44 protein-coding genes (2 of these 44 only partly in view) are annotated in these 57,671 nt (G+C 56.9%); 22 read left to right on the forward strand and 22 right to left on the reverse strand.

Annotated elements, in window-relative coordinates; all coding sequences use genetic code 11:
- A protein-coding gene (locus tag RZ35_RS01540; RefSeq protein WP_026741725.1) for an amino acid permease crosses the window boundary here: on the reverse strand, window positions 1–1,027 show its 5' portion. Its footprint begins 329 nt before the window's first position; the window shows 1,027 of its 1,356 coding nt (coding positions 1–1,027); its start codon is at window positions 1,025–1,027; its stop codon lies beyond the left edge, outside the window.
- A gap of 597 nt (window positions 1,028–1,624) precedes the next feature.
- On the opposite strand from RZ35_RS01540, the gene pdhR reads away from it, so the two are divergent.
- From pdhR to lpdA, 4 genes are all read left to right on the forward strand, one after another.
- Window positions 1,625–2,389, forward strand: a complete 765-nt coding sequence (gene pdhR / locus RZ35_RS01545) for a pyruvate dehydrogenase complex transcriptional repressor PdhR (protein ID WP_026741726.1) — start codon at window positions 1,625–1,627, stop codon at window positions 2,387–2,389.
- A gap of 138 nt (window positions 2,390–2,527) precedes the next feature.
- Window positions 2,528–5,191 (forward strand): pyruvate dehydrogenase (acetyl-transferring), homodimeric type, encoded by a 2,664-nt coding sequence (gene aceE, locus RZ35_RS01550; RefSeq protein ID WP_026741727.1) that lies wholly within the window; start codon window positions 2,528–2,530, stop codon window positions 5,189–5,191.
- Window positions 5,192–5,205: 14 nt separating this feature from the next.
- Window positions 5,206–7,083, forward strand: coding sequence for a pyruvate dehydrogenase complex dihydrolipoyllysine-residue acetyltransferase (gene aceF / locus RZ35_RS01555; protein ID WP_026741728.1), 1,878 nt, complete (start codon window positions 5,206–5,208; stop codon window positions 7,081–7,083).
- A 224-nt stretch (window positions 7,084–7,307) separates the two neighbouring features.
- The gene (gene lpdA / locus RZ35_RS01560; RefSeq protein ID WP_026741729.1) at window positions 7,308–8,732 is read left to right on the forward strand and encodes a dihydrolipoyl dehydrogenase; all 1,425 of its coding nucleotides are present in this window, start codon (window positions 7,308–7,310) and stop codon (window positions 8,730–8,732) included.
- A gap of 440 nt (window positions 8,733–9,172) precedes the next feature.
- Here the strand turns inward: lpdA and RZ35_RS01570 are convergent, their stop codons facing one another.
- Entirely contained in the window at window positions 9,173–10,156 is a 984-nt protein-coding gene (locus RZ35_RS01570) for a helix-turn-helix transcriptional regulator (RefSeq protein ID WP_026741731.1), read from the reverse strand.
- Between the two features lie 290 nt (window positions 10,157–10,446).
- On the opposite strand from RZ35_RS01570, the gene RZ35_RS01575 reads away from it, so the two are divergent.
- From RZ35_RS01575 to yacL, 4 genes are all read left to right on the forward strand, one after another.
- Entirely contained in the window at window positions 10,447–12,807 is a 2,361-nt protein-coding gene (locus tag RZ35_RS01575) for a TonB-dependent siderophore receptor (protein ID WP_026741732.1), read from the forward strand.
- A gap of 178 nt (window positions 12,808–12,985) precedes the next feature.
- Window positions 12,986–13,768 carry an alpha/beta hydrolase gene (locus RZ35_RS01580; protein ID WP_455709673.1) on the forward strand — a complete coding sequence of 261 codons (783 nt, stop codon included), beginning with the start codon at window positions 12,986–12,988 and terminating at the stop codon, window positions 13,766–13,768.
- Between the two features lie 382 nt (window positions 13,769–14,150).
- The gene (gene acnB / locus RZ35_RS01585) at window positions 14,151–16,748 is read left to right on the forward strand and encodes a bifunctional aconitate hydratase 2/2-methylisocitrate dehydratase (protein ID WP_026741734.1); all 2,598 of its coding nucleotides are present in this window, start codon (window positions 14,151–14,153) and stop codon (window positions 16,746–16,748) included.
- 240 nt (window positions 16,749–16,988) lie between these two features.
- Window positions 16,989–17,351, forward strand: coding sequence for a protein YacL (yacL, locus tag RZ35_RS01590; RefSeq protein ID WP_026741735.1), 363 nt, complete (start codon window positions 16,989–16,991; stop codon window positions 17,349–17,351).
- Window positions 17,352–17,428: 77 nt separating this feature from the next.
- On the opposite strand, the gene RZ35_RS01595 is transcribed toward yacL, so the two are convergent.
- From RZ35_RS01595 to RZ35_RS01625, 7 genes are all read right to left on the reverse strand, one after another.
- Window positions 17,429–18,307 (reverse strand): metal ABC transporter substrate-binding protein, encoded by an 879-nt coding sequence (locus RZ35_RS01595; RefSeq protein WP_026741736.1) that lies wholly within the window; start codon window positions 18,305–18,307, stop codon window positions 17,429–17,431.
- A gap of 28 nt (window positions 18,308–18,335) precedes the next feature.
- Window positions 18,336–19,190, reverse strand: coding sequence for a metal ABC transporter permease (locus RZ35_RS01600; protein ID WP_026741737.1), 855 nt, complete (start codon window positions 19,188–19,190; stop codon window positions 18,336–18,338).
- Window positions 19,187–19,882: a metal ABC transporter ATP-binding protein gene (locus RZ35_RS01605; protein WP_026741738.1), complete on the reverse strand. Its 696-nt coding sequence runs from the start codon at window positions 19,880–19,882 to the stop codon at window positions 19,187–19,189. Before RZ35_RS01605 ends, RZ35_RS01600 begins: the two co-directional genes overlap by 4 nt.
- Window positions 19,883–20,170: 288 nt before the next feature.
- Window positions 20,171–20,587 (reverse strand): SemiSWEET family sugar transporter, encoded by a 417-nt coding sequence (locus RZ35_RS01610; protein ID WP_071999731.1) that lies wholly within the window; start codon window positions 20,585–20,587, stop codon window positions 20,171–20,173.
- A 1-nt stretch (window position 20,588) separates the two neighbouring features.
- Window positions 20,589–21,998, reverse strand: coding sequence for a D-arabinitol 4-dehydrogenase (gene dalD / locus RZ35_RS01615; protein ID WP_036152398.1), 1,410 nt, complete (start codon window positions 21,996–21,998; stop codon window positions 20,589–20,591).
- 189 nt (window positions 21,999–22,187) lie between these two features.
- Entirely contained in the window at window positions 22,188–22,943 is a 756-nt protein-coding gene (locus RZ35_RS01620; RefSeq protein WP_235195063.1) for a GH12 family glycosyl hydrolase domain-containing protein, read from the reverse strand.
- Window positions 22,944–24,111: 1,168 nt separating this feature from the next.
- The gene (locus RZ35_RS01625) at window positions 24,112–24,675 is read right to left on the reverse strand and encodes a single-stranded DNA-binding protein (RefSeq protein ID WP_026741742.1); all 564 of its coding nucleotides are present in this window, start codon (window positions 24,673–24,675) and stop codon (window positions 24,112–24,114) included.
- A gap of 234 nt (window positions 24,676–24,909) precedes the next feature.
- Between RZ35_RS01625 and uvrA the strand changes: the two genes are divergently transcribed.
- Both uvrA and RZ35_RS01635 read left to right on the forward strand, forming a co-directional pair.
- Window positions 24,910–27,756, forward strand: a complete 2,847-nt coding sequence (gene uvrA, locus RZ35_RS01630) for an excinuclease ABC subunit UvrA (RefSeq protein WP_026741743.1) — start codon at window positions 24,910–24,912, stop codon at window positions 27,754–27,756.
- A gap of 66 nt (window positions 27,757–27,822) precedes the next feature.
- Entirely contained in the window at window positions 27,823–28,242 is a 420-nt protein-coding gene (locus tag RZ35_RS01635) for a secondary thiamine-phosphate synthase enzyme YjbQ (RefSeq protein ID WP_026741744.1), read from the forward strand.
- Between the two features lie 10 nt (window positions 28,243–28,252).
- On the opposite strand, the gene RZ35_RS01640 is transcribed toward RZ35_RS01635, so the two are convergent.
- Window positions 28,253–29,842, reverse strand: a complete 1,590-nt coding sequence (locus RZ35_RS01640; RefSeq protein ID WP_036152400.1) for a sensor domain-containing diguanylate cyclase — start codon at window positions 29,840–29,842, stop codon at window positions 28,253–28,255.
- 1,197 nt (window positions 29,843–31,039) lie between these two features.
- On the opposite strand from RZ35_RS01640, the gene RZ35_RS01645 reads away from it, so the two are divergent.
- Window positions 31,040–32,731 (forward strand): methyl-accepting chemotaxis protein, encoded by a 1,692-nt coding sequence (locus RZ35_RS01645; RefSeq protein ID WP_026741746.1) that lies wholly within the window; start codon window positions 31,040–31,042, stop codon window positions 32,729–32,731.
- A gap of 186 nt (window positions 32,732–32,917) precedes the next feature.
- On the opposite strand, the gene RZ35_RS01650 is transcribed toward RZ35_RS01645, so the two are convergent.
- The 3 genes from RZ35_RS01650 to RZ35_RS01660 form a co-directional block, all read right to left on the reverse strand.
- Entirely contained in the window at window positions 32,918–34,111 is a 1,194-nt protein-coding gene (locus RZ35_RS01650; RefSeq protein WP_026741747.1) for an amino acid aminotransferase, read from the reverse strand.
- A gap of 62 nt (window positions 34,112–34,173) precedes the next feature.
- A complete protein-coding gene (locus RZ35_RS01655; protein ID WP_026741748.1) occupies window positions 34,174–34,788 on the reverse strand; it encodes a YitT family protein in 615 nt (204 codons plus the stop codon).
- Window positions 34,789–35,046: 258 nt separating this feature from the next.
- The gene (locus RZ35_RS01660) at window positions 35,047–35,514 is read right to left on the reverse strand and encodes an Lrp/AsnC family transcriptional regulator (RefSeq protein ID WP_026741749.1); all 468 of its coding nucleotides are present in this window, start codon (window positions 35,512–35,514) and stop codon (window positions 35,047–35,049) included.
- A 325-nt stretch (window positions 35,515–35,839) separates the two neighbouring features.
- On the opposite strand from RZ35_RS01660, the gene RZ35_RS01665 reads away from it, so the two are divergent.
- Entirely contained in the window at window positions 35,840–36,604 is a 765-nt protein-coding gene (locus tag RZ35_RS01665; protein WP_026741750.1) for a transporter substrate-binding domain-containing protein, read from the forward strand.
- A gap of 242 nt (window positions 36,605–36,846) precedes the next feature.
- Entirely contained in the window at window positions 36,847–37,098 is a 252-nt protein-coding gene (locus RZ35_RS01670; protein WP_026741751.1) for a YdgH/BhsA/McbA family protein, read from the forward strand.
- A 126-nt stretch (window positions 37,099–37,224) separates the two neighbouring features.
- Here RZ35_RS01670 and alr read toward each other — a convergent pair whose 3' ends face one another.
- Together alr and dnaB are read right to left on the reverse strand one after the other, a co-directional pair.
- Window positions 37,225–38,310, reverse strand: a complete 1,086-nt coding sequence (gene alr, locus RZ35_RS01675) for an alanine racemase (protein ID WP_026741752.1) — start codon at window positions 38,308–38,310, stop codon at window positions 37,225–37,227.
- 18 nt (window positions 38,311–38,328) lie between these two features.
- Entirely contained in the window at window positions 38,329–39,738 is a 1,410-nt protein-coding gene (gene dnaB / locus RZ35_RS01680) for a replicative DNA helicase (RefSeq protein ID WP_026739166.1), read from the reverse strand.
- 119 nt (window positions 39,739–39,857) lie between these two features.
- On the opposite strand from dnaB, the gene RZ35_RS01685 reads away from it, so the two are divergent.
- Window positions 39,858–40,841, forward strand: a complete 984-nt coding sequence (locus tag RZ35_RS01685) for a quinone oxidoreductase (RefSeq protein ID WP_026741753.1) — start codon at window positions 39,858–39,860, stop codon at window positions 40,839–40,841.
- A gap of 402 nt (window positions 40,842–41,243) precedes the next feature.
- Here the strand turns inward: RZ35_RS01685 and pspG are convergent, their stop codons facing one another.
- A complete protein-coding gene (pspG, locus tag RZ35_RS01690) occupies window positions 41,244–41,468 on the reverse strand; it encodes an envelope stress response protein PspG (RefSeq protein WP_026741754.1) in 225 nt (74 codons plus the stop codon).
- A gap of 162 nt (window positions 41,469–41,630) precedes the next feature.
- Entirely contained in the window at window positions 41,631–42,683 is a 1,053-nt protein-coding gene (dusA, locus tag RZ35_RS01695; RefSeq protein WP_051625433.1) for a tRNA dihydrouridine(20/20a) synthase DusA, read from the reverse strand.
- Window positions 42,684–42,960: 277 nt separating this feature from the next.
- Here dusA and RZ35_RS01700 point away from each other — a divergent pair, with 277 nt between their 5' ends.
- Window positions 42,961–43,743: a hypothetical protein gene (locus tag RZ35_RS01700; protein ID WP_026741756.1), complete on the forward strand. Its 783-nt coding sequence runs from the start codon at window positions 42,961–42,963 to the stop codon at window positions 43,741–43,743.
- Between the two features lie 46 nt (window positions 43,744–43,789).
- Here the strand turns inward: RZ35_RS01700 and RZ35_RS01705 are convergent, their stop codons facing one another.
- Window positions 43,790–44,743, reverse strand: a complete 954-nt coding sequence (locus RZ35_RS01705; RefSeq protein ID WP_026741757.1) for a LysR family transcriptional regulator — start codon at window positions 44,741–44,743, stop codon at window positions 43,790–43,792.
- A 129-nt stretch (window positions 44,744–44,872) separates the two neighbouring features.
- Between RZ35_RS01705 and lysA the strand changes: the two genes are divergently transcribed.
- The 4 genes from lysA (at window position 44,873) to RZ35_RS01725 (ending at window position 50,155) form a co-directional block, all read left to right on the forward strand.
- On the forward strand, window positions 44,873–46,135 hold the full coding sequence (gene lysA / locus RZ35_RS01710; RefSeq protein WP_026741758.1) for a diaminopimelate decarboxylase: 1,263 nt from the start codon (window positions 44,873–44,875) through the stop codon (window positions 46,133–46,135).
- A gap of 272 nt (window positions 46,136–46,407) precedes the next feature.
- Window positions 46,408–47,706 (forward strand): GntP family permease, encoded by a 1,299-nt coding sequence (locus RZ35_RS01715; RefSeq protein WP_235195065.1) that lies wholly within the window; start codon window positions 46,408–46,410, stop codon window positions 47,704–47,706.
- Between the two features lie 20 nt (window positions 47,707–47,726).
- Window positions 47,727–48,896, forward strand: a complete 1,170-nt coding sequence (locus RZ35_RS01720; RefSeq protein ID WP_026741760.1) for a glycerate kinase family protein — start codon at window positions 47,727–47,729, stop codon at window positions 48,894–48,896.
- Window positions 48,897–48,988: 92 nt separating this feature from the next.
- On the forward strand, window positions 48,989–50,155 hold the full coding sequence (locus RZ35_RS01725) for a CdaR family transcriptional regulator (RefSeq protein WP_026741761.1): 1,167 nt from the start codon (window positions 48,989–48,991) through the stop codon (window positions 50,153–50,155).
- 13 nt (window positions 50,156–50,168) lie between these two features.
- On the opposite strand, the gene RZ35_RS01730 is transcribed toward RZ35_RS01725, so the two are convergent.
- Entirely contained in the window at window positions 50,169–51,185 is a 1,017-nt protein-coding gene (locus RZ35_RS01730) for a LacI family DNA-binding transcriptional regulator (protein ID WP_026741762.1), read from the reverse strand.
- 642 nt (window positions 51,186–51,827) lie between these two features.
- Between RZ35_RS01730 and aas the strand changes: the two genes are divergently transcribed.
- From aas to RZ35_RS01745, 3 genes are all read left to right on the forward strand, one after another.
- Window positions 51,828–53,990, forward strand: a complete 2,163-nt coding sequence (gene aas, locus RZ35_RS01735; RefSeq protein ID WP_026741763.1) for a bifunctional acyl-ACP--phospholipid O-acyltransferase/long-chain-fatty-acid--ACP ligase — start codon at window positions 51,828–51,830, stop codon at window positions 53,988–53,990.
- On the forward strand, window positions 53,987–55,183 hold the full coding sequence (gene lplT, locus RZ35_RS01740; protein WP_026741764.1) for a lysophospholipid transporter LplT: 1,197 nt from the start codon (window positions 53,987–53,989) through the stop codon (window positions 55,181–55,183). The genes aas and lplT overlap by 4 nt, the downstream gene beginning before the upstream one ends.
- A 37-nt stretch (window positions 55,184–55,220) precedes the next feature.
- On the forward strand, window positions 55,221–55,685 hold the full coding sequence (locus RZ35_RS01745; protein ID WP_026741765.1) for a GNAT family N-acetyltransferase: 465 nt from the start codon (window positions 55,221–55,223) through the stop codon (window positions 55,683–55,685).
- Between the two features lie 217 nt (window positions 55,686–55,902).
- Here the strand turns inward: RZ35_RS01745 and RZ35_RS01750 are convergent, their stop codons facing one another.
- The 3 genes from RZ35_RS01750 to RZ35_RS01760 form a co-directional block, all read right to left on the reverse strand.
- Entirely contained in the window at window positions 55,903–56,031 is a 129-nt protein-coding gene (locus RZ35_RS01750) for an entericidin A/B family lipoprotein (RefSeq protein WP_026741766.1), read from the reverse strand.
- Window positions 56,032–56,165: 134 nt separating this feature from the next.
- Complete coding sequence (gene hemW, locus RZ35_RS01755; protein ID WP_026741767.1) at window positions 56,166–57,302, reverse strand: radical SAM family heme chaperone HemW; 1,137 nt, start codon at window positions 57,300–57,302, stop codon at window positions 56,166–56,168.
- Window positions 57,295–57,671, reverse strand: the 3' portion of a protein-coding gene (locus tag RZ35_RS01760; protein WP_026741768.1) for an XTP/dITP diphosphatase. The gene runs 217 nt beyond the window's last position; the window shows 377 of its 594 coding nt (coding positions 218–594); the start codon falls outside the window, past its right edge; its stop codon occupies window positions 57,295–57,297. Before RZ35_RS01760 ends, hemW begins: the two co-directional genes overlap by 8 nt.

A 57,671-nucleotide genomic window follows, 5' to 3' on the forward strand; every position in this document is an offset into this window, starting at 1 on the left:
CGGTCGCCAGCGCTGAAATAGCAATAGCGACGACAGGTACACCACGTGCATCCACCGTGCTCAGCGCTTTGGGACCGTTACCCTGTTTAGACAGGCCGTACAGCATGCGGCTGTTGCAATAAACGCAGCTGTTATAGACCGAAAGCGCGGCCGTCAGCACGACAATGTTCAGTATAGTGGCGACCACATCGCTGTTCAGTTCATGAAAAATCATGACGAAAGGACTGCCGCCTTCTACCACTTTGCCCCAAGGGTACAGTGACAGCAGAATCGTCAAGGAGCCGATATAGAAAATCAGAATGCGGTAGATCACCTGATTGGTGGCGCGAGGAATGCTTTTTTCAGGGTCGTCCGCTTCAGCAGCAGTGATACCGACCAGCTCCAGCCCGCCGAAAGAGAACATGATAACCGCCATCGCCATGACCAGNCCCATGATCCCATTCGGGAAGAATCCGCCCTGATTCCACAAATTGGTGACCGTAGCTTCCGGGCCGCCATGTCCGCTGAGCAATAACCAGCCGCCAAAAACGATCATCCCGATGATGGCGCTCACCTTGATCAGGGCGAACCAGAACTCCATTTCCCCGTAAATCTTCACGTTGGCGAGATTGATGGCGTTGATGACCATAAAGAAGACGGCGGCGGAAACCCAGGTCGGGATACCTGGCCACCAGTACTGAACGTAGATGCCGACGGCGCTGAGTTCGGCCATGGCCACGAGAACATACAGCACCCAGTAGTTCCACCCTGAGGCGAAACCTGCAAAGTTCCCCCAGTATTTGTAAGCGAAGTGGCTGAAGGAGCCTGCTACAGGTTCCTCAACCGACATTTCTCCCAACTGGCGCATGATGAAAAACGCAATAATACCGCCAATGGCGTATCCCAGCAGAACCGAAGGTCCCGCCATCTTGATTGTCTGCGCGATACCGAGAAACAGTCCCGTTCCCACTGCACCGCCGAGGGCAATCAACTGTATGTGACGGTTTTTTAATCCACGCTTTAGCGTTCCATCTTGTTGATCTTGCATGGCTTTTACCTTCTGCCTGTCTAAATGAAAGTCTAGAGAGCACCGCCAGAATACTGGCAGTTTTACATTGGTGTTGTTTTAAGTTTACGACCGCGGAAAGAAGAAAATGACCTTTCCACTACCGTTGGTCAGAGAATAGTGATAAGCGTCGATAAATGCACTGATTTATTCGTTGTATGGCCTAAAACCCACCCGAAAAAGCCGCGCCGACTTTTTGATAACTCCGCTGGTACTATCTTGTTATTGTCATGCGATACTTAACATTTAATTTGAAAGCGAATAGTTCAATCCCGGCTGTTTTGTGAATTTTTATGCAATAAATGCATCTTTTATTCTCTTCTGGAGGGTTTAATCGTTTCAGCTGGGAGAGTTTTGTTCATGAAAGGTTACCGTGATGACGTGGGAAATATTGGTAATACCAATGATATATTAGCGTGATTACTCATTGGCATAACCCTGTTGTTAAAAACTATGGCGATAGGGCAATTGTCATAGTAATCATATAGACAGAAGGTGAATACTTTGTTACTTTGACGCCACGTTTTTTAAATTGGTATTACCAATTAACTCCGCGCTTTTCGCCGAGACAATTTCGCCATGGCATACAGCAAGATCCGTCAGCCCAAACTATCAGATGTGATTGAACAGCAACTGGAGTTTCTGATCCTCGAAGGGACTTTGCGGCCCGGTGAAAAACTTCCTCCGGAACGCGAGCTAGCCAAACAGTTCGAGGTATCACGTCCCTCTCTCAGAGAAGCCATTCAACGGCTCGAAGGGAAAGGGTTGTTGCTACGTCGACAGGGCGGCGGCACGTTTGTCCAGACCAATTTGTGGCAGAGCGTCAGCGACCCGCTGGCCGAGCTGCTCAGCAACCATCCTGAATCACAGTTCGATCTTCTTGAAACCCGTCATGCATTGGAAGGCATCGCAGCTTATTACGCGGCGTTACGCGGTACTGAGTCCGACTTGCATCGCATTCGGGAATGCCATTTTTTGATTGAACAAGCGCGTGAATCCGGCGACCTCGCCGCGGAAGCGGAAGCCGTTATGCACTACCAGGTCGCGGTAACGGAAGCGACGCACAACGTCGTCCTGCTGCACCTGTTGCGATGCATGGGGCCTATGCTGGAACAGAACGTACGACAGAATTTCGAATTGCTCTACCTGAGTCGCGAAGTCTTGGCCAAGGTGAGTAGTCATCGCGCCAGAATATTTGAGGCGATAGTCGCTCGTGAGCCGGAGCAGGCGCGCGAAGCTTCACACCGTCATCTGGCGTTTATAGAGGAAATATTGCTGGAACTGAACCGGGAACACAGTCGGCGAGAACGCTCATTGCGTCGGCTCCAGCAACGCAAGGACTAGGTGCTTTCATTGAGGCGCCGTTTGCGAAATACGAGACGATGAGCCTGTCTTCCTGCGCTTTTAACCCTATGGGCGCAGAGTGTATGAAGACAGGCTCCAGACAAATCAACTGAATTAGAAACAGATAAGGAATAGACCATGTCAGAACGTTTGAATAATGACGTGGATCCGATCGAAACGCGTGACTGGCTGCAGGCGATCGAATCGGTTATCCGTGAAGAAGGTGTTGAGCGCGCGCAGTTCCTGATTGATCAGGTTCTGAGCGAAGCACGTAAAGGCGGCGTGAAAACCGCTGCCGGCAGCGCAAGCAGCAGTTACATCAACAGCATCGCCGTTGAAGACGAACCTGCCTATCCGGGCAACCTTGATCTGGAGCGCCGTATTCGTTCAACGATCCGTTGGAATGCGGTCATGACCGTACTGCGCGCTTCTAAGAAAGATTTGGAGCTGGGCGGCCACATGGCGTCCTATCAGTCCTCCGCCACGTTCTACGAAGTGTGTTTCAACCACTTCTTCCGCGCACGCAACGCGCAGGACGGCGGCGATCTGGTTTACTTCCAGGGACACATCTCGCCAGGCGTTTACGCTCGCGCATTTGTTGAAGGACGCCTGACCGAAGAGCAGATGAACAACTTCCGTCAGGAAGTACACGGCCAGGGTCTGTCTTCCTATCCGCACCCGAAACTGATGCCTGAATTCTGGCAGTTCCCGACCGTTTCCATGGGCCTTGGCCCGATCGGTGCGATCTATCAGGCTAAATTCCTGAAATACCTGGAACACCGTGGTCTGAAAGATACGTCTAAACAGACCGTCTACGCCTTCCTGGGCGACGGTGAAATGGATGAGCCGGAATCCAAAGGCGCCATCACCATCGCGACCCGTGAAAAACTGGACAACCTGGTCTTCGTTATCAACTGCAACCTGCAGCGTCTGGATGGACCGGTTACCGGTAACGGCAAGATCATCAACGAGCTGGAAGGCGTGTTTGGCGGCGCTGGCTGGGAAGTGATCAAGGTTATCTGGGGCGGTCGCTGGGACGAGCTGCTGCGTAAAGACACCAGCGGTAAGCTGATTCAGCTGATGAACGAAACCGTGGATGGCGACTACCAGACTTTCAAATCGAAAAACGGCGCCTACGTGCGTGAGCACTTCTTCGGTAAATATCCGGAAACCGCGGCGCTGGTCAAAGACTGGACCGACGATGAAATCTGGGCGCTGAACCGTGGTGGCCACGATCCGAAGAAAGTCTATGCCGCACTGAAAAAAGCGCAGGACACCAAAGGCAAACCGATCGTCATCCTGGCGCATACCATCAAGGGTTACGGGATGGGTGATGCGGCTGAAGGCAAAAACATCGCTCACCAGGTCAAGAAGATCAACATGGAAGGCGTTCGCTACTTCCGCGATCGTTTCAACGTGCCGGTCAAAGACGAAGAGCTGGAAAAACTGCCTCTGCTGAGCTTCGACAAAGATTCCGAAGAGTACAAATACCTGCACGAACGTCGTCAGGCGCTGGAAGGCTATGTGCCGTCCCGTCAGCCTAACTTCAGCGGTTCTCTGGATCTGCCGACGCTGGAAGACTTCGGTCCCCTGCTGGAAGAGCAAAACAAAGAGATCTCCACCACCATCGCTTTCGTTCGTGCCCTGAACGTGATGCTGAAGAACAAGTCGATCAAAGATCGTCTGGTGCCGATTATCGCGGATGAAGCGCGTACCTTCGGTATGGAAGGTCTGTTCCGTCAGATTGGTATCTACAGCCCGAACGGTCAGCAGTACACCCCGCAGGACCGTGAGCAGGTGGCATACTACAAAGAAGACGAGAAAGGTCAGATTCTGCAGGAAGGGATCAACGAACTGGGCGCGGGCGCGTCCTGGCTGGCGGCGGCAACGTCATACAGCACCAACGACCTGCCGATGATTCCGTTCTACATCTACTACTCCATGTTCGGGTTCCAGCGTATCGGCGACCTGTGCTGGGCGGCAGGCGACCAGCAGGCGCGCGGCTTCCTGATTGGGGGCACCTCCGGNCGTACGACGCTGAACGGCGAAGGTCTGCAGCATGAAGACGGCCACAGCCACATTCAGTCTCTGACTATCCCGAACTGTATCTCCTACGATCCGGCTTTCGCCTACGAAGTCGCTGTCATCATGCATGACGGTCTGCACCGTATGTACGGCGAAGCGCAGGAGAACGTTTATTATTACATCACGACGCTGAACGAAAACTACCACATGCCGGCGATGCCGCAGGGCGCCGAAGAAGGCATCCGCAAAGGTATCTACAAGCTGGAAACGGTAGAAGGCGACAAAGGCAAGGTACAGCTGCTTGGCTCCGGCTCCATCCTGCGCCATGTCCGCGAAGCCGCGGTGATCCTGTCCCAGGACTACGGCATCGGTTCCGACGTCTACAGCGTGACCTCCTTCACCGAACTGGCGCGCGACGGTCAGGACTGCGAACGTTGGAACATGTTGCACCCGGCCGAAACGCCGCGCGTACCGTACATCGCTCAGGTGATGAGCGAAGCGCCAGCCGTCGCGTCTACCGACTACATGAAGCTGTTCGCCGAGCAGGTACGTACTTACATCCCGGCCAGCGACTACCGCGTTCTGGGTACGGACGGCTTCGGTCGCTCCGACAGCCGTGAGAACCTGCGTCACCACTTCGAAGTGGATGCGTCTTACGTGGTGGTAGCCGCTCTGGGCGAGCTGGCTAAACGCGGCGAAGTTGAAGCGTCTGTCGTGGCTGAAGCCATCAAGAAATTCAACATCGACCCAGATAAAGTTAACCCGCGTCTGGCATAAGAGGGCAAGATTACATGGCTATCGAAATCAATGTTCCGGATATCGGTTCGGACGAAGTTGAAGTCACCGAAGTAATGGTGAACGTCGGCGACACTGTTGAAGCTGAACAGTCGCTGATTACGGTGGAAGGCGATAAGGCCTCCATGGAAGTGCCTTCCCCTCAGGCGGGCGTGGTGAAAGAAATCAAGATTGCCGTCGGCGACAAAGTCTCCACCGGTTCTCTGATTATGGTCTTTGATTCGGCAGACAGCGCGGCGGAAGCGCCAGCTCCGGCAGCAGCACAGCCGGAAGCGGCTCCTGCCGCGACCAGCGCAGTGAAAGATGTCGAAGTGCCGGACATCGGCGGCGACGAAGTCGAAGTGACTGAAGTGATGGTCAAAGNCGGCGACAGCGTTGAAGCCGAACAGTCACTGATCNCCGTGGAAGGCGACAAAGCTTCTATGGAAGTCCCGGCGCCGTTCGCGGGCGTGGTGAAGGAAATCAAGATCGCCACGGGCGACAAGGTGAAAACCGGCTCCCTGATCATGGTGTTTGAAGTGGCAGGCGCCGCGCCTGCCGCACAGGCCAGCCAGCCGGCTGCCGCTCCGGCCGCAGCCAGCACCGGTTCCGCCGCGAAAGACGTCAACGTACCGGATATCGGCGGNGACGAAGTCGAAGTGACTGAAGTGATGGNCAAAGTCGGCGACAGCGTTGAAGCCGAACAGTCATTGATCACCGTGGAAGGCGACAAAGCTTCTATGGAAGTGCCGGCTCCGTTCGCGGGTACGGTCAAAGAGATCAAAATCGCTGTCGGCGACAAGGTGAAAACCGGTTCTCTGATCATGGTATTTGAAGTCGAAGGCGCCGCCCCGGCTGCGGTATCGGCTCCAGCTGCGAAAGCAGAAACGACTGCCGCGCCAGCTAAAGCAGCGCCTGCCGCTGCTCCGGCCGCCGCCAGCGCGAAGGGTGAGTTCGCTGAGAACGATGCCTACGTGCACGCGACCCCGGTCATCCGTCGTCTGGCGCGCGAGTTCGGCGTCAATCTGGCGAAGGTGAAAGGGACCGGTCGTAAAGGCCGCATCCTGCGCGAAGACGTACAGGCTTACGTGAAAGACGCGGTCAAACGCGCAGAATCCGCTCCGGCGGCGGGTGCGGCGGGCGGTTCTCTGCCGGGTCTGCTGCCCTGGCCGAAGGTCGACTTCAGCAAATTCGGCGAAGNCGAAGAAGTGGAGCTGGGTCGTATTCAGAAGATCTCCGGCGCCAACCTGCATCGCAACTGGGTGATGATCCCGCACGTGACGCAGTTCGACGAAGCGGATATCACCGAAGTCGAAGCGTTCCGCAAACAGCAGAACGTGGAAGCCGAGAAGAAGAAACTGGACGTGAAGATCACGCCTGTCGTGTTCATCATGAAAGCCGTCGCGAAAGCGCTGGAAGAGTTCCCGCGTTTCAACAGCTCGCTGTCTGAAGATGGTCAGCGCCTGACGCTGAAGAAATACATCAACGTCGGCGTTGCGGTTGATACCCCGAACGGTCTGGTGGTTCCGGTATTCCGCGATGTGAACAATAAAGGCATCGTTGAACTGTCTCGCGAGCTGATGGAGATCTCCAAAAAAGCCCGTGCTGGTAAGCTGACGGCTTCCGACATGCAGGGTGGATGCTTCACCATTTCCAGCCTGGGCGGCCTTGGCACCACGGCTTTCACGCCGATCGTCAACGCACCGGAAGTGGCTATCCTTGGCGTTTCCAAATCGGCCACCAAACCGGTATGGAACGGCAAAGAGTTTACGCCGCGCCTGATGCTGCCACTGTCTCTGTCATTCGACCACCGTGTTATCGACGGTGCGGACGGCGCGCGTTTCATCAGCTTCATCAACAATGTGATGTCTGATATTCGTCGTCTGGTGATGTAACCGCCGGGACTGGCCTGCGGGCCGGTCTTTTGGCTAACGTCGATGCCGCGGCGGCAGGCTGTTCGCCGTGGCATGTTTGAGACGCAGATCCCCCTGGCTCGCCTTGCAGAGCGTTAACAACTCTGTAAACTAAATGTCAGTGTGGGGGCGTCCCGGTGGATGACGGGCGTACTGATCCATAACAACCACGTCTGACCGCCGGACAAACAAAACAAGAGGTCATGATGAGTACTGAAATTAAAGCCCAGGTGGTGGTGCTTGGCGCGGGCCCTGCAGGTTATTCTGCGGCGTTCCGTTGCGCGGACTTAGGTCTGGACACCGTACTGGTAGAACGTTATGCCACGTTGGGCGGTGTTTGCCTGAACGTCGGATGTATCCCTTCCAAAGCCTTGCTGCACGTCGCGAAAGTTATCGAAGAAGCTAAGGCGCTTGCTACGCACGGTATCGTGTTTGGCGAACCTCAGACCGACATCGACAAGATTCGCTCCTGGAAAGAAAAAGTCATCAACCAGCTGACCGGCGGTCTGGCAGGGATGGCGAAAGGCCGTAAAGTCAAAGTCGTTAACGGTCTCGGCAAATTCACCGGCGCGAACACGCTGGTCGTTGAAGGCGAAGGCGGCAATACCACTATCAACTTCGACAACGCGATCATCGCTGCTGGCTCTCGTCCGATCCAGCTGCCGTTTATTCCGCATGAAGATCCGCGCGTGTGGGATTCCACCGATGCGCTGGAGCTGAAAACCGTACCGGAACGCATGCTGGTCATGGGCGGCGGTATCATCGGTCTGGAAATGGGCACCGTATACCACGCGCTGGGTTCCAAGATCGACGTCGTCGAAATGTTCGATCAGGTGATCCCGGCAGCCGATAAAGACGTCGTGAAAACCTTCACCAAGCGGATCAGCAACAAGTTCGGACTGATGCTGGAAACCAAAGTGACTGCGGTTGAAGCCAAAGAAGACGGCATCTACGTCACGATGGAAGGTAAAAACGCGCCGGCAGAACCGCAGCGCTACGACGCGGTACTGGTCGCCATCGGCCGTGTGCCGAACGGCAAACTGCTGGATGCTGGTCAGGCTGGCGTTGAAGTCGACGATCGCGGCTTTATCCACGTCGATAAACAAATGCGTACCAACGTACCGCACATCTACGCTATCGGCGATATCGTCGGTCAGCCGATGCTGGCGCACAAAGGCGTGCACGAAGGCCACGTGGCTGCAGAAGTCATCGCCGGTAAGAAACACTACTTTGATCCGAAAGTGATCCCGTCCATCGCCTATACCGAACCGGAAGTGGCGTGGGTAGGTCTGACGGAGAAAGAAGCGAAAGAGAAGGGCATCAGCTACGAAACAGCGATCTTCCCTTGGGCGGCGTCAGGCCGTGCTATCGCTTCCGACTGCGCGGACGGCATGACTAAGCTGATCTTCGAGAAAGAGAGCCATCGCATCATCGGTGGGGCGATCGTCGGGACCAACGGCGGCGAACTGCTGGGTGAAATCGGTCTGGCGATCGAAATGGGCTGCGACGCGGAAGATATCGCGTTGACGATCCATGCGCATCCGACGCTGCACGAATCTATCGGGCTGGCGGCGGAAGTGTACGAAGGCAGCATCACCGACCTGCCGAACCCGAAAGCAAAGAAAAAATAAGCTGACGGTGAGGGCGCGCAGGCGTAAATACGCGCGTGCGTGTCACGACAGGTTTAAAAAATCCGGGGCAGCCGCCGCCGGATTTTTTTTCGTCTGACGATCGTCAATAGAAGGGGGACAGTCCGCTCGCGGGCGCTAACTCAGCAGCAGCGGCAATAACGCGGGCAGGTCGCCTGGCTGTGGTAACCGACACTGAGCGTGCGCCCTATCGCTGTGCAGATGCGGCAGCGATGCGAGGTTCAGCCGAAGCTTTTCGCCAAGGTCAATCGGGAGGGCAAGTTCCCCTTGTCGGCTATCGCGCCTTGCGTGATGGGCTGCGCTGAGGCCATGAAATCGATCCCCCCTAGCCGCGTCGCATTGAGGAAGTTGTCGGACGGAGCGCAGGTAACGATGAGTTCAGCTAATGCCGGGGGGATGTCTGAATAGGTGATGGCGTATGGCTAAAAGCGCTCTTTGATTTGCCCAGGCGTGACGCCGAAAGTGCGGCGCAGCGCGGTGGTGAAGTTGGCGGAACTGTTGTAGCCGGCGAGGCTGGCCGCCTGAGAAATCGCGATGCCATCGCGTTGCAGCGCCAGCATGGCGCGCCGCAGCCGACAGGTGCGCAGGTATTCGAAGACGGTGACGTTAAAGGTGTGGCGGAAATGGCGTTGGAGCGTGCTGGCGCTCATATTGACGCACTTGGCGATTTCGTCCATCGAGAGTTGGTCTGCTTCGCCGCTTTCCAGCATATCGCGGACTTGCTGAATACGATGATGATTGCGCAGGTCGATGCCGTCTCGGTGCTTTGCCTGACTTTTAGCGGTCAGCGAACTCAGGGCTTCAATAATCAGCAGCATGCACTGACTTTCCAGATATAGCCGCTGCATCGGGGTATTGCAGCCGGGTGAATTGAGGATCTGCAAGGCGATGGCCTGCGCCTGCCGGGACGGCATCCAGAGGTGGGTCGCAAGGTGGGTTTGCGAGAAGTCGTAGATGGCCTGCCAATCGCTGACGCTGTCCAGCAGATTACCGTACAGCCACTCCTGGCTGAAGGTCAGCGATACCGTACGCTCATGTTCATCACGTTTCCCGAGGCGACTGAAATGCGTGGGCTCGGTGAGCGAGATAAGCGAAGCGGGCTGTACGTTGCCCAGATGCAGCATTTGCTCGCCGTAGGTCACATGCGCGATGCCATTGACGACAATTGCCAGCTTAAGCGCGCCGTTCAGGAGCGTCTGGGTCTTCATATTGGTCAGATTCACCACATCCGCGGTGTGGAGGATCAAATCGCGGTTGAGTTGAGTGACGTTAAATTCGCCAAACAACAGCGGCCTGTCTTCTATACCGGCCGGCGTCAGAAAACGATAATCCCTGGTAATTAATTTCGAACTCTGAACAATATGATTTTTAAATATATTCTTCGATTCTGGTACTTTATTATCCATGTTTTCCTTTCCCTTTGTCTGGCTATCCTTGGCCATTTCGATGTTTACGCAAAACATTTTGCCGTTTGCACAAACCTCGCATCAGAAAACAAATGTAACAATGATCGTGCCAAAAGGGNAACGCAAACGATTCTCAATGATGCTTTCTTGCTGGCGGTTCGTTTTTCGCGCAGGTCATTTCGTTTCGCGCGGTACGTTGCTTTCCATTGCGTAAGGGACGATGGAAGGGAATATCCCGGTCTGTCAGCAGCAGCCGTCTTTCCCAATGATAAAAATATAGGGTGATTTAAATGACCAAATACCCACCCCGCCATTGCCTGGCGACGCTGATAGGGTTGGCTTGCTCCACCTTGTCCTGCCTGACATGGGCTGATACAGCCGAAACGACGAACACAACCACCGCCGCAGGGGCGTCCGCGACCAACACCAGGGAACCTATCGCGACGAAGAAAGCCCCGACATCCACCGAGACTGCAGCCGCCAACACCAGGGATCAGGGCCAAAGCGCGGAGAGTGCGGATACGATGATTGTGACTGCCGCAGAGCAGACTCGTCAGGCTCTGGGTGTTTCCACCATCACGGCGGAAGATATCAGTAAACGACCGCCGGCTAATGATTTGTCGGAGCTTATCCGCACCATGCCGGGGGTCAATCTGTCAGGTAACTCGACCAGCGGTCAACGCGGCAATAACCGGCAGATTGATATTCGCGGCATGGGGCCGGAAAACACGTTGATTCTGGTGGACGGCAAGCCGGTATCCAGCCGGAACGCGGTGCGCTACGGTTGGCGTGGAGAACGCGATACCCGAGGCGACACCAATTGGGTGCCAGCGGACATGGTCGAGCGTATTGACGTGCTACGCGGTCCAGCCGCGGCCCGTTATGGCAACGGTGCGGCGGGCGGCGTGGTGAATATCATCACCAAACAGTCGACGAAAGAGTGGCACGGCACCTGGAACGCTTACATGGATATGCCGGTGCATAAAGCGGAAGGGGCCACCAAGCGTACCGATTTCAGCCTGATGGGGGGATTAACCGATAACCTTAGTTTGCGTCTCTACGGTAACTTCAATAAAACGCAGGCCGATGCCTGGGGCATTAATGACGGCCACCAGTCGGAACGAACCGGCGCCTATGCCAGTTCGTTGCCGGCCGGGCGTGAAGGGGTGCGTAATAAGGACATCAACGGCGTGCTGCGCTGGGACATCACCGCACAGCAGTCGCTTGAGTTTGAGGCAGGATCAAGCCGTCAGGGCAATATCTACTCCGGCGATACGCAAAACACCAACAGTAACAGCTATGTGGTCGGCAATTACGGCAAAGAGACCAACCGGATGTACCGGCAGAACTATGCGGTGACCCACCGCGGTTACTGGGATAGCGGCGTCAGCACCACGTCTTATCTGCAGTATGAGCGCACGCAGAACACCCGTATCACTGAAGGACTGGCGGGCGGCACGGAGGGCATTTTCTCCAGCGCCGATGATTACGGCACGACCAAGCTGGATACGGTGACCGCGCACAACGAGGTCAATATTCCGTTTGACGCGCTATTCAGCCAGACCGCCACGGTGGGCGTAGAGTGGTCGGAACAGAAAATGAAAGATCCGACATCGACCTCGCAGGCGCTGTCCGGCGGCACGATTGACGGCTATTCTGATGGGACGCGCAGCGACAAGATGTCTGCGCGCATCGCCTCCGTGTTCGCGGAAGACAACATTGAGCTGACGCCCAGCACCATGTTGACGCCGGCGCTGCGGTTCGACCAACACAGCATCGCGGGCGGCAACTGGAGTCCCGGTATCAATCTCTCGCAGGAGCTGGGCGACGACTTTACGCTGAAACTCGGCATCGCCCGCGCGTACAAAGCGCCTAACCTTTACCAACTCAACCCGAACTATCTGCTGTATAGCCGCGGGCAAGGCTGCTATGTCAGCGGCACCAACGGCTGCTATCTTTTAGGTAACGACGAGTTGAAGGCGGAAACCAGCGTCAACAAAGAGGTCGGGCTGGCGTTTCATCGCAATGGCTATCAGGCGGGCCTGACCTATTTCCGTAATGACTATCGCAACAAGATCGATGCGGGCATGTCTCCCATCGGGACGAGCACGAACGGCTCCACTTATGTCTTTCAGTGGGAAAATGTGCCTAAGGCGGTGGTGGAAGGGCTGGAAGGCTCGTTGAATATTCCGGTATCGGACACCGTGAGTTGGAACAACAACCTGACGTGGATGCTGCGTTCGGAGAATAAAACCACGGGGGATTACCTTTCCGTTACGCCGCAATTTACGCTCAATTCATCGGTAAGCTGGCAGGCCACCGACAAGCTGTCTTTACTGGCCGATTTGACCTGGTACGGGCGTCAGAAGCCGAAGAAATATAACTATAAAGGTGAGTCGGTCAGCGGGACCGAGCTGACGCAGGTCAGTCCTTATTCGGTCGTCGGCCTTAGCGGGACCTACAAGTTCAACAAGAATGTGAGCCTGACCGCTGGCGTGGATAACCTGTTCGACAAGCGCCAGTTCCGTGCTGGCAACGCGCAGTCGGTCAGGAACCTGACCACCAATGTCGTCACTATCGCCGGCGCCGGCGCCGCTACGTTCAATGAGCCGGGCAGAACTTTCTTTATGGGTATCAACACTAGTTTCTAAGGCGTTGCGAGCGGGAACGGCATTGCCGGAGCGCTCTGCAACAATGTTGCCGTCCAACGGGAAGGAACCCGTTCGGCGCGACGCGAGTGACGTCGGTTACACAGGAGGAAGGGTGTATCAATTACCCAATACCAGGGACGATATCGTTGAGTCTGCGGCGCGTGGCCATTACCGCGTGATGACGTGGAGCCCCGACGGCGGGGTGGTGCCCCCGGATGAGGGATGGCCGGTGATTTACCTGCTGGATGGCGCCAAATATTTCTCCATGGCGACTTCCGTGATGGCGTCGCTAAGCCGTCCCCGCTGCGGGATTACGCCGGGGATTGTGGTCGGCATTGATTATGTCGGCACCTCCCGGCGCGACAAGGACTACCGTCCTGCGGTGGCGAACCGCGTGCTGGAACCTAATCCACAAGGCGGCTACTATCCGGCTGGAATGGAGGGCGATGCCGCCGGATTTCGCCGCTTCCTCATTGCTGAGTTGAAACCGATGATTGCGGCCCGCTACCCCATCGACCTGCAACGCGAAGCACTGTTCGGCCACTCCTACGGCGGATTGTTCTCCCTGGATACGCTGTTCTGGGCGCGCGAAAGCTTCCAGCATTACTACGTCTGCAGCCCGTCGGTCTGGTGGAATGGCGAGTACATTCTGCGTCAGGCAGCCTCACTCTACTTGCAAAACCCCACCGTCTCTCCAGTCAGTCTGATGTTAAGCGTCGGCGAATATGAGCAGTCTTTGGAGCCGTGGGAGATGGGATTGCCCACCGGACAACAGGAGCTTTTGCTTGAGCACCGTCGGCGGCGTAGAATGGTCGACGGCGTCAGCGAGCTGGCGCTGATGTTGAAAAATCGCGCGCCGGATGTAGACGTCTCCCTGCAAACTTATCCCGGACAGTCGCNCCAGTCCGTTCCATTTCTGGCGTTGCACACCGCCTTACGTCACCATTTCCAGCCTACCTGACTCAAAGCCGTTCGCCCAGCGCCGCCCGCGCGCAGTTTACGGGCGCGCAACGGCAGGGATTTTATATAACCCATTGATATAAAACGCATCATCCTTAGCCTTTTCGTGAGCGGATGGTGTGTTTCTGCGCGCCCATGTTATTCTGCTGACGTGAGAGAGTGAGCGATTAAGCAACGATAATTCCACCGCGATCGCGGTTATATGCGCCAAATGTTGCTATTATGTGAACGAAATAATGGGTGAACAAACCCAAATAGGCTGACGACGCTGAGCCGGGCACGCGAAATCTTGTTTCCACACGCCGATCTCCAGGCATGAGGATGACCATGGGCACAACGTGCGCGGGTATCACGAAGAAGATAATGAGAGCGAGGAGAATGTCGTGCTAGAAGAATATCGTAAGCACGTAGCCGAGCGGGCTGCGCAAGGGATCGTCCCCAAGCCGTTAGAGGCATCCCAAATGGCGGGTTTGGTGGAGTTGCTGAAACAGCCNCCCGCCGGAGAAGAGGCGTTTCTGGTCGATTTGCTGGTTAACCGTGTGCCGCCGGGGGTGGATGAGGCTGCCTACGTCAAGGCCGGTTTCCTCGCGGCGATCGCCTCTGGTGAAGCGACGTCACCGTTGATTTCCCCCACAAAAGCCGTCGAACTGCTTGGCACTATGCAGGGCGGCTACAATATTCACCCGCTGATCAACGCGTTGGATAACGCCCGGCTTGCCCCCATCGCCGCCAAAGCCTTGTCGCATACGCTGCTGATGTTCGACAACTTCTACGATGTGGAAGAGAAAGCCAAGGCGGGCAATCCGCATGCGCAGCAAGTGCTGCAATCATGGGCGGACGCGGACTGGTTCCTTTCCCGCCCGGCGCTGGCTGAAAAAATCACTGTAACCGTATTCAAAGTGACCGGCGAAACCAACACCGACGACCTGTCGCCCGCGCCGGACGCATGGTCGCGCCCGGATATTCCATTGCATGCGCTGGCGATGCTAAAAAACCCCCGCGAAGGGATCGANCCGGATCAGCCGGGTGCCGTCGGCCCAATCGCGCAGATCGAGGCCCTGAATAAAAAAGGATTCCCGTTAGCCTATGTCGGCGACGTCGTAGGAACGGGGTCCTCGCGCAAATCCGCCACCAACTCGGTGTTGTGGTTTATGGGTGACGACATTCCCTATGTGCCGAATAAACGCGCCGGCGGCGTGGTGCTGGGCGGTAAAATCGCGCCCATCTTCTTTAACACGATGGAGGATGCGGGCGCGTTGCCGATAGAAGTCGACGTCTCAGACCTGAACATGGGCGACGTCATCGATATTTATCCGTACAAGGGAGAGGTGCGCCGCCATGACAGTGACGAACGGCTGGCGNCATTTGAACTGAAAACCGACGTGCTGCTGGATGAAGNGCGCGCCGGCGGCCGTATTCCCCTTATCATCGGCCGTGGGCTGACGACCAAAGCCCGCGAAGCGCTGGGGCTGCCGCCCAGCGATGTCTTCCGCATCGCCAAGGACGCCGCCGACAGCGACAACGGATTTTCGCTGGCTCAGAAGATGGTCGGCCGTGCCTGCGGCGTGGCCGGTGTTCGCCCAGGCCAGTACTGCGAGCCGAAAATGACCTCCGTCGGGTCGCAGGATACCACCGGGCCGATGACCCGCGATGAGCTGAAGGATCTGGCTTGCCTCGGCTTCTCCGCTGATTTGGTGATGCAGTCGTTCTGCCATACCGCCGCGTACCCGAAACCGGTGGACGTGCAGACGCATCACTCGCTGCCGGACTTCATCATGAACCGCGGGGGCGTCTCGTTGCGTCCGGGCGACGGCATCATTCATTCTTGGCTCAACCGCATGCTGCTGCCGGATACGGTCGGCACGGGCGGCGACTCGCACACCCGCTTCCCGATTGGCATTTCGTTCCCGGCCGGCTCCGGCTTGGTGGCGTTCGCCGCCGCGACGGGCGTGATGCCGCTGGATATGCCGGAGTCCGTGCTGGTGCGCTTCAAAGGCAAGATGCAGCCGGGCATTACGCTGCGCGATCTGGTTCACGCCATCCCGTATTATGCTATTCAGCAGGGGTTGCTGACTGTTGAGAAGAAAGGCAAAAAGAACATTTTCTCCGGTCGGATTCTGGAGATCGAGGGGCTGCCGGAGCTGAAAGTGGAACAGGCGTTCGAACTGGCGGACGCCTCGGCGGAACGGTCGGCGGCCGGTTGCACCATCAAGCTGGATCAGGCGCCGATCGTCGAATATCTCAACTCCAACATCGTGCTGCTGAAATGGATGATCTCGGAAGGCTATGGCGATCGCCGTACGCTGGAGCGACGCGTTCAGGGGATGGAAAAATGGCTGGAGGATCCACAGCTGCTGGAAGCGGACAAGGATGCCGAGTACGCCGCCGTCATCGAAATCGATCTGGCCGATGTGACCGAGCCGATCCTGTGCGCGCCGAACGATCCGGACGATGCTCGCCTGTTGTCTGCCGTGGCGAACAGCAAAATCGACGAGGTGTTCATCGGTTCCTGCATGACCAACATTGGGCACTTCCGCGCTGCGGGTAAACTACTGGAACAGCATAAAGGCCAACTGCCGACGCGCCTGTGGATGGCGCCGCCGACCAAGATGGATGCGGCTCAGCTGACGGAAGAGGGCTATTACAGCGTCTTCGGAAAGAGTGGGGCCAGGGTGGAAATTCCAGGGTGTTCGCTGTGTATGGGGAACCAGGCCCGCGTGGCGGACGGCGCGACGGTGGTATCCACTTCCACGCGTAACTTCCCGAACCGCCTGGGCGACGGCGCCAACGTCTATCTGGCCTCCGCCGAAATGGCGGCGATCGCCGCCTTGTTGGGACGCTTGCCGACGCCGGAGGAGTACCAGACTTATATGGCGCAGGTCGACAAAACGGCGCTGGATACCTATCGCTATCTCAACTTTGACCGACTGTCTCAGTACACGGAAAAAGCAGATGGGGTGATCTTCCAAACCGCCGTGTAATTCGCGGATGTAAAATCGCGATGTAAGCGCTATAGTGCGCGTCGCGTAAGGGGCCTTTGGCCCCTTTTTCATAATGGGCCGCCGTTGCCAACGCATGAAGCGGTATGAAAAATGGACGGTCGCTTTTCTCCGCGTTGGTCGGGAATAGGCCAGAACGTAATTGACAAGCAGGGATGGCGGATCAGTGGCGTGAACGGCGATGATGACGCGGATAACAAGCTTATTCACAGGAGCGACGGGATGGACTATGAATTTTTGCGGGATGTCTCCGGGCAGGTCATCGTGCGTATGTCGATGGGACATGAGGCCGTAGGGCACTGGCTGAATGAAGAAGTCAACGGTCAGCTGGCGGTGCTGGATGCAGTGGAAGCCGGGGCGAGTTCGGTCGTCGGCAGCGAACGTCAATGGCAGTTGCAGGGGCACGAATACTCCTTGCTGTTGGACGAAGAAGAGGTCATCGTCCGCGCCAATCAGCTCTCTTTCACCAGCGATGAGATGGAAGAAGGGATGAGCTATTACGATGAGGAAAGTCTGTCCCTATGCGGGCTGGAGGATTTCCTCGCTCTCCTCTCGAAATATCGACAGTTTATTCAAACGCGGTAAAACCCGCGTTTCACCCTCCGTTTTGGCCCTATCATCAAGCCGGGAGCCTATCTGAGCGCCCCCTCAACCCGCATAAGTCAACGCATACTGGCCGCCATCGCAGCGACGTTATGACTGAAGGCCGCCGTATAGGTTGCCGCCGGCCCGCTGGCGNCCGTCAGGGCTTCCGGATACAGTTCGCCGCCCGACTGCGCGCCGGTGGCATGGGCGATCTGCTTCACCAGCCGGGGATCGGTCTGATTTTCGATGAAATAGCTCTTCACGTGAGTTTGCTTGATCTGCGTGATCAACTCGGCCACGCCTTTGCTGCTGGCTTCTGACTCTGTCGAATAGCCCAGCGGCGCCAGAAATTTCACGCCATAGGCCGCGGCGAAGTAACCAAAGGCGTCGTGGCTGGTGAGTACCCTGCGTTTATCTTGCGGGATGGCCGCGAAGGTCTTTCTGGCATCGTCGTCCAGTTGTTGCAACTGCTGAATATAGCGCTCGCCGCGCTGGCGATAGTCTTGCGCGTTGTCCGGATCGATCTTGATCAATGCATTTTGGATATTGCGCGCATAGATGATCCCATTCGCCATGCTGTTCCAGGCGTGGGGGTCAGTGGCGGTTTTACCGTCTTCGACCATAGTCAACGGCGCGACGCCCTGTGACGCGATTATCACCTCACCCTTGTAGCCGGAGGCGGTGATGAGGCGGTCGAGCCAGCCTTCCAGTCCGAGTCCGCTGACGAAGATCAGATCCGCCTTCGCCAGCGTTTTGCTGTCTTTCGGAGACGGCTCGAACTCATGCGGGTCGCCGTTCGGTCCCACCAAATCGGTGACGTGGACATGTTCGCCGCCTACCTGCTTGACCATATCTCCCAACACGGAAAAGCTCGCAACGACGTTAAGATCTTTCGCCATCGTCAACGGACTCATCAGGAAGCCGGACAGCATGATTATCAAAGTAGTACGTTTCAATTTTTCCCCCTCGTGTGTGACGTCATCATCAACGGCGCGTGCGTAACATGCCGCCGTTAGAGCCAAAAAATACGGAAGTGCAGAAAATAAGGGTGGCGGTCAGAATCACCGCTGGCCCGGCCGGTAGGTCGGCGTAGTACGACCACAGCAGCCCAATCAGGCTGGCAATGCAGCCGAGCACGACCGATAGCGCCAGCATCATGCTGAGACGCTGGGTCCAGAAGCGTGCGCAGGCGGCAGGGAGCATCATCATGCCGACCGCCATCAACGTGCCGAGCAGTTGGAATCCCGCCACCAAATTAAGCACCACCAGCGATAAAAACAGACCGTGGATCGCGGCGCGGGCGCGTCTCGACAGCATGCGTATAAAGGTGACGTCGAACGACTCTATGAGCAGGGCGCGATAGATCAGCGCCAGCGTCAGCACGGATGCGGAGGTGACGGCACCGATGGTCAGCAGCGCCCGAGCGTCGATCGCCAGAATTGAGCCGAACAGCACGTGAAGCAGGTCGNCGCTGGAGCCGCGCAGCGAGACGAGCGTGACGCCTAGCGCCAGGGAGCCGAGATAAAAGCCGGCAAAACTGGCATCTTCCTTAAGCTCGGTGCGGCGGCTGACCAAACCGGACATCATGGCGACAGCCAGCCCTGCGACGAACCCGCCAATCCCCATCGCCACAAGCGACATGCCGGAGATGAGATAGCCGATGGCGACGCCCGGCAAGACGGCGTGGGACAGCGCATCGCCGATCAGGCTCATCCGCCGTAGCAGCAGAAAACAGCCCAGCGGCGCGGCTCCGAGCGTTAGCGCGAAACAGCCGACCAGCGCCCGGCGCATGAACCCGAAGTCGGCGAACGGCTGCGTCAGCAGATGAATGAATGTCACTGCACTCTCCTCAGCGGGGTCATAAAGGCGCGTGCCGGAGACAGCAGCTCATGGCAGTCGCCCCAGCGGGGACCGTCGTCGTTCAGCATCACGACACGGGGGAAGTGTTGCTCCACCTGCTCCAGATCGTGCAACACCGCCAGCAGGGTGCGCCCCTCCTCATGCAGCTGGCGGATCACCTGCCACAGCATGCGGATAGTCTCGGCATCAATACCGGTGAACGGCTCGTCGAGCAAAATGACAGGGGAACGCATCACCAGCAGCCGCGCGAACAACACGCGTTGGAGCTGACCGCCGGATAGCCGACCGATGTGGACCTGTTCGACGTCGCTCATGCCCACGGTTTCCAGCGCCTCCCGGGCCTGGCGACGTAGCGCTGGGGTCAGGCGTCCGAATAAGCCGGAGTCCGGTACGCAGCCCATTAGCACCAGATCGCCGACGCTAATGGGGAACTGACGGTCAAACTCGGACAGCTGCGGTAAATAGCCTATCGGNCGGGTGACGTCCGGCGCGAGGCAGACGCTGCCAGACAGCGGCGGCATTAACCCGGCCAGCGTTTTCAACAGCGTCGATTTTCCGCTGCCGTTGGGGCCGATGATGGCGGTGAGTGAACCGGGCAGGAAGCGGCCGTTAATCGTACCCAACGGCGTCTGCCGGTGATACCCATAAGTGAGGTGGCGTAGCGCGATCATGCTAACGTGACCGCCCAGGAAATCAGTCCCCACAGCAGGGTGAGTACCAGCGCGGCGATGACGACGCGGGTCTGCGTGGAAAAGGAATATAGACTCTGCATGTTCTCCCCCTTAAAGTTAACTATGTTATAACATAACAAAATTAAACCGTGGCGTTACAGACGTAAAAAAATTTTCAGTGAGTCGTTGCGCGGCAATGCAGGGGGGATAAAACCTTTTCAGGCCCGCGCTCCTGAGAGCGGCGGGCCTGAACGTGTCAATGGACGCCGTGCGGGGCGTCCTGAGGGGTTACAGTTGTTTGTTCAGCGGATCGGCGACCGGAATGCGGCGACGCGACGGCATCGGCGTCACCTTGATGGTGCGGCGGCGCGAGGGTTTGATTTCTCGTTCATGGTAGAGCTTCAGAACGATAACGAGCAAGGCCAGTAAGGCGGTAATACCGTTGGCCGACATGACGGGAATGTCTTGNACGTTGAAGCCGNAGGCCGTCCACGACGTGACGCCGAAGAACAAGGCGGCGTACATCCCGAGAGAGATACCGGTCGTGTCTTTATTGCGAATGATGTGCAGCACCTGTAGGAAAAAAGAGCCGGTGGTGACCCAGGCGGCAAGTCCACCTAGCGCCATCGGCCAGCGATAAAGNGTGACGATCGCGACTGCGGCGGCTGCCATCGTTCCCGCGACGATCGTGATGTTCTTCTTCATATTATGCTCCTTCGCTCACCGGTTGCAGCACCGCGCGAACTTCTTCAACGGCGGATCTCAGATGATCGGCTAATGCTTCATGATGGCGTAACGAACCAAACAGCGCGGGGTGTCTTGAGAACGCGGTCAGCGGGTCCTCGGCGCTGAAAATCGCATCAAAGTCGACGCTGTCGATGGCGCGATCTTCATAGCTGAAAGGCAGTTCGCCGGCATGATGCTGCTGCATAAAGAGGAAAAACAGCGCGGGCAGGCGCAGCGTCGCTCGCGGGACCTCATTCTGACGATAGCGGTCCTTCAACGTCGGCACGATAAAGCCATGCAGTTTGGCGATGCTGTCTGAAGAGACGCGAGCGACGGTGTCGCGGACGCCGCGGTTGCCGAAGCGCGCGAGAACGCTTTCGCACTCCTCCTCCTGCACGTGAGTTATGCCGCGGCTGCGAAGCGCGGGCAGCACGTCCTGTATCACGTAGTCTCGTACCCACTTGGTTATCTGCGGCGTCAGACTTTCATCGATGTAGCGTTTATCCAGCAGAGCGCCGGCCCAGGCAATGCCGCTGTGGCTGGCGTTCAGCAGGCGGATTTTAGCTTCTTCTACCGTCGTGACGTCCTCGACGAATTCGACGCCGACCTCTTCCAGCGGCGGACGCTCGCTCACGAAATGATCTTCGATTACCCAGCGGGCGAAGCGTTCGGCGGAAAGCGGAGCCGCATCGTCGGTAATGCCCTGTTTTTCCAGACGGGCATAGAGCGCTTCGTCAAATTTCGGCGTAATCCGGTCAACCATGCTGTTGGGGGCAGAAGTGTTGCTCTCCATCCATTCAACAAGGTCCTGGCGCTCCTTGGCGACCAGAAATTCTCGCAGACCCTGCGAGAAGCTGTCCCCATTTTGCAGCAGGTTGTCGCAGCATAGTAAAGTCACCGGTCCGCTTTGCTGTTGTTGGCGGGCAATCAAGATCAGCGTCAATGCGCCATATAAAGTATTTATTTCACCTTCATCGCGAAGATCGGCCTGTACCGCGGGATGCGTGAGATCGAGGTGGCCATCGTCGTCCAGGAAGTAACCTCCCTCGGTAACGGTGAAAGAAATAATTTTTGTCTCTGGAGCGGCGCCTATAGCCNCCGTGGAGGCCAATTGGCTATCCCAGAGAATGATTTGATCGACTGCGTCTATGGTCTCGTAGGTATGTTCGCCGTCAGGGGAAATCGTTTCCAGCGTGTAGAGACCGTTCTGGGATTTGAGCTGCTGAAGCGTTTTTTGCGTTGAGCTGTTTCGGATGTTTGATAGCGCCATGTGCCATCGATCGTTGCCCTGCTTTCGCAGCTGGTTGAGGTACCAGGCCTGATGCGATCGAAAAAATGCACTTGCACCCAGATGAAGCCAGTTAGAAGAATCTGTAGTTGATATAGGCAAACCCTTTCCTTACTCCATTGGAGATTATTTATTCAATATTAAGGGTAGCACTTTTTGCAACGTAATAAAAATATGTTGTTTATCAATGTATTGATATTTTTTCTAACGAAAGGAGCAAGCCGACGGATGAGGCAACACGATGATTGGTGTGTGGCATTATCGTTTCCGCGCAACCCGTCGGCTGGAGGGTTACTTGATGCTTACGCTCCATTTGGAGACTTTAAAGGTACCCGAGCCTTTGTACAGTTCGGTGCCGAATTCGATACTGCTGATATATTTGGTATTGCTCATCCACTGCTTGGCGTTGACCAGGTAATCAGTGAAGTTTTTGATATTGAGGTTTGCGGAAGTCTGATTGCTTTTGATGACGAAGGAATAGACGTTCCAGCTGCTGACGGTGCCTTTATACACATCCCACGGGATGCCGCCGATGGTGACGGTATTGACATAGCTACCGGCCGGAGAGGCATTGGTGCTGTTCATCCAGATCATCAGCTCATCGGTTGGCGTCGACCACCAGTTGGCATTGTTGTCTGAATGAAACCAGATGTCGTAAGAGACATTGTAGGTGCCTGATACGTTGGAAAAAGACCAGGCGGCGGTAGTATTGATATTTTTGTTTTCGGACAGACGAACCGGCAGTCCGGTATTGGTTCCGTATCCCGTCGTCCAGTGCCAGCCGTGCACAATGGAGGGGTAGCCTTTCACCGAGTTGGCGTCGCTGGGCCATGACCACGACCATCCCATATCCGTCGCGCTGTTGGCATAAACGGACTGCTGCCCGTTAGGCACGGCGCTTTTTCCCCAGGTATTGTTGTAAACATAATCGATGCCGCTCGGCAGATAGAGTTTGGCATTATCTTCAGAGGATGACGCCGCTAATGCGGTGCCGCTGGCCAGTAGTGTTGCCACGGCGATAGAGGCAAAACTCACTTTCTTTTTCATATACATGCTCCTTGTTTTAGACCTATCAATAAACATGACGGGTTAACGATGACTTTGTCGTCAATCCGTTATCCGGCTGATTCCTTTCTCATACACGTAAATGGTTTCTGGTAGCGCAGTTTTGCATTTAATCGATAAAGGGTTGTGCGGCCCAATCGTTTACCTTTAATAAATCATCAACGGATCAAATATACTATTTCTAATGTGATTGAACATGACCATTAAGAAAAAAATAAAAATCATAATGACTAAATGATAGGGCACTTAACGCATAACTTATCGGAAACATTCGTATGCAGTAAAAAGAGTTAAGTAAATAATGCTAAGATAGTAAAGCATTTACTTTTTTATTTGGTTTTTTTATATCTTCTTGGAACGTATTTGATTATGCGTAAAGATAATTGATTCTTCAATGGGAAATACCCTTTTATTTCTCTCTGTACTTTTGTTTTTTTGTTTTTTTAATAAAATCAATTGGTTGTTATATTCAATTGGTTGTATTTTGATCGTATTTTGGGGTATTTAAAATAGAGGTTTAAAGCATGAATGATTTTTTGGTTTTTTTTAAATATGATAATTGGTTTTTTAGATGATTCGTTTATTATTGATTAAATGATTGGTGAATATATCGATAGGTAATAAATTGTAGGAAACAAGTACGATAAATGTTTCTTATTAGGTTAATAAAAATTTTCTATTACGGTCATTTCCGTAATGTTAATAAGCGGTGTCTGATTTTTTCTCCGTGGCCCCAAATAATCTGAAAAGCTCCGTTCGATGAAACCGGGTTAGATTACACGTCAGTTGTTTTTTCATTACTGTTCTAGAAACCTGCACATCCCGCGATGATGACGGCTCGACCATTCCGAGCGCGAACTACCGCATTAAGGCGCTGGATATGATCGGCTCGCGGGNGACCGTCCAGTCTGGGATCACGGGGCAGGGGGGGCCATTATTTAAGGTGGAAAGGGCACGTTGTTTCGCACTCACTGAGGCGAGACTGATTAGTCGACGGTGTTCTGCACAGAATCGCTCAAACGCCTGTCAGGCGAGCTTTGCGCGTTTGTAGTTATGCTGCCGCTAAAAGTTTCTCCCAACTCAACACAATAAAAAACCCCGATATCTCGGGGTTTTTGGCGGACGGTTCAACAAACGAGTCGGGTTCGAATTAGAACGGGATATCGTCGTCGAAATCCATCGGCGGTTCATTGTTCGGGGCTGCCGGAGCGGTATTCTGCTGCGGACGCGCGGCCTGCTGTCCGCCGCCGCTGAACTGGTTGTTCGCCTGCGGCTGCTGAGGCTGACCCCAGCCGCCCTGCTGGTTGTTGCCGCCAACAGGGCCGCCTGCCGGTGCGCCGCCGCCTGCCGGTGCGCCGCCGCCTGAACGGCCGCCGAGCATCTGCATGGTGCCGCCGATATTCACGACAACTTCCGTCGTGTAACGGTCGGTGCCGCTTTGATCCTGCCATTTACGCGTCTGCAGCTGGCCTTCGATATAAACCTGAGAACCTTTGCGCAGGTATTCTCCGGCGACTTCAGCCAGTTTGCCGAACAGCACAACACGGTGCCACTCAGTTTTCTCTTTCTGCTCGCCGGTTTGCTTATCGCGCCAGCTTTCGGACGTGGCCAGGGTAATGTTGGCTACTGCGCCGCCATTCGGCATGTAACGAACTTCCGGGTCTTGTCCGAGATTCCCGAGAAGAATGACTTTATTAACGCCTCTGCTGGCCATGTGGGTGTCTCCTGATGGATCAATTTTTAAATAGTCTAAACGATGAATTCTAGCACGCTACACCGCCTTATTATACTCGCGATGCGCGCCGCATAATTTTTTCCTTTGCGCGTTTATTTGACAACCACCACTGGTTATCCATTCAGTTTTATTTATGCCATAATCATTGGTTTCGTACTGGATTTCTCTCTGCGTGAGGGATGCAAAACAGCGTCAATGACGGGAAGTATGTGAATGGATAATATCGAAGTTCGTGGTGCCCGTACTCATAATCTCAAGAATATCAATCTGATAATCCCACGCGATAAGTTGATTGTGGTCACGGGATTATCCGGATCCGGAAAGTCATCGCTGGCTTTTGACACCCTCTACGCCGAGGGGCAGCGACGTTACGTGGAATCGCTGTCGGCGTATGCCCGGCAGTTTTTGTCCCTGATGGAAAAACCAGACGTCGATCATATCGAAGGGTTGTCGCCGGCCATTTCCATCGAACAGAAGTCGACGTCTCACAACCCGCGCTCCACCGTCGGCACAATCACTGAAATTCATGACTACCTGCGTCTGCTGTATGCCCGCGTCGGGGAGCCTCGTTGCCCGGAACACGGCGTTCCGCTGGATGCCCAAACCGTGAGCCAGATGGTGGATAACGTACTGGCGCAGCCGGAAGACAAACGGCTGATGTTGCTGGCGCCGATTGTGAAAGACCGTAAGGGCGAGCACACCAAGACGCTGGAGAATCTGGCGACGCAGGGGTACATCCGCGCTCGGATCGATGGCGAAGTGTGCGATCTGTCCGATCCGCCGAAGCTGGAATTGCATAAAAAACACACTATTGAGGTTGTCGTTGACCGCTTCAAGGTGCGCAGCGATCTGGCCCAGCGGCTGGCGGAATCGTTTGAGACCGCGCTAGGACTATCAGGCGGCAGCGCCGTCGTCGCCGACATGGACGACGACAACGCGCCCGAACTGCTGTTCTCCGCCAACTTCGCTTGCCCGATCTGCGGCTACAGCATGCATGAGATGGAACCGCGCATGTTCTCCTTCAATAACCCCGCCGGCGCGTGTCCGACCTGCGATGGGTTAGGCGTGCAGCAATTTTTCGACCCGTCCCGCGTCATCCAAAACCAGGAGCTGTCTCTGGCGGGCGGTGCGATTCGCGGATGGGATCGCCGCAATTTTTACTACTTCCAAATGCTGCGTTCGTTGGCGGAACATTATGAGTTTGATGTCGATGCGCCGTTCGACAGCCTGAGCGCAGACATTCAGAAGGTCGTGCTGTACGGCTCCGGCAAGCAGAATATCGAGTTCAAATATATTAATGACCGCGGCGATACCTCGGTGCGACGCCATCCGTTCGAAGGCGTGCTGAACAACATGGAGCGGCGCTATAAGGAAACGGAATCGACGGCGGTGCGCGAAGAGCTGGCGAAGTTTATCAGCAACCGCTCCTGCGCAAGCTGCCACGGCACCCGCCTGCGCGAAGAGGCCCGCCATGTCTACGTGGCCGAAACCACGCTGCCGCACATTTCCGATATGAGCATCGGTCAGGCGCTCAGCTTTTTCCAGAATATTGCACTGAGCGGCCAGCGCGCGAAGATCGCCGAGAAGGTATTGAAAGAGATCGGCGATCGGCTGCGCTTCCTGGTGAACGTGGGTCTGAATTACCTGTCGCTCTCCCGCTCGGCGGAAACGTTGTCCGGCGGCGAAGCGCAGCGTATCCGTCTGGCGAGCCAGATCGGCGCAGGGCTGGTCGGCGTGATGTATGTGCTCGACGAACCGTCCATTGGTCTTCATCAGCGGGACAACGAACGGTTGTTGGAAACGTTGATTCACCTGCGCGACCTCGGCAATACGGTGATTGTGGTCGAGCATGATGAAGACGCAATCCGCGCCGCCGATCATGTGATTGATATCGGTCCCGGCGCCGGGGTGCATGGCGGCGAGGTGATCGCCGAAGGCACCGTGGATCAAATCATGGCCGTCTCCGAATCCCTGACTGGGCAGTTCCTCAGCGGTCAGCGGAAAATCGAGGTGCCAACTGAACGCGTACCGGCCGATCCCACCAAAGTCCTGAAATTGATCGGCGCCAAGGGCAACAACCTTAAGGATGTGACGCTGACGCTGCCGGTAGGGTTGTTTATCTGCATCACCGGGGTGTCCGGATCGGGCAAGTCAACGCTGATCAACGATACGCTATTCCCGCTGGCCCAGCGCCAGTTGAACGGTGCTACCATCGCTGAATCCGCGCCGTATCGCGACATTCAGGGGCTGGATCACTTCGACAAAGTGATCGATATCGATCAAAGCCCAATCGGTCGTACGCCGCGCTCCAACCCGGCGACGTACACCGGCGTATTCACGCCAATCCGCGAGTTGTTCGCCGGCGTGCCGGAATCACGCACCCGCGGTTATAACCCCGGTCGCTTCAGCTTCAACGTGCGCGGCGGACGCTGTGAGGCGTGTCAGGGCGACGGCGTCATCAAGGTCGAGATGCACTTCCTGCCGGATATCTACGTGCCGTGCGATCAGTGCAAGGGCCATCGCTACAATCGTGAAACGCTGGAGATCAAATACAAAGGCAAAAGCATTCACGAAGTGCTGGATATGACGATTGAGGATGCTCGCGAGTTCTTCGACGCCATTCCGGCGCTGGCGCGTAAGCTGCAAACGTTGATCGACGTCGGTTTGTCCTATATCCGTTTGGGACAGTCGGCCACGACGCTGTCGGGCGGCGAGGCGCAGCGCGTCAAGCTGGCGCGCGAACTTTCCAAACGCGGCACCGGCCGGACGCTGTACATTCTGGATGAACCAACCACCGGGCTGCATTTCGCCGACATCCAACAGTTGCTGGCCGTGCTGCATCAGTTGCGCGATCAAGGCAATACCATTGTCGTCATCGAGCATAATCTGGATGTGATCAAAACGGCCGACTGGATTGTGGATTTGGGGCCGGAAGGCGGCAGCGGCGGCGGCGAAATTCTGGTCAGCGCTACGCCGGAAACCGTCGCCGAGTGCGAGGCTTCGCACACCGCACGCTTCCTTAAACCGCTACTGGCGCGAGAGACAACCCGCGTCCTCTGAACCGTGCGTCCGCGTGGAACTTAGCCCGCGCGGACGAACCTGTCTGCAACGTCAAAGGGGCTGAACATGTGGATGCAACGGGAAATCGTTCTGAAGCCGAAAAGCCGCGGCTTCCATCTGATTACGCGCGATGTGCTGGCGTCGATACCGGAAATCAGTCAGTTGCGGGTTGGGCTATTACAGGTATTCATCAAGCACACTTCCGCGTCATTGACGCTGAATGAAAATGCCGACCCCACGGTACGTCAGGACTTCGAAAGCGCCTTCAATCGGCTAGTGCCGGAAAATGCGCCTTACTATCGCCACTGCGATGAAGGCAGCGACGACATGCCCGCGCATCTCAAGTCCAGCCTGCTGGGCAGCAGCGTTATGCTGCCGGTTAGCGACGGGGGCCTAAACATTGGGATATGGCAAGGAATTTACCTGTGTGAACACCGCAATCACGGAGGGAGTCGTTCTCTGGTGCTGACGTTGCAGGGCGAATAGCCGGGCATCCTCAGAGCGGGGCGACGCTTCCTCCGGCAATATACTCCACCACTACGCGGTTCCTGCCGGTATTTTTAGCCTTGTACAAGGCGTTGTCGGCGGTTTTAACCGCCGTATCCAGCGGGCACTGTTTCGGCGTAAAGGATGTCACGCCTAATGACACCGTGATGTGGCGGCACATAGGAAAGATCATGCGCTCCACGCTCTTACGCAGGCGTTCGGCGATGATAGAGGCGATATGGATATCCGTTCCGGGCAGCAGCATCAGGAACTCCTCTCCGCCGGTGCGGCACATGATATCCATCTTGCGGGCGTTGCTGCGCATCTGCTGGCCGAGCTGGCGGATGACCTCGTCGCCGATATCGTGGCCGTAGGTATCGTTGACCTGCTTGAAGTTATCGATATCAATCACCACGACCGATACCGATTTTTTTTCCAGCATGACCATTTCCAGGCCTTCCTGTAGTCCCCGCCGATTCAATAGCCCCGTCAGCGGATCGGTATGCGCTTCTGAGCTGAGACGACCAATACGTTTATGCAACATCATGGTGCCAAGCAAAATCGCGTCCTTCAACCTGGCTGCTTCCATGTACCAGGAGGGCACGGCCCGGATCTGGCTGATAGCGCCTTGTTCGCTCATTCTGCTGGCCGACATGGCCAGCTGACGGAGTGGTCGGGCAATGGATACAGCGAAGATCGTCAAGACCAGTAACGTCAACAAGGCGACCGGCGTGGCCTCCTTTAGCACGCTGTACATAATGTTATTCAGCGCTTTGTCTGTGACGGCGGAGGATTGCAGGGTGATCACGGTCCAACCGGTCTTATGCNCTTTGGCGAAGCCTGCAAGCACCAGATTGCCTTGTTCGTCGGGCATCATGAAGGAGCCGGTATCCTGGCTAGCGGTGGCTTGTTTCAACTGCCGATCGTTAATTCGCTCGCCTAACGGTTCTTTATTTTGGTAGTGATAAATAATATTGCCTTCATTATCAATGATATAAACCATTGATCGGTCATTATTCAGCGGCGTAAATTCATCCATGATACGTAATTTGGTTAGGTGAATAGCGCTGCGAATATCCCCCAGGTGTACACCTTGTTCATTGGTTATCGGCGCTGACAATGCAATCGCATAGTCGTTTTCATCGGTTTTATAGGGAAGGCTGGCGGCGACGTTGTCGGGCGACTGGGGGGTGTGACCGGTATCGGCGACCAGCTTATTGACTTCCACCACGTTACTTTCTGGAGAGAACGCAACCAGATTGTTATTATCGTCGACAATAATAACGGAATTGAAATTCTGGCTTAATTGATAAATACGATCGGTCTCGGCCTGAATCTGACTGGTATCAGGAAAGTATTTAGAAATGAAGCTAGCACTGTAAGTCATCTGTTTTTTAGAGGCAGATAATGTGTTTTCGATGCTAGCGGCCAAGCGTGAAGAATAATCTATATTGATTTTGGATAACTGATTAGCGAACAACTCTTTATAAACGTTATAGATAGAGAGGTAACCATTTGTCAGAGTGACCAGCATGCTTGCTATTGAGATAGATAGAATGAGTCCCCGCAAATTGATCTGAAATATCTTCTTTATTTTCATCCAGTTCCAACCAGTTTTTAAAGCTATATCGTGGTGGAGGTAGTCACAGTGTTATTGCGTTAGCGTGCGAATTATTTTTATAGTATTTAAATTTTTTGTTGTTACTTTTCATTAAAACTTATTGCGTAAAAATAGCAAAAAAATATCAAAAAGGTTAGTGGTAACAATACTTTTTATTATTTATGTATAGGTGGACTCATTAATTATTATAGGAGTGAAAGAAGTATCTCTTCTTTTATTATAAAGAAAATCATTAAATGAAGTTCATTACCTAACTGGTAATCGGTTTCTCTTTTGTTCGCAATCCAGAATAGTGGCGGCGCAACGGTATGATGAGATGCGAGTCGTTTTTATACTCATTATTGGGTGTATTTGTGTAATATCAATTTGTATAAATAGTAGTCTTTTCAGGGGTTGTAATCACTGTAATGTGTAAAGATATGATTAATATGTAAAGTTGTGGCATTTATGGCCGATGAAGAGCACGCACGACCGTGTTGTTGGCAGAGCGCTTCAAAGGTCATTGGGATAATAAAGGCGACGATAATGGTTGTCATTTATCCCAAATTTCCTCTGGCATTTTCCACTCTGTTTTAGATTTAGCACGGTTAATTCGGCTCTCTCCCGTTTTGTCGGTAGCGCGATATTGGGGGAATTATCCCATTGCTGGGTGGAGGCCATGAAAATTTAGCATGAAGATGCTGTCGGCGCTGCGTTGTCGCGGCGCGCTGTGTTAAATGGCGTCACTGCTGAATAAATGTCTGGTCATCAACCGCTGGGCTTAGAGCCTATCCTCTAAGATCGAATTAATTGGCTGTTTGGGCTTGAAGAAACGTTCGACATTCCTGGTGTTTCTCCCATGTGCCGGTTGAATATTTGTGCTCGCGCATAGTGACCGGATGTCGTCGGTATAAAGCGCCTGACGTTTTGCTCTGCACTGGCCGTGTCAGAGATCGCCTCGTTAATAACGTCTACTGGGATAGGCTCTTTGTTTTTCCCCGTTCTGTCATCTCGCCTGCATACCCGTCATTCGTGTGAAGCGCTGATTTTGCGCCTTGAAAATGGACATCTCCCAATGTCTTCAATGCTGTCATTGCGCAATATGATTTATGTTGGTGATTATTTGATTGAATGATATTCACTCTGATTTTTACCGTTATGGTTTTTTTATTTTTGTATAAAAAAGGGAACAAGATTATGCGTTTATCTGATTGGAAAATAGGCTATCGGCTAGCCGCCGGGTTTGCCGTTTTAGTACTGATGATTTGTATCGTCAGCTTCGTTTCTATTTCCAGATTGTCGGATTTTCACGAAGATGCGCGCGGCATCGTGACGGATGTTTATCCGCAGACGGTACAGTCGAATAACTTGATTGATAACGTCAATGCCGTCGTCCTCGCCTATCAGAAACTGCTTTTGGTACAGGATGCAGAGAAAACTCGTGTCATCATGAATGAGATTGCGGAACAGGCGAAGAAAATCACCGCGTTGATGCAGGAAATCGACAAAAGCGCCGAACAGCTGAACGATGAGAAATCAATGCGCATTATGGATAATATCCATTCGATCCGCGGCGAATTCCTGATCTCGGGAAGAAATATTATCGACCGCGTCAAAGCGGGGGATATTGATGGCGCAACCACTGAATTCAACACGCATTTGGATGTTGTTCAAGGGAAATACCGTGCTGCCGTGGCCTCGCTCATCGACCATCAGGACGATGCAATGGGCGACACGATGCACAAAATGGAAAGCACCTATAACTTTACCCGCTGGCTGCTGCTGGGTATTTTGGCCGCCTGTGTGGTGATGGTGGTGGTGATCGCTCGCGTACTGACGGGCAGTATTACTTCGCCGATCCGTCAGGCGCTGGGCTTGGCCGAAAGCGTGGCCAAAGGCGACCTCACCGCGGAAGTTCCATCTTCGGGTAAAGATGAAATGGGTCAGCTGCTGCGTTCGTTGGAATATATGAACGTTAGCCTAAGCCAGATCGTCGGCCAGGTGCGCGACGGCGCGGAGAGCATTTCTTCTGCTGCGTCGCAGATCGCGGCTGGAAACCAGGATCTTTCCGCTCGTACGGAAGAGCAGGCCAGCTCTCTGGAACAGACGGCTTCTTCGATGGAAGAGCTGACCTCGACCATCACTAACACCGCAGAAAATACACGCCATGCAACTAGCATTGCCGATCAGGCGTCGGTAGCGGCGAAGCAGAGCAGTGACGTCATGCTGTCAGTGACGCACAAAATGCGTGGTATTCGCGATTCATCCCAGCGTATGGCAGAAATCATCGGGGTGATTGACGGCATCGCGTTCCAGACTAACATTCTGGCGCTGAATGCCGCGGTGGAAGCGGCCCGGGCCGGTGAGCAGGGCAGAGGTTTTGCCGTGGTTGCAGGTGAAGTTCGCTCTCTGGCGCAACGTAGTGCTACGGCGGCGAAAGAGATCAAAGAACTGATTGACGACTCGGTCAGTAAGATCCAGGAAGGAATGCAGCTCGTTGATTCTGCTGAAGACAACATGTCCAACCTGACTACACATGTGCAGGACGTGAACGAGATTATCAGCGAGATCTCTCAGGCCAGCGGCGAACAGAGTGACGGCATCAACCAGATCAACATCGCGGTCGGCCAGATTGACTCTACGACGCAGCAGAACGCCGCGCTGGTGGAAGAGTCCGCGTCTGCGGCGCTGTCTTTACAGTCTCAGGCAACCATGCTGACCGATGCGGTGAGCACCTTCAAGTTGAGTCACAGCTTCGTTGCAACGAGCGGCCGTCAGCAGCCGCAGTCGTCCGCAGAGAGCGCATTGCCAGCAGCGAAGGCTGTTAAGCAGGAAAAAACGCAGCCGGCAGCGGCTTCTGCAAGTTCTGAGGATTGGACGTCCTTCTAAAACGCAATGGCTGGCGGCAATTTCCTCTATTGAGGCGAACTCCTGCCTGCTCTTGATCTCCGCCGCGGCGGAGATCAGCGTATCACTCAGGCGGTCGCAAAGTTAGCGACCGCTTTCCCGCCGGAAAAAATTCAAAAAAAAAAAGCCTGCCGCTTGATGCTGGCAGGCAGTATGAGCAAAACGATGCTATTGCACGGCTGCGAACGCCGCGGCAACCTTTTGTACGTTACTGTGATTAAGTCCGGCTATGCAGACTCGCCCGCTGGCGATGAGGTATACGCCAAACTCCTCGCGCAGCCGATCAACTTGTTCAGGGCTAAAACCAGTGTAGCTGAACATTCCGCGTTGCGTCAGCAGGTAGCCGAAATTGCGATCGGGCAAGGCTTGCTTCAGCGCATCCACCAGCGTTTGACGCATCTCAGAGATGCGTTGACGCATCGCCGCCACTTCCGCATGCCACTCAGCGTTGAGCGCTTCGTCGTTGAGCACGTGAGAAACCAGCTGTCCGCCAAAGTTCGGCGGGCTGGAGTAGTTACGGCGGACCGCTGCCTTTAACTGACCCAGGACGCGCTCTGCCGCGTGGCTGTCTTCGCAAATGACGGAAAGCCCGCCCACGCGTTCGCTGTACAGCGAGAAGATTTTCGAAAACGAATTGCTGACCAGCGCAGGCAGACCGGAGCCTGCGATGGCGCGGAGGGCATAGGCGTCATCGTCCATGCCTGCGCCAAATCCCTGATAGGCGATATCGAGAAAAGGGATCAGATTGCGTGACAGCAGCACTTCAATAACCTGATCCCATTGCGCGTGGGTCAGATCCGCGCCGGTCGGATTATGGCAGCAGGGGTGCAACAGGACGATGCTCTTGGCCGGCAACTGCTTCAGCGCGTTGAGCATGCCCTGGAAATTCACACCGCGGCTGGCGTCGTCGAAATAGGGGTAGGTATGCACCTTGAAACCGGCGCCGGCGAAGATGGCGATATGGTTTTCCCAAGTGGGATCGCTGACCCAGACTTCCGAGTCGGGAAAATAGCGTTTGAGGAAATCCGCGCCGACTTTCAGCGCGCCTGAGCCGCCCACGGTCTGGATCGTGGCGATACGCCCGGCACTCAGCGCGGGGTGGTGCTCGCCAAACAGCAGCCGTTGAATGGCGCTGCGGTAAGACGCCAATCCTTCCATCGGCAGGTAGCTGCTCGCCTGTTTGAACTGGTTCGTCAGTTGAGCCTGTGCGGTGCTGACCGCTTTCAACTGGGGGATCACCGCGTGCTCGTCGTAGTATAGCCCGATGCTGAGGTTAACTTTGTCGGCTCGGGGGTCCTGTTTAAATTGCTCCATCAACGACAGGATGGGATCGCCCGCATAGGCGTCAACATGTTGAAACACGGTCAATTACTCCAGGGTTAATCGATATCTTGCGTAGTGATCTTGCGCATGGTCATACGACTTTACACCGCGTATCGTCCCGGACGGTGATTCATGGCAATAATCAGATTCAGGATGGTTGCCCCGACAACAGAGGCAACCAGCATGGGTATGCTTACCACGAACAGCGATGCCAGCACAATAATCACATCCACTACCATTTGAAATTTTCCCGCCCGGATGACGTTTTTATCCTGCAGATAAAGCGCGAGGATATTGATGCCTCCCAGACTGGCTTTGTGGCGAAACAAGACAATAAATCCCAGCCCCATGATCACATTGCCGAAGAGNGTCGCGTAAAAAGGATCGAGCCGGTCGATGTGGATGAAGTGCCCGTGAAGGTCGGAAAACACGGATACCAGCGCAACGGCGCAGAAGGTTTTGAGTGTAAAACGCCATCCCATACGGCGGATAGCCAGATAATAAAACGGCAGATTAATCAGGAAGAACGCGACGCCGAACGAGATGNGAAGGACATAGTGCAGCAAAAAGGCCATCCCCGCCGTCCCGCCGGTCAGGGCGCCGGACTGGCGCAGCAAAACTATGCCGAAAGACACCATTAGCGTACCGATGAGGAGCGCGATGGTATCTTCGATGGGGGTATGCGACAGATCGTCGTGGCTGATGACATTATCCATAAGAACAGTACGTTAGTTGATGGAAGGATAAGGGATAGCAAGCAAAAAACGCACCAGACCATGCCGACCCAGATCGGTTTGGGTGATCTTCGAACAGTTTTAAGGCTAACGTATTGATATCCCGAAGGGATGATTTTGCACGGAATGTGCGTAATGAGGGGGTTTTTAGGCTGTGATGTGCAACATATTTTCGTTTTATGCGAGATTTAACCGCATGGTGTGCACCATCATAAAGCCTTATGCCCCGAATTGGGGCAATCAGGCCGTCGCCGCTATCAGTCCATTTTCCTTGAGACGGTTGAGAACCACCGAAGTTTTCAGGTGCGCTACGCTCTTGTTCTGCGACAGTATATGGCTGATCAGTTCGCTGAGTCCGGGTAGGTCCGCCACCGCGACCTTCAGCAAATAGTCGGCGTCGCCGGTGGTTTTGTAAGCGTCGATAATGGCGTCCACTTCGCCCAGCATCTGGTGGAAGCTGTCCACGCATTCCGGGGTGTGATTGATAAGACGTACTTCAATCAACCCCAGCGTTTCCAGCCCGATCGCGTCCGGCGCCAACCGGGCGTGATATCCCAAAATCAGCTGTGCGTGTTCAAGGGCAATGCGGCGACGTGAGCACTGCGATGCGGACAGCCCGACGAGCTCGCTTAGCTCCTGATTGGTCAGTCGGCCGTTAGATTGCAGCAGCGTCAGGATTTTCAGGTCAAAGTCATCAATGTTGTACATAGTGATGTTCACCGGGCAAAAAACGAGCTTACAGACTAACAGGTTTTTGCCGCACGGAAACCCTGCCCGTGGTCCCGGCAAAACGGCGCTGGATGGCGACGAGTTCTAGGCGCTGCGGAAAACGGCATAAGAATAGGAATGCCGCGAGCGGATTTCGGGCGAAAATCTGGAGCATTATGCCAAAGACGATGAGTTTGGAAGCGCAGAATAGCGGATGGCTCGCTGAGGGTTGGTGTGCATGTCGGGATGTGTCATAAAGAGTGAAAAATCATCATGTCGGCGCAAGCACGACGTCGTTCAACGACAATGCTAAGGGTTAAATGAAATGAAGAAATGGTTCCCGCTGACTCTGTTGCTGGCTTCCGGCGCCGCAAGCGCGGCATCGCACCTGGATAGCGTGCAGCAGCAGGGCGTGCTGAGAGTCTGTACTACCGGAGATTACAAGCCTTACAGCCTGCTGCGGGGAGATGGCGAATACGAAGGCATCGATATCGACATGGCGCACTCGCTGGCCGCCAGCCTGGGCGTGAAGGTCGCCTGGGTGAAAACGACCTGGAAAACGCTGATGCCCGACTTTCTGGCTGGGCGTTGCGATATTGCCGTCGGCGGAATTTCCGTGACGTTGGAGCGACAGAAAAAAGCATTCTTTACGAACAGAATCGATGTGGATGGAAAAATCCCGTTGGTGCGTTGTGAAGACCAAGAGAAGTATCAGACGATCGACCAGATCAATCGCTCGTCCGTGCGTTTGATTGAACCCGCCGGCGGCACGAATGAAGCATTTGCGCACGCCCATTTGCCCAATGCGCAGCTGATGCTGCATGACAACGCGGCGATCTTCCAGCAGCTCGCGGACGGCAAAGCGGACGTCATGATCACCGAGGCGTCGGAGGCGTTGTACCAACAGAAACATTATCCGTCGCTGTGCGCGGTCAATCCGGCGCATCCGTTGCAGTATGGCGAAAAAGCGTTTTTGTTGCCGCGGGACGACGCGAGCTGGAAGCAGTACGTTGACCAATGGCTGCACTTGACAAAAGCCACAGGAGAATACCAGAGGATTATGGGGAAATGGCTTTCGATAACAAAATGATAAGCTGAATATGGTTGGGTGTCAGGTTTATTGGACTAATGTAAGGCTGTTACACCATATTTAATGCGATCGCATCGATAGCTAAATAGAATAATTTTTTATCTATCGGTGCTTTTTTTGTTCATATTTTTTGAATGTGGTCAGCAAATTAACCCAATTTTAACAGCGTTGTAACTGGACTATCATTATTCACATCGAAGACAGACATCGTCTTCCCAACAATCATGTGAAGGATATCGTTTATGAAAACCCTTAGTACTGTTATTGCCGCTGTCGTACTTTCTACCGCTTCATTCGCAACGCTTGCCGCGACCGAAGTCAACAAAACTCAGGGCACGTCCATTGGTAGCGTTTCCGCCAGTGCGAAAAACCTGGGCGACCTACAGTCCAATCTCTCTTCTGCGGCAGATGCATCGGGTGCGAAGTCATTCCGCATTATTTCCACGATGGACACCACCAATCATGTCCGTGGCGTCGCTGAACTCTATAACTAATTTTTCGGTAGGATATCTTCATAAGGTGGGTAAATCATGAAACCTATCGATGACAAGACTCCAGATAAGCAGGCCCGCGATTAAACTGCGGGCCTCTTTTTACGTCTGTGTCGAGACGGTGGCGATTCAGAACGGCTCGTCCGTATAAATGATTTGGGTACGGGACGTCAGGCGCGTCAACAGTTCATAGGCGCTGACGTTATTCATGGCCGCCACGCTTTCGACCGGCAAATGTTTGCCCCACAGCTCGACTTCATCGCCGACCCGATCCTGCGACTCCGGCCCCAGATCCACCGTGATCATATCCATTGATACCCGACCCGCCAGTGGGACTGTGCGTCCATTGACCCACACCGGCGTACCGCTTTTCGCACAACGAGGATAGCCATCCCCATAGCCCATAGCGACCACGCCAAGTCGTGTGTCGCGCGGGCTGGTCCAGCTGCTGCCATAGCCGACGGGTTCGCCGCACTGATGTTCGCGTACGGCAATCAGATGGGACGTCAACCGCATCGCGGGCTGTAACCCCCAGCGGGCGGCGTTGTCGCCGTCGAGCGGCGAGACGCCGTAGAGCACGATGCCGGGACGAATCTGGTCGCGGTGCGACTGCGGCCACAGCAGAATACCGCCGGACGCGGCGATGGNCTGCGCTCCCGGCTTGCCTGCGGCAACGGCGTCGAACGTCGCCAGCTGGTGCTGGGTGACATCCACTTCCGGCTCATCCGCACGGCAGAAATGACTCATGATGTTCACCGGTTGCACCACATTGGGGCAACGGGACAGGCGTTGCCAGAACGCGTCGGCCTGATCCGGCCGCACGCCGAGGCGATGCATGCCCGTGTCCAGCTTCATCCAGACCGTGAGCGGTTGGGATAGCGTTGCCTGTTCCAGCGCTTCCAGTTGCTCGAGGCTATGGACCGCGGTTTCCAGTCCATTGGCCGCCAGCAGCGGCAGTTCCTCCGCAGAGAAAAAACCTTCCAGTAGCAGGATAGGGTGGGTGATGCCCCCGGCGCGCAGGGCCAGGGCTTCGCTGAGGCGGGCGACGCCGAAGGCATCGGCGTCGCTTAAGGTACGGGCGGTTTCCAACGCGCCGTGCCCGTACGCGTTGGCTTTGACTATCGCGACCAGACGGCTGTTGGGCGCACGCTGGCGGATGACTTGCAGATTGTGTCGCAGAGCGCGGCGATTAATGACGGCGGTTGCCGTTTGCATGCTCGTTCCCTTATCACATTATTCATCATCGTACTGCGGCCCGGCGTAGTTATCGAACCGCGACCACTGTCCGTTAAAGGTCAGGCGTACCGAGCCAATGGGGCCATTACGCTGTTTCCCTATAATAATTTCAGCGATGCCTTTCAGGTCGCTGTTCTCGTGATAAACCTCGTCACGATAGATAAACATGATCAAGTCGGCATCCTGTTCGATGGAGCCGGACTCACGCAGGTCGGAGTTGACCGGACGTTTATCGGCGCGCTGTTCCAGACTACGGTTAAGCTGAGACAGCGCGATAACGGGCACTTGCAATTCTTTCGCCAATGCTTTGAGCGAGCGGGAAATTTCTGCGATTTCCAGCGTACGGTTTTCCGACAGCGACGGCACCCGCATCAGCTGCAGGTAGTCGATCATAATCAGGCTGAGGCCGTCATGTTCGCGGAACACGCGACGCGCGCGGGAGCGGACTTCCGTCGGCGTCAGGCCGGAGGAGTCATCGATGTACATGTTGCGCTTTTCAAGCAGCAGCCCCATGGTGCTGGAGATGCGAGCCCAGTCCTCGTCGTCTAGCTGACCGGTACGGATTCGCGTCTGGTCGACGCGCGATAGCGACGCCAGCATACGCATCATGATCTGCTCGCCGGGCATTTCCAAACTGAAAATCAGCACCGGTTTTTCCTGCGTCATGGCGGCGTTTTCGCACAGGTTCATGGCGAAGGTGGTTTTCCCCATGGACGGTCGGGCGGCCACGATAATCAGGTCGGATTTCTGCAACCCGGCCGTTTTCTTATCCAGATCCTGATAACCGCTGGACACCCCGGTGACCCCGTCGTGCGGGCGCTGATAAAGCTGCTCGATACGGGAGACGGTGTCTTCCAGAATACGGTCGATGCTTTTCGGGCCTTCATCCTTGCTGGCGCGATTCTCCGCGATCTGAAAGACGCGGGACTCCGCCAGATCCAGCAGATCTTCACTGCTGCGCCCCTGCGGATCGTAACCGGCATCGGCGATCTCGTTGGCGACGGCGATCATCTCACGCACGACGGCGCGTTCACGCACGATATCGGCGTACGCGCCGATGTTCGCGGCGCTGGGGGTATTCTTGGCCAGCTCGGCCAGATAGGCGAAGCCGCCGGCGGATTCCAGCTCGCCTTTCTGCTCCAGCGACTCTGACAGGGTAATCAGGTCGATGGGTTTGCTCATCTCCAGCAAACGCTGCATTTCGCTGAAAATCAGCCGATGAGCGCGATTGAAGAAGTCATTGGTGACAACGCGTTCTGCTACGTTGTCCCAGCGCTCGTTGTCGAGCATCAGTCCACCCAACACAGACTGTTCCGCTTCCAATGAATGTGGGGGGAGCTTTAGCCCTTCGACCTGACGGTCGCGAGGTTCTGCGGATTTATTGGTGGATCTTTTCTTCTCAGCCATGAAGCGCGTTCTTACGGGTTGATTTACAAGAATGGAAGGGGGCATTGTATCTCTGAAAAGCGGGAATGGCACCCGCTGTCACCGTAAACCCTTAAATTGAGAAAGAACCTGGAGAGCCTATGGCTAAGCGCATTCAATTCAGCCGGCCCGGCGGACCGGAAGTGCTGGAGCTGGTGGATGACCTTCCCGCCGAACCGGACCGGGATGAGGTACAGATCGAGAACCGCGCCATCGGCGTCAACTTCATCGATACCTATTTCCGCTCGGGGCTGTATCCTGCCCCCTCTTTGCCTTCCGGGCTAGGGAGCGAAGCGGCGGGCGTGGTGGTCAATGTCGGCGCCGACGTCTCGGCATTACAGGTGGGCGACCGCGTGGTCTATGCGCAGGGCGGGCTGGGTGCTTACAGTCAGGTGCACAATGTGTCGGCGGACAAGGTGGCGAAGCTGCCGGACGCCATCAGTTTCGAGCAGGCGGCGGCCAGTTTCCTGAAAGGGCTGACGGTTTACTATCTGCTGCGTAAAACCTACGACGTGCAGCCGGGGGAAACCATTCTGTTTCATGCGGCGGCGGGCGGCGTTGGACTGATCGCCTGTCAGTGGGCGAAAGCGCTGGGCGCCCGCCTGATTGGGACGGTGGGTTCCGCGCAGAAAGCCGAGCTGGCGCAACAGGCCGGCGCATGGGCGACCATTAACTATCAGCAGGAAGACATCGCGCAGCGCGTATTGGCGTTGACTGAGGGTAAGAAGGTCGGCGTGGTGTACGACTCCGTCGGGAAAGCCACCTGGGAAGCGTCGTTGGACTGCCTGCAACGTCGGGGACTGATGGTGAGTTTCGGCAATGCGTCCGGACCGGTAACGGGCATAGATCTCGGCATCCTCAACCAAAAAGGCTCGCTGTACGTCACGCGGCCGTCGCTGTTCGGCTACATCACCCATCGCGAAGAGCTGGAGGAAGCCAGCAACGCGCTGTTCTCCCTGCTTGCCAGCGGTGCGATTTCAGTAGACGTACCGGAGGCACAAAAATTCGCGTTGGCCGATGCCCGTCAGGCGCATCTGGCTTTGGAAGGTCGTCGCACTCAAGGTTCCTGCCTGCTGATCCCGTGATACTCAGCGGGATGTGAGCCGGAGTCGTCAGCCACGCCCGCTTTGCGGGCGTTTTTGTGGGTGCAATGGGATGGTTCCCCCGGCTTGCGCCGGGGGAGGCGGCGAGGAACTCACCTGCGGTTTGGCGTGGATGGACGCGCTCTACCGCCGGTAACGGGCGAGAGAAGCGCTGCGGTTTTTCATCGCGCTGTCTTGTAGGGTACAGCGGTCCGTCGGGGGAAGTGCCTCTACGGCGTTGTTGTTTTCTGTCCGACGTTGATGAAAACGGAGGGCCTGAGCGCGGCGTGCAGGCGGTGCTCAGACTGACGAGTCAGAAGCGTATCAGCCTGACGATGAAAAAACGCATCGCCGACGCACAATTTTGACGATGGGTTTTACTCTCCTCCTCACGCAGGGCGACGGCTACCGGTAATAGCGTTGACGCTGTTTCTGCTGATAGCAGCGCCACATCCAGACTGCGGCGACGGCCAGCAGCAGCCACGGCAGCATTTTGAATGCCATGACGAACAAACCGCCGAGCAGCATAAAGACCGTGGCCGCCAGCAGCGCGGCGAGCACGCCCAGCAGCGATATTCCCGTCAATAACAGCATGACGAAGAAACCGACGACGAAGAAAATTTCAAACATGGCGTACTCCTGTCAGGGTGAGGCCGGGCGTCACCCGGCGAGCGTGGCGTACAACGCCTGACAAGAGCTATTACAAGAAGCATGCCAACGCGATATTTAGCTAACCCGTTGACTTTATTAGCTGGGAGAGAGAGGGCAGGCCCCGCGCCCCGGCGAAAACCGCTAACTGTTAGCGAATCCCGCCGCATCACGCGGCACCAGCGAGAGCGCCCTCTCGACGACGGACACATCCGCGCCGGGACGATGAGCATTTTCGCTCAGGTAGCGACGCCAGCGTCTGGCGCCCGGCACGCCCTGGAACAGCCCCAGAATATGACGCGTGATATGGCCGAGATAAGCGCCCTGCGACAGCTCGCGTTCAATATAGGGATAGAGCGACTCCACCACGCTAAACGGATCGGGNGCACGGTCCGCGCCGAACAGCTCGCGGTCGACCTGCGCCAGCAGGCCGGGGTTCTGATACGCCTCGCGGCCTACCATCACGCCATCCAGATGTGTCAGATGTTCGCGGGCTTCCGCCAGCGTTTTAATCCCGCCGTTGAGGGCGAGGGTCAGCGCGGGAAAGTCCTGCTTGAGCTGATAGACGCGCGGGTAATCCAGCGGCGGGATTTCGCGGTTTTCCTTCGGGCTGAGGCCCGACAGCCACGCTTTACGGGCATGGACGATAAAGTTGTCGCAGCCGCCGCGCGTCGCCACCGTGTCGATAAAATCGCACAGAAACGGATAGCTGTCCTGCTCATCAATGCCGATGCGGGTTTTCACCGTGACGGGAATGCTCACCNCGTCGCGCATCGCCTTGACGCAGTCGGCCACCAGCGCCGCGTCCGCCATCAGGCACGCGCCGAAGCGGCCGTTTTGCACGCGGTCGGACGGACAGCCGACATTCAGGTTGATCTCGTCATAGCCGCGGGCCTCGGCCAGCTTCGCGCACTGCGCCAGCGCGGCGGGATCGCTGCCGCCGAGTTGCAAGGCCACCGGATGCTCTTCCTCGTTATACGCCAGATAGTCCCCTTTGCCGTGAATGATGGCGCCGGTCGTCACCATTTCCGTATACAACAATGCCTGACGGCTTAGCAGCCGGTGAAAGTAGCGGCAGTGGCGATCCGTCCAGTCCAGCATCGGCGCGACGGAAAAACGGCACAGCGGATAGGCGGTCTGCGCGTTGGAGGAAGTACGGGGATCTAACGTGTTTTCAGCTTTATTGTCTGGGTGCATGTCTAAACTTTCTGGCGTATGGAGGCGGACTCAGCGCGTCGGTAAACGGCGTCCGACCGGGGTCGAACGTGTGTTGCATTAATATAACATAAGGTCGCATAAACTCGCGGATGCCGTGCATCGAGAACCTGTAGGATGGCGGGAAGTCTCGGCGCGATATCACATAAACGCGACGCGGCGGAGCGCGAAACGCTCTGTGCGTTGCTACACTTGCTGCGCCGGAGTCATGCAGGCAATAAGCGTTTTCTGAACGGTTTTTCATGCACTTGGGGGAGTTATGCAGTGTGATTTAATCCTGGACGACGGGTTCTACCGCCCGCTCTCGACCTACGTCGACGGCCTGTCTTTTCATCTGTTGCAACAGAATTTCACTTACGGCGTCTTTTCACGTCGGCAGGACGAGGCGTCTGTCGCCGCTGGCTACGAAGTCTATCCCTATAAAGATCTGTCTCAGGAACGCGCGGCGCTGCATCGTCAGCTGACGGCCATCCTCGGGGACGAAGCGATTTCCACGCTCGTTTTGTGGGTCAATCTGGGCGTCGCCCGACAGGAAATTCTGCTGTATGAAATGCTGGTCTGGCTTGCCGAGACGCGCTGGGGCGATAAGGTCGCGGTGCGCTGTGTGGATCTCGTCGAGCTGCCTCAGCCCGCTTTTCAGGAAGGGACGGAGCTCTACTATCAGCGGATTTACCATGATTTATCGCTGCCGCAAAATAACAATCCTATTACTCCCGAGTTGACCGCAGGTGCGCGAAATACGTTGTCGTCGCTCTATCACGCCGGTCACCTGATCGTCAGGCACCACGATGTGCTGGCGGCGCTGCCGACCAATTTCTTCGACGAGGTGATCGTCTCCGTGGTGAGCGCGCACTATCAGCCGGTCAAGGTCCTGACCGCGAAGGTGATGCTGTCGCTGTGGGCGAAAGGTTACGCCGAGGTGGAGGATGTCGTGATTATGTCGCGCATTTTGTTCCTGGCCAGCCACGATACACGGTTACAGGTACGCAAAAACATCTTCGACCAGAACCTCGTTTCCACCGTCTATATCAAGCGAACGTGACGGCCGCGACCGGCGGACTTAACGCGAAAGCCGGACGCATCGCGCATTAATTTCCCGCATTATCCGTCATCTTGCCGTCGATGAGTTGCTGCAAGCGCGCCGGAAATGCCTGCGCGAACCGTTGCAGATGTTCAGTCACGACATCGACCAGCGCGGAGGCGGGGCGGTGCAGCGGGCGTATCAGGCTGACGGTGAAGGGCACGTCGATGCTGAAATGGCGGACGACTACGCCGTGGCGAGAGGCGGCATAGTCCGCGGCGGTCAGCGGATTGACGATGGACAGCCCCACGCCGGCGCGCACCATCGCGCAGACCGAGGCGGCGCTGTGCGTTTCCATCACCATACTGCGCTCTACGCCCGCTTCCTGAAACAGATGATCGAGCCACTGTCGGTAGCTGTCCGCGCTGGACAGGCTGATGAACGGCTGATGGCGAAAATCTTGCGGCGTCAGCACCGGCTTGCTCGCGAGCGGGTGGCGGGACGGCAGCACGCAGACTTCGCTGAGCTGCATCAGCGTCTGACGCTCGGTGCCCGCGGGCGTCGTATTGTTTTCGGTCAGCCCCAGGTCGTGGCGCTGCGCGGAGAGCCACTCTTCGAGCAGCGGCGACTCCTGAGGAATGATGTGCAGATTAAGCGTCGGGTAGTCGGCCAGCAGCGGCTGACACACCTCCGGCAGCAGCGACTGGGAAAACACCGGCAGGCAGGCGATGGACAGCTGCGCCTGTTGAAAGCGCCGGATATCGTCGGCCGCGCTGACGATCCGTTCCAGCCCGTAGTAAGAGCGCTGAACCTCTTCAAACAGCCGTAGCCCCTGCGCGGTCGGATGCAGGCGGCCGCGCACCCGTTCGAACAACGCCATCTGCATCAGACGCTCGAAGCGCGCCAGCTCCCGGCTCACCGTCGGCTGCGACGTATTGAGCAGACTGGCGGCTTCCGTCAGGTTGCCGGTGGTCATCACGGCATGAAAAATCTCGATATGTCGCAGGGAAATAGCCGCCACGGGAGACACCTTGAGTGTGGGATAAAGCCATATCATAAATGAATAGACTCTGCGTAAAAGGATATTTGTCTGCCGAAAGGAAGATTACGCACAATGAGGATATGTTTTCATTTATCAGGTTTTGACCGCATGCCGCACGATCTAAATACCCTGTCCCACGCGTTGAACGCAGACAGCCTGCGGGCGCTGCCGTCCCGTTTCGGCTGCCCGGTCTGGGCCTACGATGCCGACACTATTATCAGCCGCGTTGCCCAGCTGCGGGACTTCGACACCATTCGGTTCGCCCAGAAGGCGTGCTCCAACATCCACATTCTGGCGTTGATGCGCCAGCGCGGCGTCAAGGTCGACTCCGTCTCGCTGGGCGAGATCGAGCGTGCGCTGGCCGCCGGATTCCNGCCGGGAACGCCGGATCATGAGATCGTCTTCACCGCCGANCTGCTGGATCACGCCACGCTGGAACGGGTGGCCGCGCTGAACATTCCCGTCAACGCCGGGTCCGTGGATATGCTCAATCAGCTGGGCGTCGTGTCGCCGGGGCATCCGGTGTGGCTGCGCGTCAATCCGGGCTTCGGTCACGGACACAGTCAAAAAACCAATACGGGCGGCGAAAACAGCAAGCACGGTATTTGGTACGGCGATCTGCCGTTGGCGCTGGCGGCGATTGAGCATTATCAGCTCAAATTAGTCGGTTTGCATATGCACATCGGTTCCGGCGTGGACTACGGCCATCTGGAACAGGTGTGTGACGCGATGGTGCGGCAGGTGATCGACTTTGGTCAGGATCTGGAGGCCATTTCCGCTGGCGGCGGTCTGTCCATTCCTTACCGTTACGGCGAAGAGTCGATCGACACGCAACACTATTACGGGCTGTGGAACGGCGCGCGTGAGCGCATCGCCGCGCATCTCGGTCATCCAATCACGCTGGAGATCGAACCCGGCCGTTTCCTGATGGCGGAAGCGGGCGTGCTGGTGGCGGAAGNGCGGGCCGTGAAGGCGATGGGCAGCCGTCACTTTGTGTTGGTCGACGCCGGTTTTAACGATTTGATGCGCCCGGCGATGTACGGCAGCTACCATCATATTTCCTTGCTGCCGGGGGATGGTCGCGATCTCGATGGCGCTGCACTGCGCGATACGGTAGTAGCGGGGCCGCTGTGCGAGTCCGGCGATGTCTTTACCCAGCAGGCGGGCGGTGGTGTCGAAACCATCGCCCTGCCGGACGCCAAAGTCGGAGACTACCTGGTCTTCCACGATACCGGCGCTTACGGCGCCTCCATGTCCTCCANCTACAACAGCCGTCCGCTGCTGCCGGAAGTCTTGTTCGAAGGGGGGGCGCCGCGTCTGATCCGCCGTCGGCAGACGGNGGAAGAGCTGCTGGCGCTGGAACAGCTGTAATTGTCTTCTCGCCTCTCCCTGCGTCGGGGAGAGGCGCATCTCGTCGTTCCCGTCGTCTGTGACCGGTCTCTCCCCGCATTGTCTTTCCACACGGTTTTCATCGTGATTTCACCCGTTGATTTTGTGTTTGCGCACATAGGTGAACGCCGCCATCAGCCCTAAAATAAGGGCTATCAAATCGTGGCTTAATGTTATCGACGTCCGTCGTCGCAACCCCGTTTCTCTATCCTACGTAACAGATATAACAATAACGAGGTCATATTATGAACGGCATGGAACCCCTTGGTTGGTATGGGGCATTGATAGGTCTATTCATTGCCATCTTACTGATTCTTAGAAAGATCAATCCGGTCTATTCGCTATTTTTCGGTGCGATAGCCGGCGCAGTGATCGGCGGCGCGAGTCTCGACCAGACGCTGGCTCTGCTGACCACGGGTACGCAGAGCGTGATGGGCACGGTGATCCGCGTTCTGGCCGCCGGCGTACTGGCTGGCGTGATGATGGAGTCCGGCGCGGCGGAAACCATCGCGCAGGCGGTGGTGAGAAAAATGGGCGAGGGCAAGGCGATCATGGCGCTGGCGTTGGCCACCATGATCATCACCGCCGTCGGCGTTTTTATCCCGGTCGCGGTGCTGATCGTCGCGCCGATCGCGCTGTCGGTCGGCAACAAAATGGGGATCTCCAAGCTGGCGCTGCTGTTGGCGCTGTCCGGCGGCGGCAAGGCGGGCAACATCATCTCGCCTAACCCGAATGCCATCGCGGCGGCCAACGGTTTCCACATCACCCTGAGCGATGTGATGATCGCCGGTTTCATTCCCGCCATAGGCGGTTTGTTGATGACGATCTTGATCGCGGGTGTGTTGAAAAACAGAGGTGCCAAGGTCACTGAAGAAGAAGTCGTTGCGCTGTCCGCTCATCAGCCTGCTGGCGACAAGCGCTACCCGCCACTGCACCAGGCGATCGTCGCGCCGCTGGTGGCGGTGATCCTGCTGATGATCAATCCTATCGGCTCGATCCTGCATATTCCGTTGCTCTCCGAGTGTAAGCTGGATGCGCTGTACGTCCTGCCCATCGCCGGGATCGTCGGCCTGCTGGCGATGGGGCAGCATAGGAAACTGATCGCCTACACCGCCTCCGGGCTGGAAAAAATGACGGCGACGGTGCTGATCCTGATCGGCGCCGGGGCGATAGCGGGCCTGATTGCGGCGTCGAACCTGTCGACGCAGGTGGTGGCGCTCATTAACCTGATGGGGATCTCCGGCACGTTTCTGGCGCCGATTTCCGGGATCCTGATGGCGGCGGCCACGGCCTCGACGTCCACGGGCGTCATTCTGGCGACGGGGACGTTCGGCAGCGCCATCGCCAACGTCGGCGGCAGCCCGATCGCCTCCGCGGTCATGGTGCACACCGGGGCGACCGTGATCGACTCTTTGCCGCAGGGCAACTACTTTCACGTGACTGCCGGCAGCATGAACATGGCATTGCGTCAGCGGATGTCGCTGATTCCTTATGAAGCGATGGTTGGCGGCACCATGACCCTCATCGCCACCGTGCTGTACGGTCTCCTTTAACCCGTGACGAGAAGATTCCTATGAAACATGAAACCTTTGTATTGGCGCCGGATTCGTTCAAAGAGAGCATGACCGCCAAAGAGGTCTGCGTGGCGATGGAGAAAGGGCTGCGCAAGGTCTTTCCCGAGGCTGACTACCTTCATGTCCCGATGGCGGACGGCGGCGAAGGCACCGTGCAGTCGCTGGTCGNCGCCACCCACGGCGAGCTGTTTCCGCTTCAGGTGACCGGACCGCTGGGCACGACGGTGGACGCCGTCTACGGCATCATGGGCGACGGCCAGGTGGGGGTGATCGAAATGGCTTCGGCCAGCGGCATCCACCACGTCAACGCACAGACCCGTAATCCGCTGGTGACGACGACCTACGGCACCGGCGAACTGATCCGCGCCTGTCTGGATCAGGGAATAGCGAAAATCATCCTCGGCATCGGCGGCAGCGCGACGAACGACGGCGGCGCGGGGATGGCCGAAGCGCTCGGCGCGCGTTTCTTCGACGGCGACGACAAGCCGCTGCCGCGCGGCGGCGGGGCGCTCGGCCAGTTGCAGCGTATCGACGTCAGCGGGATGGACCCGCGCCTGGCGCAGGTGGAGATCATCGTCGCCTGCGACGTCACCAATCCTCTGTGCGGCGAACACGGCGCTTCTCACGTCTTCGGGCCGCAGAAAGGCGCGACCCCGGAGATGGTGGCGCAGCTGGACGCCAACCTGTCTCACTATGCCGACGTGGTGTTGCAGCAGTTGGGCAAATCCGTGGCGACGGCGCCGGGGGCGGGTGCTGCGGGCGGATTGGGGGCGGGGCTGATGGCCTTCACCCGCTGTGTGATGCAGAAAGGCATCGATATCGTCATCGAGCACAGTGGCCTGCGGGATAAGTTGCAGGGGGCGGACTACTGCTTGACGGGCGAAGGCCGCATCGACAGCCAGACCCGCTTCGGCAAAACGCCATACGGCGTGGCGAAGACCGCGCAGGCGCTACAGGTGCCGGTGATCGCCGTGTCCGGCTGTGTCGGCGAAGGCATCGAGTCGCTGTATCAGGAAGGGATCGACGTCATTTTCGGGATCATCCCGCGGGCCGATCCGTTGGCGTCGTTGCTGCAAGAAGGGCCTGCGAATATGGAACGGGCCTGTGAAAATATCGGTCGCTTAATCCGTATCTCCCACGCGCGCGGCGCGTCGACGTCGAAAGGTTAACCCCGGGGTTGCGTCGGCGGGATCATGCTAGGCTGTGTGAGCAGGCGAGCACGGCGTAGCCGCGCTCCTGCGTCNCCGCCTGGAGAGAAGACATGTCGGATTACCATTTTGACGCCACGCTGGCCGGTGCCATTGTCGCGCGCACGATGCAGATTATCGAATGCAATGTGAACGTGATGGATGCGACGGGGAGAATCATCGGCAGCGGCGACAAGGAGCGTATCGGCGAAATTCATGAGGGCGCGTTGCTGGCGCTCACTCAGGAACGCATCGTCACGATCGACGACGCGTCCATGCACATCCTGCAGGGCGTGAAGCCCGGCATTAATCTTCCCCTGCGGCAAGACGGCGTGATTGTCGGGGTGGTCGGCCTGACGGGTCAGCCGGACGGACTACGCCAGTATGGCGAACTGGTCTGTATGACGGCGGAAATGATGCTGGAGCAGGCGCGGCTCATGCAGTTGCTGGCGCGCAACAGCCGTCAGCGTGAAGAGCTGGTGTTGAACCTGATCCGCAGCGACAGCTATTCCGATACGGTCAGCGAATGGGCGAGACGGTTGGGGATAGACTTACAGAAGCCGCGCGTAGCGCTGGTGGTGGAGTTGGACAGCGGTCAGCTCGGCGTCAGCACGGCGATGACCGAGCTGCAACAGTTTCAGAACCTGCTGACGGAGCCGGGCATGGCGCCGGAGCGGGAAGAGGGACTGATGGCGATTGTCTCTTTGACCGAGATGGTCGTGCTGCAACCATTGTCTGAGCACGGACGTTGGGACCCGGAAGCGCATCTCCGGCGGATCCAGCTGCTGTATCAGCGTCTGCATGATGAAAGCCCCTTGCGGGTGCGGCTGGCGTTGGGCAACTTCTTCCCCGGAGAAGGCGGCCTGCAACGTTCCTATCAGACGGCGAAAACCACCATGAAAGNGGGCAGGCAGCGTCAGCCCGACACGCAGTGCTACAGCTATCAGGATATGGCGCTGCCAGTGCTGCTGGATAGTCTGCGCGGCGGCTGGCAGGCCAATGAGCTGATGCGGCCGCTAAGACGGCTGCGGGCGATGGACGGCAACGGGATCTTTCGCAAAACGCTCTACAGCTGGTTCTGCTACAACCTGCAAAATACGGTCACGGCGAACGCGCTGTACATCCATAAAAATACGCTGGAATACCGCCTGCGCCGCATCTCGGACATCACCGGACTGAATCTCTCCCGCGTCGACGATCGCCTGTTGCTCTACATCGCACTCCAGCTGGAAGAGGGCTGAGCCGCCGCATTGTTTAGGAATGTGAGGCATAAGGTCCGGGTCGCACCGAATCGCGAATTTTCAGCACGCCGGTGAACGGCGTCAGCGGTGAGGCGTCCTCGCCCGAAATCAGTCGCAGCGCCTGCTGAATGGCGGCGCTCATCATCTCTTCGATCGGCAGATACACGGTCGACAGGGAAGGACTCAGATAGGCGGCGTTAGGTTCGTCGTCAAAGCCGAACAGGGAGAGATCCTCCGGCAGCGTTTTTCCCGCTTCGCTGAATGCCTTCATTGCCCCAATACACATATCGTCATTGCTGGAGAACAAGGCGCTGAACACAGTTTCCCGGGCCATCAGCGCGTGCGCGGCGTGATAACCGCTCTCCACGCTATTGTCGCCGTGGACGATCCGCAGGGGATCGACCGCCAGACCGTGATGGCGCAACGCCGCTTTATAGCCGGACAACCGCGCCTGGGACGTCGGCGTCGTCATTGGGCCGGTAATACAGGCGATCTCCCGGTGGCCTTGGGTAATCAGATAATCGACGACCTGAAAAGCCGCACTCTGCTGTTCGAAGACGACGCTGCGATCGCGCCGCTGCGGCAGGTCGCGGTTGATCACCACTATCGGGACGCTGGACTCCGCCAGCAGCGACATCAGCTCCTGCTCGGACATGTGGCGGGNGTAGAGAATGATGGCGTCGCAGCGGCGGTCGGCCAGCAGTTGGATCGACTGGCGTTCGTCTTCCGGCGTGTCGTGTCCGTCAGTGACGATCAGGTGTTTGCCGTTGCGCTCGGTCAGTTCGGCGGCCTGGCGCAGCAGTCGGCCGAAGTAGGGGCCGTCGAAGTGGGACACGACGAGGCCGATGCTGTTGGAGCTGCGGTTGGCCAGCGAGCGCGCCAGAAAGTTGGGCCGGTAGCCTAATTCGGTCATGGCCTTGAAAACGCTTTCCCGGGTGCTGGCTTTGACCTGGCCGGTGCCGTTCAGGACGCGTGATACCGTCGCTTTCGAAACGCCGGCGCGGCGAGCCACATCAAGCATGGTTTTCATGGCGGTATACCCGTATTCAGTTGATCGGTCTGAGTTTGCATACTATCACAAGGCCGAAAAAGCGCGCACAGAGCGCGGGCGCACGAAGGCGTTCCAGGGCGCGTGACGGCACCCGTTTGACGCTGTAATAGCACTAATCACAAGGCGTGATTACATGGTGGGTCAGAATTTTACAGATGGTTGCACTTCGTGCAGTTATCTTGCGATTAGCGACTAGAGAATAAATGCCTGACTCTCTAGAGTAAAAGTCCCAGAGGTATTAATGGGTGACAAGTGGATGTGATGTTCACCATGAACCATATTTATTTCACCAACCTACGCGGATGCGTAGGTTTTTTTTTGTCTGTCATTTATCCCTCGAGGACTCTGCGCCAGATATCTCGCTCGATTCAATCACTGCGGAATCCCTGCCTAAACCTACGGCGTCGTCCTGAAGCCGCATTTGCCTCGTCGCGGGTCGCTTTCACTTTGCATTCCTCGCCCGACGCATCGTGCTGGTTCAGGTCATCAGGACGCTTATTCTGGTGGCAATGGGTTGGCTATAGTATTTTGTGCAATCAAATTCGTTTAAAACTCCGCGAAGCACGGCGGCCGAATATTTCGCCGAAACGTGCCAGCGAGGGTTTTACCTAGGGAGATGGGATGATTTACAACGCACTACGCTGGCTGTTACGTCGCCTGTACCGTATCGACATCACCGGGGACGAACGCGTCTTCCGGCAGTCAAAACTCCTGATAACGCCGAACCACGCTTCGTTTATCGATGGCGTGCTGCTGGCCTTATTCCTGCCTCTGCAAGAAAAACCGATCTTTGCCGTCTACACCTCCATCGCCGACCGCTGGTTTATGCAGTGGACGAAGCGATTTGTGGACTTTGTGGCGCTGGATCCGACGCAGCCGATGGCGATCAAACATCTGATCCGTGTGGTGGAGCAGGGACGGCCGGTCGTCGTGTTCCCGGAAGGACGCATCACGGTGACCGGCTCCCTGATGAAGATCTACAGCGGCGCGGCGTTTGTGGCGGCGCGCTCTGGGGCGACCGTTGTCCCGGTCCGACTGGAAGGCCCGGAGTTCACGTTCTTCGGCCGTCTGGGCGGCGTTGTGCGTCGTCGTCTCTTTCCGAAGATCTCCCTGCACTGGCTGCCTGCGGTGCAATTACCCATGCCTAAGGCCGATGGCGCGCGTGAGCGTCGTGAACTGGCCGGCGAGCATCTGCATCGCATCATGATGGAAGCTCGTATGGCGGTGCGCCCTCGTCATACGCTGTATCAGGCATTTTTGGCCGCTTGCGGCCGCTATGGCTACGGCTCCGCAAGCATTGAAGACGTCGCTATGCGGGAAGATAGCTACCACGGCCTGCTGAAAAAATCGCTGGGGGTGTCGCGGATCCTGCAACGCTTCACTGCGGATAAGGAGCACGTCGGCCTGCTGCTGCCGAACGCGACCGTCACCGCCGCCGCCATTCTGGGCTGTTCCCTGAGTGGTCGTGTCCCGGCCATGCTCAATTACACGGCGGGCGTCAAAGGGCTGCAAAGCGCCATTTTGGCGGCCAGCCTTAAAACGATTGTAACCTCGCGCCAGTTTCTCGAAAAAGGCAAGCTGACGCATCTGCCGCAGCAGGTGAAGGACGCCNATTGGGTTTATCTGGAAGACCTGAAAGGGACGGTGACGATCGCCGATAAGCTGTGGATCCTGTTCCATCTGCTGTTCCCCTCGCAGGCGATGGTGGCGCAGCAGCCTGACGATGCCGCGATGATCCTGTTTACTTCCGGATCGGAAGGCCATCCTAAAGGCGTGGTGCATTCCCATAACAGTCTGCTGGCCAACGTAGAGCAGATCCGCACCGTGGCCGACTTCACTCCTCAAGACCGCTTCATGTCCGCGCTGCCGCTGTTCCATTCCTTCGGAGTGACGGTGGGATTGCTGACGCCGTTGATGACTGGCGCGAAAGTGTTTTTGTACCCGAGTCCGCTGCACTACCGCATCGTGCCGGAGCTGGTCTACGACCGGAATTGCACCGTATTGTTCGGCACCTCGACATTCCTTGGCAACTACGCACGCTACGCGCACCCCTACGATTTCACCCGGTTGCGTTACGTGGTGGCCGGGGCGGAAAAACTGTCGGAGACCACGCGTGAGTTATGGCAGGAACGCTTCGGTATCCGCATCCTTGAGGGCTATGGCGTCACCGAGTGCGCGCCGGTCGTGTCGATCAACGTACCGATGGCGGCCAAGCCGCACACCGTCGGACAACTGCTGCCGGAGATGGAAGGACGACTCATCCCGGTGCCGGGCATCACCGCCGGCGCTCGTCTCCAACTGCGTGGACCGAACGTGATGAAAGGGTATCTCCGCGTAGAGCGGCCCGGAGTACTGGAAACGCCTGCCGCCGAAAACGCGCAGGGCGAGCGGGAAGAGGGCTGGTACGACACCGGCGATATCGTCACGCTGGACGAACGAGGCTTCTGCGCCATCGTCGGGCGTGTGAAACGCTTCGCCAAACTGGCGGGCGAAATGGTGTCATTGGAGAGCGTGGAACAACTGGCTTTGCAGGCATCCCCTCATGCGCAGCATGCGGCCAGCGCTCGTAGCGACAGCAGCAAAGGGGAAGCGCTGGTGCTGTTCACCACCGACGCCGACCTCACCCGCGACCAATTGCAGACTCAGGCGCGCCAACACGGCGTACCGGAGCTGGTGGTGCCGCGCGATATTCGTTACATGAAGGCGCTGCCGATGTTGGGCAGCGGGAAGCCGGATTTCGTTACGCTACGTGAGATGGCGGAAGATCAGGAGCACACCGCATGAATCCTGTCTCAACGTCAGCGACGCCGCTGCTTTCTCGGGGCATGATCGCTGTGATGGCGGCGCAGTTTTTCTCCGCCTTTGGCGACAATGCGCTGCTGTTCGCGACGTTGGCGCTGGTGAAATCGCTGCTGTATCCCGACTGGAGCCAACCATTTTTGCAGATGGGATTCGTCGTGGCCTATATCTTGCTGGCGCCGTTTGTCGGTCAGTTTGCGGACAGCTTCTCCAAAGGCCGCGTCATGATGCTGGCGAACGCTCTGAAGCTGGCGGGCGCGCTGCTCATTTGCGTGGGCGGGAACCCCTTTCTCGGCTATACGTTGGTCGGCGTCGGGGCTGCGGCGTATTCGCCTGCCAAGTACGGCATTCTGGGCGAGATCAGTCACGGCGATCAGTTGGTGAAGGCCAACGGCCTGATGGAAGCCTCCACTATCGCCGCCATTCTGATCGGTTCGGTCGCGGGCGGCCTGCTGGCGGACTGGCATCTGGGCGCGGCGCTCGGCGTCTGTGCGCTGGCGTACGGCATCGCGCTGGCCGCCAACCTGCTCATTCCACGACTAAAAGCGGCTAAAAGCGGCAGCTCGTGGCATCCCCGACGGATGGNCGGGGCTTTCGTCCATGCCTGCCGGGTGCTGTGGGGCAACGGCGAAACGCGGCTGTCTCTGCTGGGCACCAGCCTGTTCTGGGGCGCGGGGGTGACGCTGCGCTTTCTGCTGGTGCTTTGGGTGCCGCTGGCGCTGGGCATCAGCGACAACTCCACGCCCACGCTGCTGAATGCCATGGTCGCGGTGGGGATCGTCTTCGGCGCGGCGGCGGCGGGGCGTCTGGTGACGTTGAAAACCGTGCGTCGCTGCCTGCCTGCCGGGGTGATGATCGGCGTGATGGTGGTGTTCTTCACGTTACAGCACTCGCTGTTCGGCGCCTATACCTGCCTGTTGATCTTGGGGGCGCTGGGCGGTTTCTTCATTGTGCCGCTGAACGCATTGTTGCAGGAGATCGGTAAGGCCAGCGTCGGCGCGGGCAATGCCGTCGCGGTGCAAAACCTGATGGAAAATGGCGCGATGCTGCTGATGCTGGCGCTCTATTCGCTGGCGGTGAAGCTGGGCGTGCCGGTCATGGGGATCGGGATTGGCTTCGGTGCGCTGTTCGCGCTGGCGATTGCGGTGCTGTGGGCATGGGGACGTGTTAAGCGTTGATGACGAGCGTGAGGAGAGTGGCGACGTGACGGAGGCGATGGCGTGGCACGACTGGGGCGTCGACGATCTGACGGTGAAGCGCGTGTATGAGCTTTTGCGGCTGCGCAATCAGGTCTTTATCGTTGAGCAATCTTGCCCGTATCAGGACATCGATGGGCAAGACCTGACGCCGGGCCATCGTCATATCGTCGCCTGCCGACACGGGCAGCTGCTGGCCTACGCTCGCCTGTTGGCGCCCACGCCGGAGCGTGAGGCGGTTATGATCGGCCGTGTGATCGTCTCCGCTGAAGCGCGTGGACAGAAGCTGGGTTATCAGCTGATGGCGCAGGCCCTGTCGGCCTGCTCCCTTCACTGGCCGCAGAGCCTGTGCCGTCTGTCCGCACAGGCGTATCTGCAAGACTTCTACCGTCAGCTGGGTTTCGTCGCCGTTGGCGAGGCCTATGACGAAGACGGAATTCCGCATATTGATATGTTGCTCTCCCCCACGCCTGCCGCAGGCTGACTCTCCTCTCGTTCAGCGCGTTCGTCGCTCGACGGGACGCCCTCTTTTTGCCTTCTTTTGTCGAGCGGCGATCTCGCATCGGCCAGCCTTCATTTCGCGGCTGGCGAGGGCAGGGCGTGAGAAAACGAACGTCGGTGTGCGGGAGAAACAGACAGAAAAACGCCCCAAGCGTGGGATAACGCTTGGGGCGGGGAGTGATGCTCAGCGCTTAAACGGCTTAGCTGGCGGTACGGGAGATAGAGCTGCCTAGCTTCTGCACGTCCTGACCAAACCCGCGCGTGGTATTGCAACCGCTCAGGGTGGCGGTAATCAACAGTACAGCCGTCAGTAATGTGATNTTTTTCATCGTGGTTTACCTGCTACCTCAGTGTCAGTCCTGTCTTCACTTTGTCATATTCCCACCTGCCAGTTCAATGCGCTTGATTGCGGCGTCAGCGAATTTTATTCAGGCCCGTGCCGCATGAACGACACGCGGCGAACTCAGTCGGCGAGAAAGCCTTCCAGCAACGTATTCAGGAATAGTTTGCCGTGCTCGGTGATCTGCCAGTGGCGGTTGGTTTCCGTCAGAAAACCTTGCGCCAGCGCAGCGTCGATCTGCGGGCGGATCGCCTGCTCCGTGAGTCCAGTATAGTCCGTGAAATCGGCGCGCGGCGCTGGCTCCAGCAGACGAAAGCGGTTCATAAAGAACTCGAACGGACGGTCGTGAAGCGGGACCTCCGTGGTGGTATGCCGATATTCGCCCCGCATGTAGCCGCGCGGATGACGCGTTTTGGCGGTGCGCACAATGCGTCCGTCGGCGAACGTCAGCTTGCCGTGTGCGCCGCAGCCAATGCCCAGATAGTCGCCGAAGCGCCAGTAGTTCAGGTTATGTTGGCACTGGTAGCCCGGCCGGGCGTAGGCCGAGGTTTCATACTGCTGATAGCCCGCGGCGCTCAGCAGTTCGTGTCCGGCGCTGAAAATGTCCCAGAGCGCATCGTCGTCCGGCAGCGTCGGCGGCCGTGAGCCGAAGAGCGTATTGGGCTCGATGGTCAGCTGATACCACGACAGATGCGGCGGGTTCAGCGCGATAGCCTGACGCAAATCGTCCAGCGCTTCTTCCAGAGACTGCTGCGGCAAGCCATGCATCAGGTCGAGATTGAAGCTGCGCAGGCCCAGCTGTTCGGCCAGCCGCGCGGCGCGCTTCGCCTCTTCCGGACCGTGAATGCGGCCCAGCCGCTTGAGTTTGTCCGGGCTGAAGCTTTGCACGCCGATGGAAATGCGGTTGATGCCCGCTTGTTGGTAGCCGCTGAAGCGGTCGGCCTCGACGGTGCCGGGGTTGGCCTCCATCGTCACTTCGGCTTCAGGCGCCAGATCCAGCCTGGCGCGCACGCCGTCCATCAACTGCTGCATCGCTTCGGCGCTCAGCAGGCTCGGCGTACCGCCGCCGATGAAGATCGAGTGCAGCGGACGCCCTTGCGCCATCGTCAGATCCGCATCCAGATCGGCCAGCAGGTGATCCACATATTCCCCGTGCGGCACGTCGCCTTTAAGCGCGTGCGAGTTGAAGTCGCAGTACGGGCATTTCTGCACGCACCAGGGAATATGGATATAGAGGCTGAGCGGAGGCAGCTTAAGCATTGCGCAGGGCATCCAGTAGCTGGCGTAGCGCTTTACCGCGGTGGGAGCGGCTCAGCTTTTCGCTGCGGGTCAGCTCTGCGGCGGTGACGCCGGCGTCCGGCACGAAGAAAATCGGGTCATAGCCGAAACCGCCGCTGCCGGCTGGCTCACGGGCCAGAGTGCCCTGCCAGCTGCCGTGGCAGACCAACGGCGTCGGGTCGTCAGCATGCATCAGGAAGACCAGCACGCAGTGAAAACGGGCGGTGCGCTGGTCGTCCGGCACGTCTTGCATGGCTTCCAGCAGCTTGTTCAGATTTTGCCGGTCATCGGCGTCCTCGCCCGCATAGCGCGCGGAGTAGATCCCCGGCGCGCCAGCCAGCGCATCCACCG

This window comes from Lonsdalea quercina subsp. quercina (genome assembly GCF_000688655.1).
Lineage (GTDB): Bacteria > Pseudomonadota > Gammaproteobacteria > Enterobacterales > Enterobacteriaceae > Lonsdalea > Lonsdalea quercina.

What these genes read in the sequence shown, in the direction of transcription:
- uvrA (WP_026741743.1), top strand. Translation starts at nt 24,910, where the DNA reads ATGGATAATATCGAAGTTCGTGGTGCCCGTACTCATAATCTCAAGAAT.
- RZ35_RS01665 (WP_026741750.1), top strand. Translation starts at nt 35,840, where the DNA reads ATGAAGAAATGGTTCCCGCTGACTCTGTTGCTGGCTTCCGGCGCCGCA.
- RZ35_RS01570 (WP_026741731.1), bottom strand. Translation starts at nt 10,156, where the DNA reads ATGGATAATAAAGTACCAGAATCGAAGAATATATTTAAAAATCATATT.
- yacL (WP_026741735.1), top strand. Translation starts at nt 16,989, where the DNA reads ATGGACTATGAATTTTTGCGGGATGTCTCCGGGCAGGTCATCGTGCGT.
- RZ35_RS01745 (WP_026741765.1), top strand. Translation starts at nt 55,221, where the DNA reads ATGGCGTGGCACGACTGGGGCGTCGACGATCTGACGGTGAAGCGCGTG.
- hemW (WP_026741767.1), bottom strand. Translation starts at nt 57,302, where the DNA reads ATGCTTAAGCTGCCTCCGCTCAGCCTCTATATCCATATTCCCTGGTGC.
- RZ35_RS01625 (WP_026741742.1), bottom strand. Translation starts at nt 24,675, where the DNA reads ATGGCCAGCAGAGGCGTTAATAAAGTCATTCTTCTCGGGAATCTCGGA.
- RZ35_RS01670 (WP_026741751.1), top strand. Translation starts at nt 36,847, where the DNA reads ATGAAAACCCTTAGTACTGTTATTGCCGCTGTCGTACTTTCTACCGCT.
- RZ35_RS01645 (WP_026741746.1), top strand. Translation starts at nt 31,040, where the DNA reads ATGCGTTTATCTGATTGGAAAATAGGCTATCGGCTAGCCGCCGGGTTT.
- RZ35_RS01620 (WP_235195063.1), bottom strand. Translation starts at nt 22,943, where the DNA reads ATGAAAAAGAAAGTGAGTTTTGCCTCTATCGCCGTGGCAACACTACTG.
- pdhR (WP_026741726.1), top strand. Translation starts at nt 1,625, where the DNA reads ATGGCATACAGCAAGATCCGTCAGCCCAAACTATCAGATGTGATTGAA.
- RZ35_RS01635 (WP_026741744.1), top strand. Translation starts at nt 27,823, where the DNA reads ATGTGGATGCAACGGGAAATCGTTCTGAAGCCGAAAAGCCGCGGCTTC.
- RZ35_RS01700 (WP_026741756.1), top strand. Translation starts at nt 42,961, where the DNA reads ATGCAGTGTGATTTAATCCTGGACGACGGGTTCTACCGCCCGCTCTCG.
- RZ35_RS01660 (WP_026741749.1), bottom strand. Translation starts at nt 35,514, where the DNA reads ATGTACAACATTGATGACTTTGACCTGAAAATCCTGACGCTGCTGCAA.
- dnaB (WP_026739166.1), bottom strand. Translation starts at nt 39,738, where the DNA reads ATGGCTGAGAAGAAAAGATCCACCAATAAATCCGCAGAACCTCGCGAC.
- RZ35_RS01685 (WP_026741753.1), top strand. Translation starts at nt 39,858, where the DNA reads ATGGCTAAGCGCATTCAATTCAGCCGGCCCGGCGGACCGGAAGTGCTG.
- RZ35_RS01575 (WP_026741732.1), top strand. Translation starts at nt 10,447, where the DNA reads ATGACCAAATACCCACCCCGCCATTGCCTGGCGACGCTGATAGGGTTG.
- pspG (WP_026741754.1), bottom strand. Translation starts at nt 41,468, where the DNA reads ATGTTTGAAATTTTCTTCGTCGTCGGTTTCTTCGTCATGCTGTTATTG.
- lpdA (WP_026741729.1), top strand. Translation starts at nt 7,308, where the DNA reads ATGAGTACTGAAATTAAAGCCCAGGTGGTGGTGCTTGGCGCGGGCCCT.
- RZ35_RS01715 (WP_235195065.1), top strand. Translation starts at nt 46,408, where the DNA reads ATGGAACCCCTTGGTTGGTATGGGGCATTGATAGGTCTATTCATTGCC.